The organism is Streptomyces malaysiensis subsp. samsunensis, from assembly GCF_024519315.1.
GTDB lineage: Bacteria > Actinomycetota > Actinomycetes > Streptomycetales > Streptomycetaceae > Streptomyces > Streptomyces malaysiensis.
Genome location: NZ_JANIIC010000057.1, coordinates 1 through 56,583, shown reverse-complemented (window position 1 = coordinate 56,583; position 56,583 = coordinate 1). Strand labels below are relative to the sequence as shown.

Below are 56,583 nucleotides of genomic sequence, written 5' to 3'. Positions count from 1 at the left end.
AGGCCCGGTGCGCCCGTGCTCTCCCGCGTCGGCGCCTTCGTCGAGGGTGCGGGCTTCCTGCCGCATCTGACCGGCAGCGCCAACCTCGAGCTGTACTGGCAGGCCACCGGCCGCCCCGCCACCGACGCCCATATCGAGGAGGCCCTGGAGATCGCGGGCCTGGGCAGTGCGCTGGAGCGCGCGGTGCGCACCTACTCCCAGGGCATGCGGCAGCGGCTCGCCATCGCCCAGGCCATGCTGGGCCTGCCCGATCTGCTGATCCTCGATGAACCGACCAACGGCCTGGACCCGCCGCAGATCCGCGAGATGCGCGAGGTGATGATCCGGTACGCCGCCGCGGGCCGTACGGTGATCGTTTCCAGCCATCTCCTGGCGGAGGTCGAGCAGTCCTGCACCCATCTGGTCGTCATGGACCGGGGGCGGCTGATCCAGGCGGGCCCGGTCGGTGAGATCACCGGCAGCGGCGGCAGTGTGCTGGTGAGCCATGACGGCGAGCTGAGCGAGGGTCTCATCGGCAAGGTGAGCGTGCTGCCCGGTGTCATCTCCGCCCGCCGTACCGCCGACGGACTGCTCGTCCAGCTCGACGGGACCGGCCCGGCACGGCTGCTCGCCGAGCTGGTGCGGCTGGAGATCCCGGTGACCAGCTTCGGGCCCAACCGGCGCCTGGAAGACGCCTTCTTGACGCTGATCGAAGGAGGATCCGCGTGAGCTCCGTGACCCAGGTCGCGCCCGGCTACCGGGCCCATCACACCCTGCCGCTGCGGGTCGAGGCGGTACGGCAGCTGCGCCGGCGCCGGACCCTGGTGATGGCGCTGGTGCTGGCGCTGCTGCCGTTCGTCCTCGTCGTCGCGTTCGCCATCGGCGGCACCCCCGAGGGGCGGGACGACCGGGTCACCCTGATGGCCACGGCCACCGCCTCCGGCGCCAACCTCGCCGCCACCGCGCTGTTCGTCTCGGCCGCCTTTCTGCTGGTGGTGCCAGTGGCGCTGTTCTGCGGCGACACCGTGGCCTCCGAGGCCAGCTGGTCCTCGCTGCGCTATCTGCTGGCCGCGCCCGTGCCCCGGGCCCGGCTGCTGGTGAGCAAGCTGACGGTGGCCCTGGTGTTCAGCGCGGCCGCCATGGTGCTGCTGCCACTGGTCGCGCTCGCGGTGGGCACCGTGGCGTACGGCTGGGGGCCGCTGCGGCTGCCCACGGGCGGTGAACTGCCCATCGGGGACGCCCTCGCCCGGCTCGCCCTCGTGGTGCTGTACATCTTCCTTTCCCAGCTGGTCACGGCCGCCCTGGCGTTCTGGCTCTCGACCGTCACCGACGCACCGCTGGGAGCGGTGGGCGGTGCGGTGGGGCTCACCATCGTGGGCAATGTGCTGGACGCGGTCACGGCGCTCGGCTCCTGGCGCGACTTTCTGCCCGCGCACTGGCAGTTCGCGTGGGCGGACGCACTCCAGCCCCACCTGGAGTGGGGCGGAATGGTGAAGGGCGTCTCGGTGTCCGTCGCCTACGCGCTGGTGCTCTTCGCGTTCGCCTTCCGTGGCTTCGGCCGCAAGGACGTGGTGTCCTGACCCGGGCGTGGTGTCCCGACTCGGGCGTGGTGTCCCGACCCGGGCGTGGTGTTCTGACCCGGCCCGGCCGTCCGGGCCGGGTCAGTAGTCCTTGAGGGTGTAGGAGTTGACCACCTCGTAGAAGCTGTCGCCGATATGGGTCGGGTTGGTGTCCGTCTCCTGCCCGGCCGAGGGCTCCTGGGCCTCCTGCCGGGCCTGGTTGTCCAGCGCGAGCTGCTGGTTGGCGGTCGCATAGCCACGCAGCTCGCGCTCGTAGGCGGCGAAGGCCGCGGTGTGGTCGCCGCCCGCGGCCTTGAGCTCGCCCGCCAGGACATACGCGCCGACCACGGCCATGCTGGTGCTCTGCCCCGACATCGGCGAGCCGCAGTACCCGGCGTCGCCGACCAGGGTCACCCGGCCCCTGGACCAGGAGTCCATATGGATCTGGGCGGTCGCGTCGAAGTGGAAGTCGGGCGCTCCCCACATGTACTCCAGCAGCCGTGGCATCTCCCAGCGCGCGTCCTTGTACCGCTCGGCCACCAGCCGCTTCTGGTCGGAGACGGACCGGGAGCCGAGGAAGGTGGCGGGCGGTTCGTCCGAGTGGACGCCGACGAAGACCCGGGCCTCGGTGTTGTCGCGGACACTCATCACCATGCCGCCCCAGACATCGCCGGGCATCTGGTAGATGACCTCCCAGCGGTCCAGACCCAGATAGTTCGGCACCGTCCACACACCCAGATAACCTCCGAGATGGCGAAGGAAGTTCTCCTCCGGGCCGAAGACCAGCGCCCGGGTGGAGGAGTGCACCCCGTCGGCCGCCACCACGATGTCGAAGGCGCGGGAATCGCCCCGGTGGAACGTGACCGCCACCTCATCCGTGCCCTGGGCGAGTGCGGCGATTGAATCGTTGTAGAGATACTCGATCCCGTCGCCGCCCGCGGTCAGGAGAACCGAGGACAGATCGTCCCGGAGAATTTCGATGTCGGTGCTGCTGAGACTTCCGCCACTCGCGGTGTGCTCGGTGGTGCTGAAGAGCTCCTTTCCGTTGTCGTCGACCATCGACATTCCGCGCAGCCCGGTACGGCGCGCCCGGATCTCCTCCAGCACACCCATGCGCTCGCACACCTCCAGCGCCGGACCTCGCACGTCGATCGCCTGTCCGCCCGGGCGCGGCCCCGGGGCGCGCTCCACGACCGTGACCCGGAAACCATAGAGATTCAGCCAGTAGGCGAGGGCGGGTCCGGCGATACTGGCCCCGGAAATCAGGACCCGTCGTGTATTCCGCATGGTGTTGTCCCTTCCGAATTCAATCACCGAATGTGGCGTCCCGGAAAAGCCTGGCCGGAGGCACCGACACCGCACCGACGCGACACCGACGCCGGATCCGGGCCCCGCCGACGCCCTGCCGACGCCACGCCGACAGAGCTCCGACACCCGGGTTCCGCAGGGGAGTTGGAGCCGGTTGAGCCCGGGGGCGGTCGGCCGGAGAGTGGCGGAACTCTCTCATTGGTTAATGAGAGTGTTACTTCCATGTGTTGTGTGGTTCTGTAGTGATCGATGAGACTGGGATTCTGACCGGTCAGCGCAAAAGATCGGTCGGCCCGCACTGGTTGACGTTCGGTCCGCCCCCCACGATCCGAACAGGATGGGACCTTATGCGCAATTCGCTGGAGCACCTTCGCGTGTGCCCCGCCGCCGTCGCCATCGTCTGCCCCAGACCGAGCCGGAGAGCTCACCTCTCCCCGCGCGGATCGGCCACGGTCGCGGCGTAGCCGCCTCTCTCCACTCACCGAACGGCGGATCGCCCCGGCCTTCCCGGCGACGCCGTCCTCCGGCCTGCCCGTAGGCGCATGCCCCCTGTGCGCATGCCCACGGGCCACGTGGTCTGCCTGGACCCGGGCCGGAACGTCGGCCTGCCCACGGCCCGTTCGGTGACGCACTTTTCCAGAAAGGAACCACGAAGGTGCTCACTTCGCACCACCCACGATCACGCGAATCCCAGCAACCCGTGCCAGCCGCTCGCGGCGGCCTGGCGGGACCGAGCGGGCATGTGCTGGCGGTCGGCACACCGGGCCCCGGACTGGACCGGCTGACCCGGACACTCGTCTCGACCGGGCATGAGGTGAGCCATGCGGCGCCCGGCGACGTCAGCCGTCAGATGCGGCACTCCCCACCGGACGCGATCGTCGCTCTGGACGACGCCCACGAGGGCCTGGAGGTGATACAAGAGGTCCGTGCCGTGCCCGCGGGACGTGCGGTCCCCCTGCTCATGGTCACCTCCGACCCCGGCCCCAGCGGCGTCGCCGACATGCTGCGCGGCGGCGCCGACGACTGTGTGCTGGAGAGCTCCGACCCCGTCGAGCTCTCCGCCCGGATCGAGGCCAAACTGCGCCGGGTCCCGGTCCCGGTCGAGAACCTGCTGCTCGACCCGCGCACCGGCCTGTACTCCCAGCCCCACTTCCTGGGCGAACTCGACCGGGAACTCAAGCGGGTCGACGACAGCCGCAGCGGTGGCGTCGTCGCCATGGTCGGCGTCGCCGAGATAGCGGCCCTCGAAGCCCGGCTGGGGCCGCGGGTGCGCCGTGAGGTCGCCGAACGTCTCGCGGGAGTGGCGGAGAAGCTGGGCGGCGTCTGTGACCGGCTCGGCTGGGACGACGACGGCCATCTGCTGATGCTGATGCCCGGAGTGGACGAGGACATCGCGCGCCGCGACCTGGAGAAGTTCGCCAACGCCGTGGCCGGGACCCGCTTCGTCGTCGCCGATGAGAACGTGCGGCTCACCCCGGCCATCGGCTGGACCCCGCTGGCCGACTGCGCGGACCGCGCCCAGGCCGTCGCCAACGCCCGGAACGCGGTCGACGAGTCGATCCGCCACCGGGATCTGCGGCCGGTGAAGTACGCGGCGTGGATGCGCGGCACCCACCGCCGGGGCCGTCGTACCCTCGCCGGTGCGCTCCGCGCCCTGCTGTCGGCGCTCTCGCCCGTCCTGGTGCTCCTCTTCGGGGTGGGCATCCCCTTCGTCTTCTATCAGCAGATGTACGAACTGGGCTGGGACGTCGGCTCGGCCGCGTACTGGGTCGTGGTGTCCGGCCTGGTGCTCTCCGCCGTGCTGATCGTGCTGGAGTGCCTCTTCTCGCTCGACGCCAAACCCCGGCCCGAGCGGCCCGCGCAGCCGTATCCACCGGCCAGCGCGGTCATCGCCGCCTATCTGCCCAATGAGGCCGCGACCATCGTCGACACCATCGAGTCCTTCCTGCGCCTGGACTACCCCAACGAGCTGGAGATCGTGCTCGCGTACAACACGCCGCACCCCATGCCCGTCGAGGAGACCCTGCGGGAGATGGCCCGCCGCGATCCGCGGCTGGTGCTGATGCCGGTGGCGGGCAGCACCTCCAAGGCACAGAACGTCAACGCCGCGGTCACCCGGGTGCGCGGTGAGTTCGTCGGCATCTTCGACGCCGACCACCACCCGGTGCCCGACGCCTTCCAGCACGCCTGGCACTGGCTCTCCAACGGCTATGACGTGGTTCAGGGCCACTGCGTGGTCCGCAACGGCGAGAGCTCATGGGTGTCCAAGCTGGTGGGCGTGGAGTTCGAGGCCATCTACGCCGTCAGCCACCCCGGCCGGACCCGGCTCTACACCTTCGGTGTCTTCGGCGGCTCCAACGGCTTCTGGCGCACCGATCTGCTCGCCCGGACCCGGATGCACGGCACCATGCTCACCGAGGACATCGACTCCTCGATGCGCGCCCTGCAAGAGGGCTCCCGGATCGCCACCGACCGCACGCTCATCTCGCGCGAACTGGCGCCCACCACCCTCAGGGCGCTGTGGAACCAGCGCTCGCGCTGGGCACAGGGCTGGCTCCAGGTGTCGCTGAAGTACCTGTGGCGCGGGCTGCGCTCCCCGGCCTTCACCACCCGCCAGAAGGCGGGGCTGCTGGTGCTGCTGGGCTGGCGGGAGATCCAGCCGTGGCTGACCCTCCAGATCCTGCCCGTGCTGCTGTACTCGGCGTGGCGCGCGGGCGGAGTGGACCAGCTCGACTGGGCGGTGCCGGTCTGCCTGCTGGCCACCCTGCTGACCCTGTCCGCCGGGCTGGTCCAGGCGATGTTCGCCTGGCGGCTCGCGGTCCCCGAACTGCGCCGCCGCAGGGCGTGGTTCTGGCGGTATCTGCTGGTGTCCACCTTCTTCTACAGCCACTTCAAGAACATCGTGGCCCGTCAGTCGCTCCTCAAGGAGGTGCTGCGGGACCGCCAGTGGCGGGTCACCCCCCGGCCCGGTGAGAAGGCGGTGAAGCGGACATGAGCACCCTGTCCACGACCATCACCTCCGCCTCCGCCTCCGCCTCCGCCACCGGACCTCGGCCGGCCAAGGCCACGCCCGCCAAGGGCGCGCCCGCACGGAACCGGATGAACGCGGAGATCCAGGGCTTCAGGGGAACGGCGGCGCTGCTCACGGTCGTCTTCCACGTCTGGCAGCAGTACTTCACCTACGACCGGGACGGCGCCCACTCACCGGTGCCCAACCGGTACGCGAACGCGCTGGTGTCGCTGGAGGTCATCGACTTCTTCTTCGTCCTGTCCGCGTATCTGCTGACGCTGTCCTACGCACGGGCGGCGATCGACGGGGGCTCGACCCGCCCCGGCCGGGTGTTCCTCTTCCGGCGGGCCATCCGGATCGTCCCGCTGTACTTCCTGGCGGTCACGTTCGTCTGGGCCACCCGCAACCCCACTCTGCCCGGCGAGTGGTCCGATCTGGTGCGCCACCTCACCTTCACCCAGGTCTTCGACCAGGAGCAGATCTTCTACACGATCGGCCCCACCTGGTCGCTGTCGCTGGAAATCATGTTCTATGTGGTGCTGGTGGCGCTCGGCCCCCTGGCCGCCCGCGCCTGCCGTCCGCTGCGCCGGAGGGCCTCGCGGGTGGCGGTGTGCGCCGTGGGATGTGCCCTGCTGTACATCGGGCCGTTCATCTGGATCGCGGTCGCCCGCTACGGGCTGGACATCCCGCACACCGAATGGCCGGTGTTCTTCGGTCCGCAGGCCCGCTTCGGCGGGTTCGCGGCGGGCATGGGCCTCGCGGTGCTGATGGTGGCCCTCGGCGACCGGGGACAGCTCCACGCGAAGGTGGCGATCCCGCTGCGGGTGGCCGCCGTCGTGGGGCTGTATCTGCTGTCCCTGTGCGGTACGGAGGCGGAGGACTTCCTCACCACCTTCTACCATCCGCTGTCCGCCCTGCTGTGGATGGTGCTGCTCTACAGCACCATCCATGTGCGGCGGCGGGGGCGGTGGCACCGGTGTCTCACGGTGCGCTGGCTCACCGGTGTGGGGCTGGCCAGCTACAGCCTCTTCGTCTGGCATGAGCCGATCATGCTGGCGCTGTACAACGCCGGGCTGCTGCCCCCCGACGGCCAGGAGGGCTTCCCGCTCGCCGTGGTCATCGTGATGGTGGTGGCCGTGGCCGGCGCCGCGGTGAGCTACTGGGTCATCGAGTACCCGGCGAGCCTGCTCGGCAAGCTCAAGGACGGTCGCGGCCGTCCCCGCGACTTCTATCCGGAGGCCGCGGGCCAGGGATGAACACACGTTCCCCGGTGTACGGGTGGCCGTACACCGGGGGACCGTGGTTATCATCTGGCTCGTTCTTTACTGTGTAACACGTGTGCGTCGGACGCCGGTTCCGCCGGGAACCGGACCTTCCGGAGCACTGCACCCAACCCATGCCATTACGGGGAGACCAGCGAAATGGGTCGACATAGCCGACCGACCGCCGCACAGCAGGCGCGTGCCACGACGCTCAAGGCGGCCACCGCCCTCGGAGTGGCCGGAACCATAGCCATCGGCCTCAACTCGACGGTCGGCGGTGACAAGTCCGTGGAGGCCCGCTCCGATGTGAACGCGCAGCAGGCCCAGGCGCCCGACATCGAGCCCACCGCCGATCACACGCCCGCGCGGAGCCATGTCTCGCCCAGCGAGTCCGCGAAGCCCAAGCTCATCTCCGACCACACGGACGCCGCCACCCCCGGTGGCGGGGGTACGGACCGGAGCGCCCAGCGGCCCACCACCCATGCCACCCCGGACGCGGCCCCCTCCAAGGCCGCGCCCACCGAGGCGGCCCCCACCCCGGCGCAGCGGGACGACCAGGTCCCCTCGGAGCGGCCCTCCGCACCGAGCGAGAGCGAGACGACCCCGAGCCCGGATCCGACCACTCCGTCGCAGCGGCCCGGCGAGCCGTCGCAGCCCCCCGGCCAGGGCGGTCACCACGGCAAGGGCCTGGTGGGCGGCCTGGTGGACGGTGTCGGGGACACCCTCGACGGTGTGCTCGGCGGAGTCGGCGGTGTGCTCGGCGGCTGAGCGCCGCCGCCTCACCCCGAGGCCAGCTCCCTGAGGCCCGCCAGGCTTCCGTTGAACCTGTTGTGGTCGCCCACCAGCGGCCCGCTGGAGGTGTACTGCCACAGGGTGTGGGTCTTCCACCCGGCCGGCAGGGGCCCGGGAGTGGCGGCGTACCGCGCCAGCCACAGCGGGTTCCGCTCGGCGAAGGCGGAGCTGTTGCCGGTGCACGTCTTCCACCAGCCGGTGGTCGTGTAGATCACCGGCTGACGTCCGGTGCGCTCCTTGACCCGCGCGGCGAAGTCGCCGATCCAGTTCACGATCTGCGAGGCGGTCAGGCCGTAGCAGGTTGCTCCGTACGGGTTGTACTCGAGGTCCAGGACGGGCGGCAGCGTCTTGCCGTCGTCCGACCAGTCGCCTCCGTTGGCGACGAAGAAGTCCGCCTGACGGGTGCCGCCGGAGCGATCCGGCAGGGCGAAGTGGTAGGCGCCGCGGAGCATGCCCTGCTCGAAGGAGCCGTTGTACTGCGAGGCGAACGAGGGGTTCTTGTACGTCGTGCTCTCGGTGGCCTTCACATAGGCGAATCGGACGTTGTCGTCCCAGAGGGCCGCCCAGTCGACCGAACCCTGATGGTCGCTGACGTCCACACCCTCCACCGAGGCGGCTCTGGTGGACCTGGGCAGGGCGTTGGGGTCGGTCCGCTCGTGGTGGGCGATGGTCGAGCCCATCCAGTCCCGCTCGGGGTGCGGAACGGACGATGCGGGGGCCGGGTCGGTGCCGGCGTCGTGGTCGGGGTCGGTCGTCGAGGCCGTGGCCGGTACGAGGGTGGCGAGGACGGCGGCGGTGACCACCACTCCCAGTCCGCCGATGGCGTAGGGCGAGCGCAGACGCGAAGGGGCCCGATGGGCGTTACCGGATTTCAGGGACATCTGTTCCTCCGATCCGTTCCGCATCGACGGTATGCGCGCCGAACGAAGAACGTGAAGCGGAAGAAGAAATTCTGTCCCTCCGTCAGCGGTCCCCGCACCCCTCTCCGACGGGTCCCGAAGACACGCCGTAGCCCGCCACCAGCGCCCGTGCGGCCCGGGTCGCACGGGTGGCGACCTCCTCGACCACATCATCCGGATCGCCGAACTTCCCTTCGAGCAATTGGGCGACATAGCCCCGGGCGAGCGCGTGCAGAGCGTCGAGCAGGGCCACGGCGGTCACCGCGGCGTCGCCCGGGGCGACCACCTCGAAGGCGCTCGGCAGCAGCAGATCGACGAACTCCCGGGTGCTGTCCCGTAGCTCCGGATGGGTGGCCCGCAGCCCCGGCGCGAAAAGGATGTCCAGCCCGCCGCGGTAGCGGGCGGCCGTCCGCACGAAGGTGCCCGCCACCGTCGCCAGCCGCTCCTGGGCCGACCCGACGTCGGCCGCGGTCTCGAGGTAGATGGCCCGCAGCCGCCGCGAGACCTCCAGCGCGGCGGCCGCGAGCAGCGCGTCACGGTCGGCGAAATGGCGGTACGGCGCACCGGGACTCACACAGGTGCGGCGCGCGGCCTCCGCCACGGAGAAGCCACGCACCCCGACCTCGTCGATGATTTCCAGGGTCGTCTGCACCAGCGCGGCGGCCAGGTCGCCGTGGTGGTAGGTGGCGCGTCCTTTCGGAGTGGGTGCCATTCGGGTGACCCTACCCGACCCGTGACTCCGGCTCACCCGCCCCTGGCCTGCGCTTTTCAGCGGACCGGGCCGCCTTCAGCGCCTCCCGCGAACGCTCGATGCGGATCGGCAGATCCCGTACCCGCTCGCCGGTCGCATGGTGGAAGGCGTTGCCGATGGCCGCCGCCGCGCCCACGAGGCCCAGTTCGCCGATACCCTTGGCGCCCACCGGGTTGGAGGTGTTGTCGCTCTCCTCCAGGCACACCACGTCCAGCCGCGGGACATCGGCGTGGGCGGCGATGTGATAGCCCGCGAAGTCATGGTTGGCGAAGTCGCCGAAGACCGGATCGACCTCGCCGATCTCCAGCAGCGCCATCGACAGACCCATCGTCATGGCCCCCAGGAACTGCGAGCGCGCGGTACGCGGATTGACGATCCGCCCGGCCGCGAACACCCCCAGCATCCGGTCCACCCGGATCTCACCGGTGTCGGAGTCCACCCGCACCTGGGCGAACTGCGCCCCGAAGGTGTGCCGCGACAGATCCGCCCGCCGCCCCACGTCCTCGGTGGTGTCGGCCACCACCTCAAGACCGCCTTCCGGGACCACACCCGCGTAGCCGTCCAGCTTCTTCAGCAGCGCACGGCACGCCTTGTCCACCGCCCAGCCCCAGGAGGCGGTGCCGAGCGAACCGCCCGCGAACGGCGCCATGCCCAGCGACGCACGGCCGATCTCCAGCCGCAGCCGCGACAGCGGAATGCCGAGCGCGTCCGCCGCCACCTGGGTGAGCGCGGTGCGGGCGCCCGTGCCGAGGTCGGCCGCGCCGATGCGCACCCGGTAGGTGCCGTCCTCCTCGGCGCGCGCCACCGCGGAGGAGGGGAAGGTGTAGTCCGGGTGGTGCGAGGCGGCCACACCGGTGCCGACCAGCCAGCGCCCCTCGCGCCGGATCCCCGGTGTCGGATCGCGGTGCTCCCAGCCGAAGCGCGCCGCGCCCTCGCGCAGACAGGCCACCAGGTTGCGGCTGCTGAACGGCTTGCCGCTCTCCGGGTCGAGCTCCGGCTCATTGCGGATCCGCAGCTCGATCGGGTCCATGCCCAGCGCCTCGGCCAGCTCGTCGACGGCCGATTCCAGCGCGAACATCCCCGGGGTGTGGCCGGGGGCCCGGAACCAGGCGGGTGTCATCACATCCAGCGGCGCCACCCTCACCGTCGTACGGGCGCTGGGCGCCGCGTACATCATCCGTGTCGAGGACACCGTCTGGTCGGCGAACGGCACCAGGGTCGAGCGCTGCTGCACCGACTCGTGCTGGATCACCGTCAGCCGGCCGTCGCGCTCGGCACCCAGCCGCACCCGCTGGATCGTGGGGGAGCGGTAGGGCACCAGCTGGAACATCTGCTGCCGGGTCAGGGCGATCTTCACCGGCCGTCCGACGTCCCGTGCGGCGAGCGCCGCGAGCACGGTCGGTGAGCGCGGAATGCCCTTGGACCCGAAGCCCCCGCCGATGTACTCGGCGACGACCTCCACCGCGCTCAGCTCGATCCCGAACAGCGCGGACAGCAGCTGCGCGCTCATATAGGGACCCTGGTCGGAGTTGAACAGCGTCAGCCGGTCCTCGTCCCACACCGCGATGGTGGCATGCGGCTCCATCGGGCTCGGATGCTCCACCGGAGTGGTGTACGTCCCGTCCACCCGCACCGGGGCGGCGGCCCAGGCCGCGTCGGCGTCACCGCGCTCGACCAACCCCGGGCTGCCGTCGGTCACCGTCTCGGCGATCTCCAGCCGCTCGTCGTCGGCGCGCAGCACCACATCGTGCGGCTCCCGCTCATAGCGCACCCGGACCGCCGCCGCGCCCTCGCGCGCCGCCTCCAGTGAGGTGGCCACCACGGCGGCCACGATCTGGCCGTGGTACGCCACCCGAGGGGACTGGAGCACGAACAGGTCCGCGCTCACCTCCGCCTCGGCGTTCAGCCGCGGGGCGTTGGTGTGGTCGAGCACCGTCAGCACACCGGGCAGGGCCAGCGCCGGGGCGGGATCGACCTCCGTCACCCGGCCACGGGCGACCGTTGCCTGCACCGGCCATACGTAGCCGACGTCCTGGGTGGGGAACTCATAGGCGTAGCGCGCCGCGCCGGTCACCTTGTCCAGGCCGTCGACCCGGGTCATCGGGGCGCCGATGCTCTGCTCGACGGTGGTCATGCGCGATCCTTCCTCGCGACGAGGTCGCGGACGCCCGCGACGATCAGATCAGTGGCCAGGTCGACCTTGAAGGCGTTGTCCGGCAGCGGCCGTGCCCCGGCCAGCTCGGCCCGCGCCGCTTCCCGCAGCGTCTTCTCATCGGGCCGGGCGCCGCGCAGCCGCTCCTCGGCGATCCGGGCGCGCCACGGCCGCGGCGCCACCCCGCCGAGCGCGATCCGTACATCATCGAGCGAGCCGTCCTCGGCCACCGACACCGCGGTGGCGACGCTCACCAGCGCGAAGGCGTACGACCAGCGGTCACGCACCTTGCGGTAGCGCATCCGGGCGGCCGGTGGCGGCGGGGGCAGCTCCACGGCGGTGATGAGGTCGCCGCGGTCCAGGACGGTCTCCCGGTGCGGGGTGTCGCCGGGCAGCACATACAGCTCGGCCACCGGGACGGTGCGGGTGCCGCCGTCCACCGACCGCAGATGCGCCACCGCGTCGAGCGCCACCAGCGCCACCGCCATATCGGAGGGATGGGAGGCCACGCAGTGGTCGGAGGTGCCCAGCACGGCCAGATCGCGGTGCGCCCCCTCGATCGCCGGACACCCGCTGCCCGGCTCGCGCTTGTTGCACGGCTTGGTGACGTCCTGGAAGTACCCGCAGCGGGTGCGCTGGAGCAGGTTGCCGCCCACCGTGGCGACCGTGCGCAACTGCCCGGAGGCCCCGGCCAGCAGCGCCTGGGACAGCAGCGGGAAGCGCTCGCGGATGCCCGGATCGCCCGCCAGAGCGCCGTTGCGCACGGTGGCGCCGATCAGCGCGGAGCCGTCGTCGCGGTGCTCGATCCGGTCGTACGGCAGCCGGGAGACGTCGATGAGCAGCCCGGGGCCGGTGACGCCGAGCTTCATCAGGTCCACCAGATTGGTGCCCCCGCCGATATAGGTGGCGTCGGGGCGCTCGGCCATCAGCGCGGCGGCCTCGGCGGCGTCGCCCGCGCGGGCGTAGGCGAACTCCTTCATCGGGCGCCTCCGGCACCGCTCGCGGCGGCCGTGGCCGGGTCCTGGGCGCCCGCGGCCTCCAGCACGGCCTCCACGATGCCGTTGTACGCGCCGCAGCGGCACAGATTGCCGCTCATGCGCTCACGCACCTCCCGCGCGTCCAGCGCCGAGGCATCGGCCACCCCCGCGGCGGTGTCCTCGGTGACATGGCTGGGCCAGCCGCGCCCGGCCTCGCCCAGCGCCCCGATGGCGGAGCAGATCTGGCCCGGGGTGCAGTAGCCGCACTGAAGCCCGTCGTGGTCGAGGAAGGCGCGCTGCACCGGGTGCGGTTCCCCGCCGTCCGACAGCGCCGATACGCCCTCGATGGAGACGATCTCGCGCCCCTCGGCGGTCACCGCGAACATCAGGCAGCTGTTCGCCCGCTCACCGTCGACCAGTACCGTGCAGGCCCCGCACTGACCGTGGTCACAGCCCTTCTTGGTGCCCGTGAGCCCGAGTCGTTCGCGCACCACATCGAGCAGGGTCGTCCGGTTGTCGATGGTCATGAAGTGGGACGTGCCGTTGATCCGCAAAGTGATGTCGCTGCTCGGTGAGTGATGTGAGAGGCTCATACATTGAATGTATCAACCTCTTACATGGACGCGCGAGGAGATTTGGATTCCATGCGAGACGTCGTAGCGCAGATGCACCGATGGTGGGGCGAGGGCGAGCCGTTCGCCCGTGCCACGGTGGTGGCGACCTGGCATTCCTCGCCGCTGCCGCCCGGGACGAGCATGCTGGTCGGGCCCGATGGCGCCGCGATCGGCAGCGTCTCCGGCGGCTGTGTCGAAGGCGCCGTCTACGAACTGGCCCAGGAGGTGACCGACAGCGGCAGTCCCGTGCTGGAGCGCTATGGCGTCAGCGATGACGACGCCTTCGCGGTCGGGCTGACCTGCGGCGGCATCATCGATGTCTTCGTGGAGCGGATCGACCCCGAGGGCTTCCCCGAACTGGGCGAGGTGGCCACGGCGGTCGCCGCCGGGGAACCGGTGGCCGAGGTGATCTGCGTGGCCGTCGACGGGTCCGACCCGGAGGGCCGGCTGGGCCGCCGGCTGGTCGTACGGCCCGAGGGCACCTCGGGGTCGCTCGGCTCCGGGCGGCTGGACGCGGCCGTCGCCCAGGACGCGCGCGCACTGCTGGCCGGCGGCCGCACCGAGACCCTGCGCTACGGCTACGACGGCACCCGCATGGACGAGGAACTCACCCTGTTCGTCTCGGTCCACGCCACCCCGCCGCGGATGCTGGTCTTCGGCGCCGTCGACTTCGCGGCGGCCATGGCCCGGATCGGCGGATACCTCGGCTACCACGTCACCGTGTGCGACGCCCGTCCGGTCTTCGCCACCGCGCGCCGCTTCCCCGAGGCCCACGAGGTGGTGACCGACTGGCCGCACCGCTATCTGCGTACCGAGGCGGAGGCGGGCCGGATCGACGAACGCACGGTGGTCTGTGTGCTCACCCACGACCCGAAGTTCGATGTGCCGCTGCTCGAGGTCGCCCTGCGCCTGCCGCTGGCCTACGTCGGCGCCATGGGCTCCCGCCGCACCCATGACGACCGGCTCCGGCGGCTGCGCGCCACCGGTCTCGGCGAGGAGTCGCTGGCCCGGCTCGCCTCGCCGATCGGCCTGGACCTCGGTGCCCGTACCCCCGAGGAGACCGCCGTCAGCATCGCGGCCGAGATCATCGCCGACCGCTGGGGCGCCAGCGGCACCCGGCTGACCTCCCTCAGCGGCAGCATCCACCGCCAGCAGTCGATGCGGCCCGCGGCCGGAGGCTGAGACGGGGCCACGGCCCGGGCCGGGGATCGTCACAATGGTTCCCGGCCCGAAGTGGATGTAGGAGGAATCGAACCAGCCGTGGAGACCGCTCGAAGCAGCGACGACGACATAGAACCCACCGCCCGCGGGAAGGACGCGGCCATCGGCGACGGGGACGGCGACCCCGCCCCGCCGCCCAGACCCGGCTGGCGCCGCTGGGTGATGGACACCCGGCCGCTGCGCCACCGTCCCTTCCGCCGGCTGTGGAGCTCCACCACCGTCACCGCCGTCGGCAGCCAGCTGACTGCCGTCGCCGTCCCCAAGCAGATCTACGACATCACCGGCTCATCGGCGTGGGTCGGCTACGCCAGCTTCGCGGGGCTCCTCCCGCTGGTGGTCTTCGCACTGTGGGGCGGGGTGATCGCCGACCGGATCGACCGGCGCACCACGATGCTCGTCACCAACGTGGGCATCGCCGTCACCTCGCTGCTGTTCTGGGCCCAGTCCTTCGCCGGGCTGGACTCGGTGGCGGTCCTCATGGTGCTGCTCGCCGCCCAGCAGGGCTTCTTCGGCATGAACTCCCCGGCCCGCAGCGCCTCCGTCGCCCGTCTCGTCCCGGCCGCCGAACTCCCCGCCGCGACCGCTCTCCAGTCCACCGTCGCCCAGACGGGCATGATCATCGGCCCGCTGCTCGCGGGCGCCCTGATCCCCGTCCTCGGCCTGCCCACGCTCTATCTCATCGACGCCGTGGCGCTGTGCGTCACCCTGTGGGCCGTCTGGAAACTGCCCGCGCTGCCGCCCCTCACCGAGGGCGCCGCGGGCGGTGGGCGGCGGGCCGGATGGCGCGATGTGGCCGACGGCTTCCGGTACATCGCCACCCACCGCATCCTGCTGATGTCCTTCCTCGCGGACATCATCGCCATGGTCTTCGGCATGCCCCGTGCGCTCTTCCCCCAGCTCGCCGCGCACACCTACGCGCCCTGGGGCGAGGGGTTCGCGCTCGGCCTGCTCTTCGCGGCGATCCCGCTCGGTGCGGTGGCCGGCGGTCTGCTGTCCGGCACCTTCTCGCGCGCCCGCCGCCACGGACTGATGGTCATCGCCGCGGTGGTGTCCTGGGGTGTGGCCATCACCGGCTTCGGCCTCAGCCCGAACCTGTGGTGGGCGGTGGCCTTCCTCGCCCTCGCGGGCGTCGCCGACATGGTCTCGATGGTCTTCCGAGGGACGATCCTCCAGTCGGCCGCCACCGACGATATGCGCGGCCGGATGCAGGGCGTGTTCACCGTGGTGGTGGCGGGCGGCCCACGCATCGCCGATCTGCTGCACGGCACCGCGGGCTCCCTCCTCGGGGCCCGCGCGGCGGTGGCCGCGGGCGGGGTGCTGGTGGCCGTCGGCACGCTGGGGCTGGCCGCCGCGGTGCCCGCCTTCCGCCGCTACACACCCTGACGGGCTCCACACCCTGACGGGCTACACGTGTCTGACGGCACGACGGCGCCCGTGGCCGCCGAACGGCACGACGGCCGCCGCCGTCAAGCGGTACACACGGCACGACGGCCGTGCCCCCCACCGGAACCCGAACCGGGGGCACGGCCGTCGCGGCCCACGGCTCAGGTCGTACGCTCGCTCCGGTCGGCGCCCCACAGCGTGTGGAACGAACCCTCGCGGTCCACCCGCCGGTAGGTGTGCGCGCCGAAGAAGTCCCGCTGCCCCTGGACCAGCGCGGCGGGCAGCCGCTCCGAGCGCAGCGCGTCGTAGTACGCCAGCGCCGCCGAGAAGCCAGGCGCCGGCACCCCCAGCTCGGCCGAGGTGGCCACCACCCGCCGCCATGCGTCCTGGGCCGCGCCGAGAGCCTCCGCGAAGTGGTCGTCGGTCAGCAGTGTGACGGGCTTGCGGTCCTTGGCGTACGCCTCGGTGATCCGGTTCAGGAACCGCGCCCGGATGATGCAGCCGCCGCGCCAGATCCTCGCGACCGCCCCCGGGTCGATGTCCCAGCCGTACTCCTGGCTGCCCGCCTCGATCTGGTGGATGCCCTGCGCGTACGCCACGATCTTCGAGGCGTAGAGCGCCTGCTCGACATCGTCGGCGAACCGCTCCGCGGCGGCGCCCGTGAGCCCCTTGCCGGACGGCCCCGGCAGCCCCTGCGAGGCGTCCCGCAGATCCGCGTGGCCGGACAGCGAACGGGCGAACACCGCCTCGGCGATCCCGCTCACCGGCACGCCCAGGTCCAGCGCGGTCTGCACGGTCCAGCGGCCGGTGCCCTTCTGCTCGGCCTGGTCCTGCACCACGTCCACGAACGGCTTGCCGGTGGCGGAGTCGGTGTGCCCGAGCACCTCGGCGGTGATCTCGATCAGATACGACTCCAGCCGGCCGCCGTTCCAGGTGCGGAACACCTCCGCGATCTCACCCGGCGTCATGCCAAGCGCCCGCCGCAGCAGGTCGTACGACTCGGCGATGAGCTGCATGTCCGCGTACTCGATGCCGTTGTGCACCATCTTCACGAAGTGGCCGGCGCCGTCCGGGCCGATGTGGGTGCAGCACGGCGTGCCGTCCACCTTGGCGGAGATGCTCTCCAGCAGCGGCCCGAGCGACTTGTAGGATTCAATCGATCCGCCGGGCATGATGCTGGGCCCGTTGAGGGCACCCTCCTCGCCGCCGGAGATGCCGGTGCCCACGAAGTGCAGCCCGCGCTCGCGCAGGGACTTCTCCCGGCGCCGGGTGTCCTCGAAGTGGGCGTTGCCCCCGTCGATGATCACGTCGCCCTCTTCGAGGAGGGGTGCGAACTCCTCGATGACGGCGTCGGTGGGCGCACCCGCCTTGACCATGATGATCAGCCGCCGGGGCCGCTGGAGCGCGGCGACGAACTCCTCGGCACTCTCGGCCGGCACGAAGCTCCCCTCGTGGCCGTGCTCCTCCATCAGCGCCTTGGTCTTGGCGAACGTGCGGTTGTGGAGAGCGACGGTGTGCCCGTGCCGGGCGAAGTTGCGGGCGAGGTTGCTACCCATGACGGCCAGCCCGGTGACGCCGATCTGGGCGGTGGGCTGGGCGGTGGAAGGGCTGGGCATACGGTGTTCCACTCCTGTCACGCGCGTCGAATCCTTATGCGAGGCAGCAACGCCGAGGGGAGCGAGGATCTTCCCCGTCGATCAGCCGGATATCGCCCGGCCATAGTTGCACGATGTGCGCGACGGCGGATGAGTGTCCGGAGAAAGCGGCGGGGGTGTGTCATTTTTCTCGCACCTGGGCGATGCGCGGGATTGTGGGATGTCCACAAGCGGAGTGGTGCCCCGCGTGACTGCGGGGCGCATGCCGAGCGCGGGTGTAGGGGGGGCGATGCGCGGGTGCGTCGCCAGGGGGCTCTGCGTGACCGCGGGGTGTGTGGGCGCCAGCGGCCCGCATCACTCCGCGATGGCGGTCCGGGCCGTCCAGCGGAAGACCGGGAGTTCTTCGCCGTCGACGGTCGCATAGTCGCCTTGGTGGACGAAGTGCTCGTAGCCGGAGCCGATGTGCTGGAAATCGGCCGGGCGATTCGCGTGGTGGCCGCCCCGCCGGCCAAACGCGTGCAGCGGCTCTACGAGCTGCTGTACCACCAGAGCAATCTGATGGGCGATGAGACCTCCTACGTGAACATGGGCTACTGGCCGCGCGAATCCATGACGATCGACGAGGCCAGTCAGGCGCTGGCCGACCTGGTGGCCGACGCGGGCGAGTTCGGCCCCGGCGACCGCATACTTGACGTCGGATTCGGTTACGGTGATCAGGACTTCCGGTGGCTGGAGACGTGCAAGCCGGAGAAGATCGTCGGAGTGAACGTCACCCCGGGGCAGGTGCGCGCGGCGCGGGAACGCGCCCGCGCGGAGTCCACGACGCGGCATCTCGAATTCCGGGAAGGGGTGGCGACCGCGCTCCCGTTCCCGGACGAGACTTTCGACAAGGTCGTCGCTCTGGAGTCGGCGTTCCACTTCTCCACTCGTGACCAGTTCTTCGCCCAGGCGTTCCGGGTGCTGCGTCCGGGCGGGTTGCTCGTGACTGCCGACGTCATTCCCTTCGAGGTCGAGGAGAAAGACTCCGCGGATCCGGAGAAGACCTCGGGAATCGTCCCCAAAGCCAATTGGTACACGCGCGACGTGTATGCGAGCGGACGTCGACCTCGTGGAACCTGGTCGTATTCCGCACCGTTCTCCGCCGCGGGCTGCGGGACGGTGACAAGCTGAAGAGCGAGCTGGCGAAAATCGACTATGTCGTCGCTGTGGCACGAAAGAAGGCGTGACAGAAAGGTGTGACCCGGTGAGATCGGGCAGGGCGCCCGAGGGCTGGGGGCAGTGGCGAGGGCGGACACTGGAATCCGGTGTCCGCCCTCGCCGCTGCCCCCAGCCCGCTGCGCGGACCGCTACGCGCCGTTCCCCGGCTGGGTTATCAGCTCCATGGCGACTTTGAGCGTGACCTCGGCGCGCTGCTCGGGTGCGATGCGCACCTCTTCCGGCATCGCTTCCTCACTCAGCAGGGACAGTGCGTCGTTGTTGCTCAGCAGGATCGCGAGCACGGCCAGCTGGGCCCTGAGCTGGTCCGCGAAGTCGGCTTGCGGATCGATGACGAGGGCGAACATCGACTGCACCCCCTGCTGGAGACGCTGGCCGGCCGGGTGTTCCCGCAGGGCCGCCTGATTCTCCTGTGAGAACAGCATCAGGTTGCGCATCTTGCCGCTGCTGACGAGCTGCGACAGCCGCTCGAGCAGCCCCTTGCGCATGTCGAGCGTCGTCGGCTGGGCCTGTCCCCACTCGGCGACCTCCTCCACCGACGACGCCAAGTCGTCCACCACGCTGGAGAGAATGTCGGCCTTGGTCTTGAAGTGGTAGTAGAGCGCGGCCGTGCTGACGTTCAGTCGGTCGGCGATCTCGCGCAGCGATGTCTTCTCGTAACCGTGTTGGGTGAACAGCTCCAAGGCGACCTGTTGGATCCGTTCGCGTGTGTCACCTCGAGCTTCAGCCATGGCCGTCACCATACCCGAAAGGAAGCAACTTGACGGACGACAAGTAAGTGGTAACTTACTGGACGTCCGACAAGTAGGCCCTGTGATGTGGTTCGGAGGAGGTATCGGATGACGGCGGTCCCTACCGTCCGTGGTCATGACCTGGAGACATCCGCCGGTCGTGGCCGCTGGTTCGGCTTAGCGGTGATCGTGCTGGCGCAGCTGCTGGTCGTGCTGGACTCGACCGTGCTTGCCGTCGCCCTCCCCTCGGCGCAGCAGGACCTCGGGTTCTCCGACGCCAGCAGACAGTGGGTGCTGACCGCTTACACCCTCGCCTTCGGGGGGCTGCTGCTGCTCGGCGGCAGGATCGCGGACCGGATCGGCCTCAAGAGGTGCTTGGCGCTGGGCGTGACCGGGTTCGGGGTCGTGTCGGCCATCGGTGGGGCCGCGAACAGCGGTGGGATGCTGATCGCCTGCCGTGCCGCCCAGGGGGTGTTCGCCGCACTGCTGGCGCCGTGCACGCTGGCCCTCATCAACGTGATCTTTCCGGACAAGAGGGAACGCGGCAAGGCGTTCGGCATCTACAGCGGAGTGCTCGTGGCCGGCGGCGCACTCGGACTGCTGATCGGCGGGAGCCTCACCGAGTACCTCTCGTGGCGCTGGTGCATGTACGTCAATGTGCCGGTGACCGCCGTGGCCCTGCTGGGCGCGCTGACGGTGCTGCCGCTCTTACCGGGTCACCACATCAAGCTGGACCTCTTCGGCGGGCTGGTCGGCTGCTCCGGACTGGTGGCCATGGTCTACGGCTTCGGCCACGTGGCCGAGCAGGGGTGGGACTCCGCACTGGTGATCGGGCTGCTGATCGCCTCGGTGCTGCTGCTGGGGCTGTTCACCGTCATCCAGTCCAAGCGGAGCAGTCCACTGTTGCCGTTGCGCATCGTGACGGACCGCAATCGTGCCGGGGCCTTCGCCACCATGGTCTTCTCCAGCATCGGCCTGTTCGGCATGTTGCTCTTCCTGACGTATCAGCTTCAGGAGGTCATGGGCTACTCGCCGTTGCGCACCGGCTTCGCCTTCCTGCCGCTGCTGGCCGCGAACGTGAGCGTCTCGGCGATGAGCGCCACGTTGCTACTGCCTCGGGTACGGCCGCGCTATCTGCTGGCGACGGGACTGACGATCGCCGCGTTCGGTCTGTTCCTGCTGACCCGGATGACGCCGGAGAGCTCGTACTGGGACGGCATTCTGCCCGGCGAGGTGGTTCTGGGGCTCGGGCTGGGCACTGTGATGGCGCCCTGTGCCGCCACCGCCACCAACGAAGTCGCCAAGAGCGACACGGGTGTCGCCTCGGCCTTCTTCAACACCTCCACTCAGATCGGCGCGTCGATCGGCACGGCGCTGCTCAACACCATCGCCGCCAACGCCACCAAGGTGTACCAGGGCGCTCATCCCGGGATCCGTGCCGTGCGGGCCACTGTGCACGGCTACGTGGTCGCCGGGAGATGGGCCGCGGGTCTGCTGCTGATGGCGGCCCTGATGGCGGCCCTGATGGCGGTGGTGCTCATCACCGCGGCGCCGTTCCGGCCTTCGGAGGACGACGAGTGGAGCGACACCGGAGCCGCGGGAGTGCCGGGATGACGTAGGGCGCGTGAGCAGAGGGCATCGGGAACCGCACCCGCACCAGGTCCGCGCCGCCGCAGGGTCTGCCGCACACAGCGATAGGGTGGCAGCGCTCCTCGATGCGAAGTGGGCACATCCGAATCGTTCGGCGCACGCGCACTTGCGGTGGCTGGCGAAGTCCAACGGGCTGCCCGCCCGCCGTGCGGACGAGGTGCTGGAGACGGTCGGGCTGACCGAGGTGGCGCGCCGCCGCGCGGGCGGCTTCTCCCTCGGGATGTTCCAGAGGCTGGGCATCGCGGCGGCCTTGTTGGGCGACCCGCAGCTGCTGCTGTTCGACGAGCCGGTCAACGGACTCGATCCGGAAGGGATCCTGTGGATCCGGCGGTTCATGCAGAGGCTGGCGGCCGAGGGGCGCACCGTGTTCGTCTCCAGCCATCTGCTGTCCGAGATGGCACTGACGGCCGAGAAACTGGTGGTCATCGGGCGCGGCAAGCTCATCGCCCAGTGCAGCACCGCGCACTTCGTCAGCCAGGCGAGCCGCAGCGCGGTCGTGGTGCGCAGCCCCGAGGCCGGGGTCCTGATGCCGGTCATCGAGGCGGCCGGGTACCGCGTCGAGTGCGGTGAGGACCCGACCCGGCTGGTGGTGTCAGGGGCGTCCACCGAGGAGATCGGCGAGATCGCCGCCGCGCATCGGATCACGCTGCACGAGCTGATGGAGCAGAACGGGTCGCTCGAAGAGGCGTTCATGGAGATCACCGGTGACGCGGTCGAGTATCACGCGGACATTCGGGGGTCCGTCGAGGAGCGGTCCCTCCTGGCTTCGATCGGAGGTGAAAGTTGACACTGCTGGCAGTCGAGCGGATCAAGCTCTTCAGCACCCGCTCGCCGACGTTCTCCATCCCGTTGGCCCTGGGCTTCGCGGTAGGGCTCGGGGCCATGTTCACATCGCAGTCGGATGACGAGAACCCCGCGACGGTGGGCGTCACGCAGATGGGATACAGCTCCGGTCTGATCGTCATGATGGCGATGGCGACGCTGTCGGTGACCACCGAGTACCGCTACAACACCATCAGGCTCACCTTCCAGGCCGTCCCCCGCCGCGCCGCGGTTCTGCTGGCCAAGACCGGTGTGGTGGTGCTCGTCTCCGCGGTGACGGGCCTCATCGGTGCCTTCGCGGCCTGGGGCCTCGGGCAGTTGGTGAAGTCGGACGCGGACCTCGCCCTCGACAGTGGCGGGGACTGGCGCGACGTGGCCGGTGTGGGCCTGGTGTACGCCGTGGCCGCCGTTCTGGCGGTGGCCGTCGGACTGCTGGTCCGGCACAGCGCCGCCGCCATCGCGGTCGTTCTGGTCTACACGCTTCTGCTGGAAACGGTCGTCACATCGATCCCGGCGCTGGGCGAGCATGTGCAACCCTGGCTGCCGTTCAAGGCGGCGAACTACTTCCTGACCGATGGCCAGCCCGACCGGGTCACGGAGGGGGTGTCCGGGAATACCGTCGATTATCCCTATGGCCCGTGGACCGGTCTCCTCTTTTTTGCGGGAATCACCGCGGCGATTTATGTCATCTCCTTGATCACAACGCAGAAGCGTGACGCGTGAGGCGATGTTTCGGCATTGTCGGCAGGCCCTTGCGGAAGTGACGAGCGGCCCCGCTCGGCAGGTCGCGATGGCAGGCGGTCAGTCGAATGGTGACCGGCTCCGGGCGCGGCGATCGCCGCCGGGGAGGCGGAGGTTGCCGAGTCACTCGAGGGCTGTGCCGGGGTGGGTGTCGCGGCGGTCAACAGCCCGTCCTCGGTGGTGGTGTCGGGGCGCACGGCGACGTCGGGGCGTCGGGAGTGGCGTTTGCGTGGGCCGGCTCGTCCAGGAGGGCGCCGAGTCCGGCGGTCCAGGCCGTTACGCCCGACGTGTTCGACGAAGCCATCGTTCGTGTGGAGGACGTGGCCGAGGAGAAGCCGGTCATGTAGCGGATTCGGCGAGAGACGCGTACAACCCCGGCGAATGGCTCGTTCGTACGTGTCCATGAAGGGCGCCGCGCATACGAGGCGCCGCGCATACGAGGCGCCGCATGGGCGAGGGTGCCGCGGATACGAGGGTGCCGTCCCATCCGGACGGCGCCCTCGTATCCGCGGCCCTTCCGGCCGTTTCCCCATGCCGGGGTGGTGTTATCTCGGCGTATCCGTCGCCGTGCCGTTCACCGTTCCAGTGGCCCTCGTGGGGCGCTCCAGGATGCCCCGGGTGTCGGGCGGGGTCGGTTCCGGCGTGCCGGTGGTGTGCTGGGAGCCCGTGGACTCGGTGGAGCCGCCGTTCGCGGTGCCGTTCTGCGGTTGCGACGATCCGTTGATCTTCTCGATCGCCTGCCGGGCCTGCTCACCGGGAGAGCGGGCCGCCAACGGGGGTGGGGTATGGGGCGCGGTGGCCGCGGGCTGGTGCCGTTCCCGCTCGGGCTTGGCGTGGACGCCGATGGGGTGGGTCCCGTGGCGCAGCCGGTGGCTGACCGCCTCGTCGAGGCTCACCGGCCGCTGCGCCTGGGCCGCCAGCCGGCCGGCCTCCTGGCCCAGGGCGGCGACCACTTCCCAGGGCAGCTGGAGCACCAGGCGGACTTCGGCGTCGCCATCCGGCAATGCCTGGATGGGCGGGTTGAACCGGTCATTCATGGACGGGGCCTCCGGTCTCGGTAGCGGCCTGTGCGGGCGCCGCGCGTCCCGGGACAGGACGCGCACAGAGTCATACGGAGAACACGCCCCTCATGTTCAGCTGACCGCCGGACGGCCGTCAGGTCATGCCCACGGCCAGTCAGTTTTGCCCACGGCTGTTAGGGCTTGCCCGACAGCCGTCACGTCATGCCCACGGCTGTTAGGGCTTGCCCGACGGCCGTCACGTCATGCCCACGCCTGTTAGGGCTTGCCCGACAGCCGTCAGGTGTTGCTGAGCAGGATCATGATCGTCGCCAGGATCGCCCCCAGCACCAGGAGGGCGACGCCGTAGACCAGCCGCTGCGACCGCAGCACGGGGAGGAACGCGTCGAGGGAGATCCGGCCGGCTCCGGACAGCGCGAGCCCGGCGGCGCCGAGGCCGATGAGCACCGGGAACTCCACGCCGCCGAAGTAGCCGAGCGGCGTGGAGGAGGCGATGGCGTTGGCCATGGTGGCCGCGACGGCCGCACCCGCGAGCGGGGTGAGCAGCCCCACGACGAGGGCGAGACCGCCGAAGGTCTCGACGAGCCCGGCGATCACGGCCATGGCCTTGGGCGCCGGATAGCCGAATTGCGCGAACAGCACCGCCGTCTTGTCGATGCCCAGACCGCCCCACCAGCCGAAGAGGTGCTGTGCGCCGCGTCCGGCGACGGCCAGCCCGACGCCGATGCGGATGACCAGCAGACCGACGTCATGGGCGAGGAGCACATGTGCCGCGGATCTGGGCGAGGCCGGGGCCGGGGCCGGTGCGGAGGCGTTCTCGTGGTGGGAGTAAGACATGGCGCCCTCGTCTGGCCGGGCTCGGCGCGGATCGCCGAGCCGATATCCGAAATGCACCTTAAGTAATTTTTATTCCACCGGGATGGGAGGTTCAACCCGGACACCCATCAGTGCGGGAGTGGCCTCCGCAGGAGCCGCCGGGTCGTCTCCGGGTCAGAACCAGGAGCGCGGCCCCGGCCAGACAGCAGCCTCCGGCCGCCATCAGGGCCGCGGCGACCGCAGCGGTACTCCGTGCCTCGGCGGCGGGCCCGGACAGGGCCACCCCCAGCCCCGCCGCGGTGGTGATGACCGTCTTGGTCACCCCCGACGCCTCCCCGGCGCGCTCGGGCCGCACCACCGCCTGGGTCGCGATGAGCGTCAGGGCGCCCGCGATCCCGAGCGCGGCCCCGCACCCCGTGACCGCGACGAGGAAGACCGGCAGGCTCGTCGCCATGGCGGCGGCGCCGAGCGCGGCCGCCCCCAGCACCAGGGCCGCGGCCATCACCCGCACCGCGTCCGCCGTGCGGATCCGCCCCGCCACCGGCCCGGCCAGCGCCATCGCCGCCGCCGGGGCCAGGAAGGCCGCCCCCGCGCCCGTCGCCGACAGCCGCCACGGCCCCTGGAGCGCCAGGGGTACCACGAACAGGAGCACCACGGTCGCGGCATTGGCCGCCGCCCCGGCAGCCGTGAGCGCCACAAAGGGCCGGTTGCCGAACAGGGCCAGGTCCACCAGCGGATTCGCCACCGCCCGCTCATGCCGTACGAAGACGCACCCGAGCGTGACGGCCAGCGCCAGGGCCGTCGCCGAACGGCCGGAGGCCCAGCCCCACGGCTGCCCCCGGTCGACCAGGACCGCGAGCGCCGCGAGCGCGCCGGTGGCCGTGACCAGCCCCGCCATGTCCACGGACGGCGGCACGGTGGTGTCGCGCGACTCCCCGGACCGTGCCGCACACCCCACGGCGACCAGCGCGACCGGCACATTCAGCCAGAACACCGCCCGCCAGGACACGGCCTCGGTGAGCACCCCACCGGCGTACGGCCCGCATACGGTGGCCACGCCCCCGATGCCCAGCGCCCGCCCCATGACCCGCGCACGCGCCCTGGGCGGGCAGGCGTTCGTCAGCAGGGCCAGGCCGACCGGCATGGCCACCGCCCCGCCCGCGCCCTGCACTACCCGCGCGCCCACCAGCACCGGAAGCGACGGGGCCAGCGCGCACACCAGCGACGCACCCCCGAACACCGCCAGTCCCGCCGTCAGCAACCGGCGGCGGCCGTACAGATCGCCCAGCCGCCCCGCGCCCGCCATCAGCGTGCCGGCCGCGAGCAGATACCCGCTCACCACCCACTGGAGGCCGCCTCCCGCCGCGCCCAGATCCCGCCCGATCCCGGGCAGGGCCAGATTCAGCGCGAAGGCGTCCAACTGGACACAGAACACGGTCGCCGACACCGCCGCCAGCGCCCATCGCCACGCCGGTCCACCACTTTCCACCGTCATCACCCACTCCTCGGCACCCGATAAGGACAGGTCGGAAACCGGGGCTGAAAAGAGAGACGAGCGATACGGAAGGAAACGGGCGCGGCCATCACACCCGGGGGAACGGCGATCGGTCAGCGGCGGGGCGGCAGCCGGTGCAGCTCCACGGCGGTCAGCCGCCCGGCCTCGATCGTGGCCGTCATGAATGTACAGTACGGCTGCCGGCGCCGATCGGTGGGGGAGCCGGGGTTGAGCAGTCGCAGCCGCCCCTCGGCCATGGAGTCCCACGGGATATGGCTGTGGCCGAACACCAGCACATCGAGGCCGGGGAACCGCTCGGCGCAACGCCCCTCCCGGCCCCGCGCCGGTCCGGTCTCGTGCACCACGCCCAGCCGCACCCCCGCCAGCTCGGTCTGGGCCACCTCCGGCAGCCGCGCCCGCAGCTCGGGCCCGTCGTTGTTGCCGTACACCCCGATCAGCCGCCGTGAGCGCTCCTGGAGCAGATCGAGGGTGGCGAGGTCGACCCAGTCGCCCGCGTGGACCACGACGTCGGCGTCCGGCAGCCGCTCCAGCAGCTCATCGGGGAGCCGCTTGGCGCGCCGGGGGAGATGGGTGTCGGACATCAGCAGAAGACGCACATGGCCGACCGTACCGCCGCCGATCCCTTGACGAGGGCATCGACGGAAGAAATAGTGTGCCAAGCGGCACTGTTGACCGGGAGGCTCCCAGGGGGTGGACATGGCAGCGCGGCCACAGGCGCGGACGGCGGAGGAAGCGGCGCGGGACCGCTATCCGCGGCCGGTGGTGTCGACGGCGGAGGCCGAGTGGATCTGGCGGCAGCTGTCGGTGCAGGCCATGGAGGACGGCGCGAGGCCGGAGACCGTACGGCTCGCCGTGGTGGTGGGCCTGGCGCGGGCCAGCGGGGCCCGGTACGGCGGTCTGCTGCGCTGCACCCTGTCGGCGCTTGACCTGGACTCGGGGTGGGTGACCATCGAGCACGGCAAGCACCGCGCCCCGCGTCGGCACGGCCTGGACCGCGGCACCGTGCTGGTGCTGCGCCGCTGGCTGCGGGTGCGCCAGGAGCTCTGCGCCGAGCTGGAGGGATCGGTGCCGGACGCACTGCTGCTGACGGTGCACCACACCCATGACAACGGCGTGACCGTGGCCGCCGGGCTGCCCATCACCCGGCAGGGTCTTGTGCTCTCCTGGCGCCGGTTCGTCCACCGTACGAACGCCCGGCACGCCGCTCGCCGCCCCCCGCTGCCCACCCGTTTCGAACAGGTCCGCCGCGTCTGGGACGCGTGAGCCGGGCGGGGCCGGGCGACCTGAGCCGGGCGAGGGCGAGTGAGCTGAGCCGGGTGGGGGGCGGGCGACCAGAGCCCGGTGGGGGCGGGGCGGCTCGTGCGCCCCGCCCCCACCGGCCCGGTTAGGCCGCGGGCGCCGCGGCCGCAGCCGTGACGGCGAACCGCGCCTGTGCGGTGGCGCCGTTCACGCTCACCGCGAGGGTGGCCGTACCCGGGCGCAGCGCGGTCAGCCTGCCGGTCGCCGGGTCGTACGCCGCCACATCGCGGCGCCCGGCGTCGTCCGGATCGCCGATGTGGACGTTGGGCGAGCCGCTCCAGTCCGCGCTCAGCGGGAAGCCGACCGGCACCCGGCGGGCGTCGGTCCCCTCGCCCTGGAGGACGGTCGCCGTGACGTCGGCGGTCTGCCCGGTGCGCAGTTCGGCCGGGGCGGTGGCGGTCAGCCCGTCCACATGGGCGCGGGTCTGTACGGACACCCAGTCCGGGCCGCCCTTCCACGGGGCGTGGCGCGCGGCCGCCTGTTCCCCGGCCGAGACGCGGTCCACGCCGACCATCGACCAGCCGGTGAAGCCGCCCTGGCCGGGCGGGGTGGCGGGGTTCTTGCCCGAGTTGCCGTTGATCAGATACGGGACGCCGTCCACCCGTGAGGCGTGGAAGGTGCCGACGTGGCTGCCGATGAACCCCGCGCCCTTGCCGGTCGTACGGCGGAAGTCGGCCAGCCAGTTCTCCAGCAGCGCCGCCTCCTTGCGGTCGCTCAGCTGGCTGCCCTGCTGCGGGGTGGGGTCGCGCGGCGGCACATGCTCGATCACCATGACGGAGCCGACGTCCGGGTCCTTCGCGGCCGCGTCCAGCTGGGCGCGCAACTCCTTGATCTGGTCGAAGCCGCCGGCGCGCAGCCCCAGACGTGAGGTGTCCAGGGTGAGGAAGCGGGTGCCGCGGTGGTCGAAGGTGCGGTGGGCGGGGCCGAATTCGGTGGTGAAGTTGTCGATGGAGCCGCCCATCACCTCATGGTTGCCGGGCACGTAGTACCAGGGCAGCGCATCGCCCAGCTCCTCCTTCAGCACGGTGCGGGCGAAGGCCAGATCGGCGGGGGAGCCCTCGTCCACCAAGTCCCCGTTGATCACGAGGAAGTCGGGCTTGGCCGCCTTGATCTCCCGCAGGGTGCGGCGGGCCTGGGCGACGATCGGGCTGCCCGGGTCGCGGGCGACGAACTGCGCGTCGGACATCACCGCGAACCGCCAGTCGCGTCCCTGTGTCCGGGCGGCGGTGGAGATCAGCGGATCGGGGCGCACGCTCTCCGTGGGCAGTTCGACGGAGGGCGGTACCCGCGCCGTGAGGTCGTCGATGACCACACTGCCGGTGTACTGGCGGGTGGCGGAGGTCTCGGCGAGGTAGAAGCGGTTGACCTTCAGTGGATAGGCGACCCCGGCCGGGACGGCGAAGTCGACATGTCGCCATCCGCTCCAGGTCACATAGGGCCCGCGGAGCAACTGGTCGGAGCCCGCCGCGTCCTTGAGGTGCAGGGTGGGCCAGGCCCCGTTGCCATCGCCCTTGATCCACAGGCCGAAGGACTGCGGCTGCCCGTCCACCTCGATCTGCTGGGGCGGGGTGACATAGGCGGCGCGGGTGGCCGTGGACTGGGTGAAGTCGTAGTCCAGCTTCAGCCCGGTGCCGGTGTGGCCTTCGGGTGTGGCCGCCGCGGAACCGGAGGCGCGGGCCTGGCTGAAGGTCCAGCGATCGGCGTCGTCGAAGGACGCCTCCTGCCGCTCGGTCAGGCCGACGGTGACGGCGAGCACCGTGGTGGCGCCGCCGACGCCGACCCTGACCTGCCCCGCGGCCTGGTCGTGCCGTGCCTTGACGGTGAAGGTGCCGGTCCGGGGATCCGGGGCGATGTCGAACAGCGCGTGGTCGTAGGAGAGGCGCATATCGGACGGTTCGACGGGGGCGCTGGTGCCGTGCGCGTCCAGGCCGACGATGCCGAACCGGCCCGTGGCCCCGGCGTCGGCCAGGCCGACCAGCCGGGTGGTGGGCTGGATCCGGTCCAGCCGGTCCAGGACGGTGAGGCCGGTCTCGCCGTGTGCGGTGCCGCGTCGGGCGGTGACGGTGGTGTCGCCGCCGTGCCGGGCGGTGAAGGTGCCGTCGGCGCCGACCCGGCCGATGTGCTCATCGTCCGTCCGCCACTGCGGCTCGCCCTCGGCGGGGCCGTACGTCTCGTCGTAACCGGCGGCGGTGAGGCGGCGGGTGAGTCCGGGGAAGACCCGCTCGGGGTGGCCGCCCCGGACCTGATCGGCGGTGGGCGCGGACGCGCGGTCCATCGCGGTGTCCACCCAGAAGCCCTTGAGCCGGCCGCTGCCGTCGGGGGCGGTGAGGGCCAGACCGTTGGGGACGGTGCGCTCGGCGCCGTCGGACGGGCTGTTCTCGACCCGGGGGGTGTCGCTGCCGGGCTCACGGGCGACGAGCGTGGAGGAGCCGCCGCCGTCGAGGTTGAGGGCGCTGAAGGCGCCCGCGTCCTTCATCATCAGGCCCAGCTCGGTGAGGGTGACCCCGCCGCTGTCGGCCTGCCGTCCGTCCACGGTGAGGATCTGCATGGTGTGGCCGTCGCGGGAGAAGCCGACCGCGGTGCGCGGCGCGGTGGCGTTGTTGCCCTCGCCCTCGTGGCCGACCGCCTTGCCGTCCACGACCAGCAGCTCCCGGCCGCCGACGGCCGTGCGCGGTACATCGCCGCCGTCGGTGCGCGGCCGGTACTCCATCGACACCGGGTCGCCGGCGGCCAGTTCGGACAGCGCGTCGGCCCCGGCGTCCCGGCCGACCAGCACGGTCGCACCGGCCGGGATCGGGCCCTTGCCGGGCTCGGCGGCGGTCTTGGTGACCTTGCCGTCCACGACCGTGACCTCGGCCGTGCGCCGTGCGCCGTCCACGGTCTGGGCGCGGTCCGCCTCGCCCCACTGGGCGGTGTACGCCCCGATCCCGGCGGCCGGGACGTTGGCGGCGTTGAGCGCCGCGAGCGGATGGGGGCCGTCGGGGAGGGTCAGGGTGCCGTCGAAGTAGAGCTGGAGTACGCGGCCCGCGTCGGCCGGGCCGATGCCGACGGCGCGGGCGGGCCCGGCCGCGGAGGCGGAGTTGACGAGGCGGCTGTCGCCGATGCCGTTGCCCTCGGGGGCGCCGGTCTGGTTGATGTCGAAGAAGTCACCGTTGATCGCCGCGACCGTGCGGCGCCCAGGCCCGGGGTCGTGCTCGGCGGCCAGTTGGGAGACGGTCCGGCGCTCGGTGACCTTGTCGGGGTGGAGATAGTCGATCCTGGTGCCGCCGGCCAGGTCCACCGACAGTGCGTCGGCCCGCAGCCATTTGTCGGACTCGAGCCGGTCGTACGAGGTCAGCCGCACGCCCGGGGCGACCGGTCGGGTGGAGCGGGCGGTCTGGAGCCCGTCGCCGTCGGCCACGGAGCGGGTGCCCGTCGCGCCGCTGGCGGGCGGGGGCGCGACGGGCCGCAGCATTTCCGAGGACGACCTGGGCGCGGGCTCGGGTGCAGGGGCTGGGGTGTTGTCGGCGGTGGCCTGGCCGGCGGCGCCCAGCACGAGGGCGGACACCGCGGCCAGGGCCGCCAGGGGTCTGGCGAACGCGACAGGAGGCACGGCAACTCCATGGGGCCAGGGGACTCGCGTGGTTCACACGCACAGCGCCCCAGCATCGTCCCGGAGTTGACCGGGCACCAGAAGGCGTCGGCGACGACACGGGAAACAAATGACCAAGTCGGCGTGGGCCGTGGCCGGGTCGGCCGCCGTGGGCCGGGTTCAGTCGGCGGTCACGCCGTCGAGATAGACCCAGTCGCCCTCGTGGCGTACGAAGCGGCTGTTCTCGTGGAGCGAGCCCGCGCGCCCGCCCTGGGTGTAGTGGGCGCGGAACTCGACGGTGCCGGTGGTGTGGAACGCGCTGCCCTCGGTGGTGCCCAGGATCTCCAGGCGCACCCAGCGCGGCGCCGGGTCGAGTCCGGCACCTGACGGCCGGGTGGTGGGGTGCCAGGTGCGCAGCAGATACGCCTCGTCCCCGACGGCGAAGGCGCTGTAGCGCGAGCGCATCAGCTGCTCGGCGGTGGTCGCTCGGGCTTGGCCGCGGTGCAGCCGTCCGCAGCAGTCGGCATAGGCCGCGGGCAGCCCGCAGGGGCAGGAGGCCGGGGTGGGGTTGGTCGGCCGCGGGCGTCGGGTACGTCGGGACATGATCCCCATTGTGGCGGGTGGGACGGATGGGGTGCCGACAGGCCGCGGCCGCCGTACCGCCCGAGCCGCGCTCTGCCGCCAGGGCCGCGACCGCTCAGGGCTCGATGACGACCTTGAGCTGTGCGGGGTCGCAGAGCGCCGTCCGGAAGGCGTCCGCGGAACGTTCCAGGGGGAAGCGGGAGGTGATCAGCGACTCCAGGTCGACCCGCCCGGCGGCGGCCAGGGACACCGCCGCGGGGAACTCCCCGGCGTAGCGGAAGGCGGTGACCAGGCTGAGCTCCTGGCGTTGCATCCAGGCCAGCGGCAGGGTGGTCCGGGGCTGGGGCGGGTTGCCGACGGCGACCAGGGTGCCGCCGGGGCGTACCGCGTGGGCGGCGGCGGTCAGGGCGGCCTCGATGCCTGAGCAGTCGAGCGCGATGTCGAACAGCGGCTCCTGGGGGAGGGGTTCGCGGGAGGTGTCCAGGGTCCGGTCGGCGCCCAGGCGGTGGGCGTGGGCCAGCCGGCCGGGGTTGATGTCGGTCACCACGGTCTCGCCCGCGCCCACCGCGCGGGCGGCCTGGAGGACCAGCAGGCCGATCGGGCCTGCGCCGGTGACCAGCACCCGGTCCCCGGCGGCGACATTGCCGCGGCGTACGGCGTGCAGGGCGACCGCGAGGGGTTCGATGAGCGCTCCGGAGCCGAGGGGGAGGTCGCCGGGGAGCGGATGGGCGAACTCCGCGGGCACGGTGAGGTGTCCGGTCAGGGCGCCGTCGGTGGGCGGGGAGCCGAAGCAGCGGCCGTGGGGGCATTGGTTGTAGCGGCCCGCGCGGCAGGCGTGGCAGCGTCCGCACGGGATGGCGGGCTCGATCGCGACCCGGGTGCCCGCGGGCAGCGGGCCGCCGTCCCCCAGGACCGTTCCGGCCGCCTCGTGGCCGAGTGCGGTGGGGGAGCGGAGCACATTGGGGCCGTTCTCGCCGTGGGCGTAGTAGTGCAGATCGGAGCCGCACAGCCCGACCGCGCCGATCTCCACGAGGACCTCGCCGGGGGCGGGTTGGGGAATCGGGTGCCGCTCGATGCGCACATCCTTCGGGCCGTGCAGGATCGCGGCGGTGGCGTCGTTCATCGGGTGGTTCTCCTGGTGCGCGAAGATGTGAAGGGGGCTCAGTCGGTGGTCAGCCGCAGCGGTTCGACGCGCTTGATGACCAGGCCGTAGGTGAGGGCGCCGACCACGCACAGCGCGCCGGAGAGCATCAGGGGTGCGACGAAGGAGTGGTTGAAGAAGCCCAGCAGCAGGCCGGTGGTGGTCGAGCCGAGCACTCCGGCCAGGTTGGAGGCGAAGTTCTGGATGCCGCCGAGCGAGGCGACATGGCGCGGGGTGGGCGCCACGTCGGCGGGCAGGCTGGCCACCGAGGCGGCGGAGAAGGCCAGGCTCGCGTAGCTGACGGACAGCAGGGCCAGGGCCCACATGGCGCTGGGGACGAGTACGGCGAAGGCGATGACCGAGGAGAAGAGCATCCCGCACACCAGACAGGTCTTGCGGGCCCGGCTCACCGACCAGCCGCGGCGCAGCAGGGTGTCGCTGGTCCAGCCGCCGAGCAGGCTGCCGCCGATGGCGACGATGCCGGGCAGGGCGCCGTAGAAGCCCAGTTTGAGCAGGTCGAAGCCGCGGGCGTCGACGAGGTAGGTGGGGAACCAGGTGATGAAGAAGTAGATGACGTAGTTGAGGCAGAAGAAGCCGATCATCATGCCCCAGACGGTGCGGTGGCGGAACAGGTCGCGCCAGCGGACGGCGGGCTCCTCCGGCGCCGTGTCTCCGGCGGGGCTCTGCTCGGCGGGGTGCGCCTCGAGCCGGGCGCCGCCCGCCACGATGTAGGCGCGCTCCTCGGCGCTGAGCCCGCCGCGGGCGGAGGGTTCGCGGTACGCCTTGAGCCACAGCGCGACCCACAGCAGGGCCACGGCGCCGGTGACCCAGAACGCCATCCGCCAGCCCTGCCAGGCGATCAGCGCGGTCACGACGGGGGCGGCGACGGCGGTGCCGGCGCGGGCGCCGTTGTCCCAGACGCTGTTGGCCAGCGCCCGTTCGCGGACCGGGAACCAGCGGGAGACGGACTTGGCGCACGAGGGGTATGCCGGGGCCTCGCCCGCGCCGAGGGCGAGGCGGGCGAAGAGCAGGCTGCCGATGCCCCGGACGAATCCGGTGCCCACGGTGACCACGGACCAGATCAGCCCGCCGATGGCGAACATGCGCTTCTCGCCGTAGCGGTCGATCAGCGCTCCGGCGGGCAGTTGGCCCAGTGCGTAGGTCACGAAGAACATGCTGAGGATGACGCCCTGCCATTCGGGGCCGATGTGCAGGTCATCGGTCATATAGGGCAGGGAGATGGAGATGGTGGCGCGGTCGACGTAGTTGACGGTCATGCCCAGGAAGCAGAGGAAGACCATCAGCCAGCGGGTGTTGTGCCGCAGGCCGCGCGGGCGCGGTGGCCCGGTCGTGGCGTCGTCCTGGGGCGGTGTGCCGGTGGCGGGGACGGCTCTGGGGGTCTGCAAGGCGGCTCTCCTTTTGCGGGGACGGTGCGTGAGGTCAGCGCGGGGGCCGGGCGCCGGAGTCCAGCTCCGCCCGTACGGATGCGACGAGGGCGGTGTCGTCCGCGAGGTCCTCGGCGCCCAGCAGCCGCAGCAGCCGGCGCGGGGCCTCGGTGTGCGGGCCGTCCCAGGCGCGGCGCAACTCCTCGGCCCGTGGATCGTCCAGTGGGTGGTCGCGGGTGAGGCGGGCCCAGGCGGCGAGGGCGGTGGCCAGGAGGGGGGTGTCCCGTCCGGCGGCGCGCAGTTCGCGCAGCGGGGCCAGCCACCGTTCGGGGATCTTCTGGGATCCGTCCATGGCGATCTGCTGGACGCGGTGTTCCATCGCGGGGTTGGCGAAGCGGTCCACCAGGCTGTCGATGTAGGCGGGCAGGTCCAGCCCTTCGGTGGGCGGCAGGCTCTGTGCGGCCTCGGCGCAGTAGGCGCGTACGGTCTCCTCGCCCCATCCGGTGGCCAGGACGTCGGCGACGGTCCGGCGGCCGTTCGCGAGCCCGAGGCAGGCGATGAGCGAGTGGGAGCCGTTGAGCAGCCGGAGTTTGGCGAGCTGGTAGGGGGCGACATCGGCGACGAAGCGCACTCCGGCCTCCTCCCAGTGCGGGCGGTCGGCGGCGAAGATGTCCTGGAGCACCCACTGGGTGAACGGTTCGCCGGTCACCGCGCCCTCGTCGGCCACGGTCAGCGCGCGGGCGGCGGTCCGCCGGTCGGCGTCGGTGGTGGCGGGGACGATGCGGTCGACGACGGTGGCGGGGAAGGCGACCGAGCCGGTGATCCAGTCCAGTAGGCGGTCACGGTCGTCCCATGCGGTGGCGGCGATGAACTCCCGTACCAGGCGGCGCAGTACGGTCCCGTTGTCGGCCATGTTGTCGCAGGAGACCAGCGATACGGGGGCGCCGCCGGCCCGCAGCCGGGCGCGCAGCCCCGCCGCGAGCTGCCCGGCCACGCTCGCGGGGGCGGGCCGTCCGGCCAGGTCGCCGCGGACGAGGGGGTCGTCCAGGGCGAGTCCGCCGGTGGTGGCGTCGCGCCGGTAGCCCTTCTCGGTGACGGTGAGGGTGACGACGGTGACCTCGGGGGAGGCGAGGAGCGTGCCGAGGCGGGTGCCGTCGTCGGTGGCGTGCAGTACCTCGGTCACGCTGCCGACCACACGGGTGGCGGGGCCGTCGGGGCGCCGCTCGGTGAACGAGTACAGCCCGTCCTGCGGGCGCAGCGCGTCCACGACGGACCGGCTGCGCTGGGTGACACCGGCGATGCCCCAGCCGCCGCCGTGCGCGGCCTCGGCGGTTTCTGTGCAGAGGGCCTGGTGGGCGCGGTGGAAGGCGCCGATGCCCAGATGCACGATCCGGGGGCGCAGGGCCCGCGGATCGATCGGCGGGCGGCTCTCGGCGGGGACGCGGGGCAGGGTGGCCAGGGACAGGCGCGGCGGGGAGGCGGCGCTCACCAGTCGTGCACCGTGCCGTCGGTGCGGCGGCTCACCGGAAGGTACTTCGGGTCGTACGGGAAGCGGGCGGCCGCCTCCTCGTCGAGTTCGATGCCGAGGCCGGGCTCCGCCGAGGGGTGCAGGGCGCCGTCGCGCAGTTGGTAGGTCGGCCGGAACACCTCGTGGGTGAGCGGATCGTGTGCCATGTACTCCTGGACGCCGAAGTTGGGCACGGTGACATCGAGGTGGACGGCGGCTGACATGCTCACCGGCGACAGGTCGGTGGCGCCGTGCGAGCCGGTGCGCACCTGGTACAGCTCGGCGAGGTGGAAGATCCGCCGCAGATGGGTGATGCCACCGGCGTGTACGACCGAGGCGCGGATGTAGTCGATGAGCCGTTCGGTGATGAGCTGCTGGCAGTCCCAGATGGAGTTGAAGACCTCGCCGACCGCGATCGGGGTGTCGGTGGCACGGCGGATCTGGCGGAAGGACTCCTGGAGTTCGGCGGGGGTGGGGTCCTCCATCCAGAACAGCCGCACCTCCTCCAGGACGCGGCCGAGCCGTCCGGCCTCGGTGGGGGTGAGCCGGTGGTGGACGTCGTGCAGCAGATGGAAGCCGAAGCCGAACCGCTCGCGGATCGCCTCCAGATAGCGGGGTGCGAAGTCCAGGTACGCCTCGGTCGACCAGGGCTGCTCCTCGGGCAGGGCGCCGGTGGCGGGCTCGTAGACGGTGGCGACCGTGCCGTGGCGGATGCCGTAGGTGCCGGGTGAGCCGGGGACGGCGGCCTGGGCGCGGATCGCGCGGTAGCCCATCTCCTGGAAGCGGGCCACGTCGTCCAGGAGTTCGGGGATGTCGCCGCCGCTGGCGTGGCCGTAGACCATGGCGCCCTCGCGGGCCTTGCCGCCCAGCAGGTCGTACACCGGAAGGCCCGCGACCTTGCCCTTGATGTCCCACAGCGCGGTGTCCACGGCGGAGATGGCGGTCATGGTCACCGGGCCGCGGCGCCAGTAGGCCCCCTTGTAGAGGTAGTGCCAGGTGTCCTCGATACGGGCGGGGTCGCGGCCGATCAGCAGCGGTACGAGGTGCTCCTCCAGATAGGAGGCGACCGCGAGCTCGCGGCCGTTGAGGGTCGCGTCACCGAGACCGGTCACGCCGTCGGAGGTGGTCACCTTCAGGGTCACGAAATTGCGACCCGGCGAGGTGACGATGACCTTGGCCTCCGTGATCGTGGCCATGTGCGTGGGCTCCTCACTGAGCGGGCTCCCGGGGTGGAGTCCGGGCTGTCGGTCGGCTACCATACAAGTACGTCAGCAAGTCGAGTCAAGGGTTCGGAAGGGGTCGGATGGCATCGGCGGAGGGACTGCACGCGGCACGCTCCCGGGGGCGCAACACCCGGCAACTGGTCCATGAAGTGCTGCGTTCGCGCATCGTCGGCCTGGAGCTGGAGCCCGGCTCCGCCGTCTCGGAGAACGATCTGGCGGCCGAGCTCGGGGTGAGCCGCACCCCCGTCCGCGAGTCGCTGATCCTGCTCGCCGACGAGGGCCTGGTCGACATCTACCCCCAGATGGGCACGTTCGTCTCGCGCATCCGGGAGCGCGATGTGGCCTCCGCCCAGTTCATCCGGGAGGCGCTGGAGTGCGCCGCGCTGCGGGAGGCCGTCGGCAAGGCCACCGCGCGCGATGTGGCGGAGCTGCGGGTGCTGCTCACCGCGCAGGAGGAGGCCGACCGCCAGTCCGATATGGAGGGCTTTTTCCAGCTGGACGAGGAGTTCCACGCCCGGCTGATGGCCGCCAGTGGACACGCCTCGGCCTGGCCGGTCGTCAGCCAGGCCAAGGCCCAGCTGGACCGGGCCCGCAGGCTGTCACTGCCGCTCACCCAGCAGATGTCCCTGCTCATCGGCCAGCACCGCGAGGTGGTCGACCTGCTGGAACAGGGCGATCTGGACCGGGCCGACGCGTCGCTCCGCTCCCATCTGCGGCTGGTCTTCAGCGATGTGGAGAAGATCCGCGCCAAGCACCCGGAGCTCTTCAGCGACGAGGACACCCCCCTCAAGCCCCGCCGCGACAGCGCCCGCCGCACCGCCTCGCGGGGCGACGGCTGACCCGGCCGTCTCGCGCGCGGCCGTGCCCTCGACCGGAGTCGCCCCGCTGGGCCGCGCGCTCGAACGTCGCGGCCTTGCCGCGCGCCCTCGACCGGCCGTCGGTGACGCGCACCGCGTCACTGACGGCCGAAGAACTCCACCTCGGCGATGGCCGTCCGCCGGTCCGACCGGGCGCCGTACGCCGCGTCGACCGTCAGCCGGATCCGCACCACGTCCGAGCCGCGCACATCGAAGCTCTGCTGACCTGGCTGGTCCTGGAGGTTGACGCCCTTCGTGGTGCGCTCGCCCTCCGAGTCGACGAGTGTGAGGGTGAGTTCGGAGGGGCGTGCCTGGGTCAGGAACTCATCCGCCTTCGCCGAGCGCCCCGAGGTGATCAGCAGCTTCCGCAGCCGTACCGGCCGGTCGAAGTCGGCCTCCAGATACTGGTCCGTGCCGGGGCCCGCGGCGGCCGGCGCCCAGTACCGGTTGTTGTAGCCGTCGAAGGCGGCCTGGGCCCGGTGGCCGGGCGCCTGGCTGGAGCCGCGCACCGCCGTGGGATGCAGCGCCTTCGGATCGCCGGTCCGGTCCTGGGTGAAGGTGAAGACCTCCGACAGCTGGGACCGGGCGAACCACGCGGCCGCTGCCAGCACCAGCACCAGGATCGGAAGGGTCAGCCGGGGCCGCGGCCAGGTCCGGCGCCTGGGCCTGCTGCCCGCGGCCAGCGGGCGCTGGGCGTCGCGCCGGAAGATCCGGCGCCACCAGGGCAGCGGACGCGGCGGACCGGGCAGCGGCGGCCCGGAGTCGAGCAGGGTGCCGCAGCGCACACAGAGCCTGCGGCCCGCGGGATTGTCGGCGCGGCACCGGGGACATGGGCGGCCGGGGCGGTGCGGTGGGGCGTCCGGCCTCGGGGGCGCGGCCGGGGGCGCGTCCGGCGCGTCCGGCCGGTGGTCGGGACCGGTGCCGGTGTCGTCCAGCGGGTCTCCGGGCCGCCGGGGCGCCGCCGCGGGCTCCTCCGGCCGCGCGGCGGGCGGGGGCACGGGGGCCGGAGTGGCGGGCGGGGTGGCGGCCGGGGTGGACGGTGCGGGGCGCGGGCCCTCGCCCGTACCGGAGACCGGCGGAGTGGCGGGTGGCGGAGCGGCGGGCTGTGGAGGGGCGGGCTGTGGAGGGGCGGTGGGCTGTGGAGTGGCGGGCGGCGCCGAGGGGCCCGGCCGCCGGTCCGGCTCCTCGTCCCAGGCCAGGAACGCCTCGCAGGAAGCGCAGAAGTGCGCCCCCGCCGCATTGCGGTGTCCGCATTCGGGGCAGATCATGGCGTCCCCGTCCCCTCTGCCGTGACCTCCACCCGGTAGACGACATGCGCCGGCACCTCCTCGGCGAGCAGCCTCTCCAGCCGCAGCCGGGTCGGCGCCACCGCATCGGCGTCCGGCACCGTGAGCCGCACCATCACCCATGGCCGTGGCGAGCCGGGCAGTGGTGAGCCCGGCTGGGTGGACCAGTCCGTGGCTCCGCTCTCGGTGATCTCCGGTTCGAGCCCGGTCTCCACGCGCACGGCCGCCGCCAGCCCCTGCCGGGTGCCCCGCTGCCGGTGGCGGATGACGGCGCTCGCCACCACCGCGCGCCGCTGGGTGACCGGGCGCTCCGCGTCCACCTCGACCGCCACCCATCCGGCCAGCCATGCGAGCAGATCCTCGGGCGCGGTGCGCGGATGCAGATGCGCGGGCAGATTGTCCAGGGTGAGCAGCACCGGTGCCAGCAGCTCGTCCAGCGCGCTCAGAAACCGCTCCAGGAACGGATGGTCGAGGTAGACGGCGGGAAGCTGATGGAGCAGGGGATGGGCCGTGGGCAGCCCGGGAAGTGTTCCGCGCACGTCATGCCTCCCGTACCCGCAGCTGGTGCTCATAGCTGAACACCAGCGCATGGCGGTCCAGTTCGATCTTCGTGGTGGCCTCCGCCCGCTGCCCCGTCATCGGGTCCGCCGGAAACAGCCGTACGTCCTCGACGAGATCCACCCCCGGCACCCGCTGGAGCACCGCGAACACCTCACCGGAGTGCACCGGCCGCCCGAACGGCCAGCCCTGCCCCTCCGGCCCGCCGGTCAGCGGGTTGAAGTAGCCGTACAGCGCGGTCAGCGCGGCCTCCCGCAGCCGCTCGACGGCCACCCCGCGCCCCGCCTGCACCGAGGCGACCACGGTGACGCCCTGGTAGTACGGCGGCTCCACCGACAGCCGGGTGCCGATCGGGCGCCGCTCGTCCAGATAGGCCGAGATCATGGCGAGGGTGTCCGGTGGCGGGATCAGCTCCTCGAACCGGATCCGGCCCCGTTCGTCGTCACGTCCGGCCGGGACGACCAGCAGCCGCACCCCGCCCGCCGGATCCTCCGCCTCGCCACCACCGGCAGTGCCACCGCCGTCGGCCTCGCCCGCCGGGACGCACGCCACCCGGGCCGCGTCGGGCGCCACCTCGCGGGCCAGCTGCTCGAAGTCGTGCGGCACCACCGCCCGGTGCAGGGTGCGCAGCGTCAGCGGGCCCCGCACCCGGGCGTTCTCCACCGTCTCGCCGTCCACCCCGCCCAGCGCCGGGCGCCGGTTCTCCACCCGCGCCACATACGGCAGCGAGCTGCGCAGCACCCGCAGCGCACCCCGCGCCACATTGCCCCGGTGCCCGCCGCCCGTACGGTAGGAGCGCACCCGCGCAGGGGAGCCCTTCGGGGGCACCGCCCCGAACAGCCGCAGGGTGCCGTCGGGTTCCCGCACCGCCGGGCCGAAGTCCACCTGTCCGGAGTTGGGATCCAGTGTGATGTGCCGGTCGTACGGTGTGGAGTGCGCGAAGTTGTCCACCCGCGTCCACTCCACCCAGCCGTGGCCCTCGGCCACCTCCACCACGAACGGCTCCTCGCCCGCCACCACCGGCGGCCGCGCCACCCGGAAACCCTGCCCCGGCACCCCCTCCGACAGGCCCAGGACCTCCTCGACCACGTTCTCGGCGTGTGCGGCCTCCACCGTGCCGCCGATGGTGAACGCACTGGCCTGACGCACCGTCGGGGAGGCCACATAGGTGGGCTGGTCCGCCGCCGCCTCCAGCAGCCGGCAGCGCAGCCACCCCCCGGACTCGCGCACCAGCACCGAGGCGGTGTGGGTGGCCGGCACATGCAGGATGACCTCGCCGGCCTTGTTGAACCCGCCCGTGTCGTCCTTCTCCACCTCGCAGGAGACCCAGGCGTCGCCGTCCCACGCCTCCCACAGCAGCGGCGGGCGGCGCGGATCCACGCCCACGCCGTCCACCCGGCAGTCCAGCCGCAGCACCACCGCACAGCCCGGAACCGGCTGGGAGAGGCCCAGGTAGAGACAGTCCCCGGGGGTGGGCGTACGGCCGAAACACGGCACATCGCGGCCCAGCCCCAGCTCCTCCGAGCGGTTGGCGGCATCGCCGGTGGCGGGCCAGGTGGCCAGGTGGTTCAGCTCGCACGGCACCACCGACAGATCCCGGCCGGTGGTGAAGACCACCGCCTCCTCGGTCTCGGTGCGCACCGTGGCCACTTCCGTGCCCGCCTGGATCCGCACCGGCTCCGGCTGCGGTGCCGACAGCCAGAACGTGGCCTCGGTGCGCGCCGCCGTCGGTGGGTACAGCCGCACCCCGATCAGGTCGAGGAAGGCCAGATAGTTCTTGTCCGGCACCCGGTTGAGGCGGTAGACGAGTTGGTCGACCATGGTGGCGAACGCCTCGATGAGCGTGACGCCCGGATCGGAGACATTGTGGTCGGTCCACTCCGGACAGCGCTGCTGCACCAGCCGCTTGGCCTCGTCCACCAAACCCTGGAACCTCCGGTCGTCCAGGTTCGGGCTGGGGAGCGTCATCCGCCCTCCTCGCTGTGCGGGATCACATAGAACGGGAACACGAGGTTGCGCGGGTCGTTGGAGCCGCGCACCGCGTAGCTGATGTCGATGTAGAGCACCCCGTTGTCCGCCTCGTCGAAGCGGACGGCGACGTCCGCCACCTCGATCCGCGGCTCCCACCGCTCCAGGGCCAGCCGCACCTCGTAGGCCAGCTGCCCGGCCGTACCGGCGTCCGCGGGCGCGAACACATAGTCGCCGAGCGCGCAGCCGAACTCGGGGCGCATCGGACGCTCACCGGGCGAGGTGGCCAGGATCAGCCGGATCGACTCCTCGATCTCCCGCTCCTCCCGGACCAGGGCGATCGATCCGGTGGCGTCCGTACGCGGCGGAAAGGCCCAGCCCGCGCCGATGAACTGCCGTCCCATCCCTACCCTCCGATCCACACGCTCGGGCACCCTGACGTGATCGGCGAGCCGCACCCCGCGGTGTCGCCGACCCGCGCCGCCGGCCGGCCGCCGATGAGCACCGTGGAGCTGCCCGGCGGGCCGATGGCCGACGGGCCGTGCGCGGCAGGTGAACCGCACTGGTGGGCGGTGCCCACGGTGGCCGCGGGCCGCCCGCCGATCAGCACGGTGGGCTCCCCGGGCGGGCCGATCACCCCGGGGTGGCCGGTGGGATCGCCGACGCGTGCGGCTGCTGGCATGTGCTGTGCCCCCTGCCCGGTCGCTTCTCTCTTCGCTGATCACTTCGGCTGTCTCTTCGCTGTCGTATCTGCTGTCGTGTGCGGTGTCGTGTGAGGTGCCTCGTGCCGTGTCAGTTGATGCGCACCATGGGCGCGTTGACGGAGAGCGAGTCCCCGCCCTTGAGCTCGGTGCGGGTGGTGCTGCCGACCGCCACCTGGTTGCCGCGCACCTCCACGGAGCCGCCGGTGGACAGCTTCACCTGGCCGTTGCCGCCGTCCACCTCCACACCGCCGCGGGCGGTCAGCTTCACCGTGGCGCCGCCCAGCTCCAGCGTGCCGTCGCCCGCGTCCAGGGACACCCCGCTGCCCGCCTTGATGGACACCTGCTCCTTGGCCTCGATCTCCACCGTGCCGTCGCTGTGCACCACGATGGCCGTGCCCTTGCGGTCGAGGTTGATCCTGAGCTTTCCGTCGCCGGTCACCAGCCGTACGCCCTGTGGGCCGTTGGCCGCGTCGAGCAGCTCCAGCTTGTTGCCGCCACGGGAGCCGAAGGCGCGCTTGTTGACCGCACCGCTGGTGGGGTCGACCGCCTGCGCCTCCTGGCCGTCGCCCTGGCCCTGCTGGGGACCGAGACCCTGCCCCTGCCCCGAAGCGGCCTGCCCCTGCCCCGGTTTGTCCTTGCCGTTGTAGAGACCGGCGAGCACATACGGGCGGTCCAGATGTCCCTGCTCGAAACCGATCAGCACCTCGTCGCCCACCTCGGGGATGAACGCCTCCCCGCCACCGGTCCCGCCCGCCTGGGCGGTGCGCGCCCAGTCGCTCGCGTACTCGTCGGACAGCCAGGGGAACCGCACCTTGACCCGGCCGAGCCCGTCGGGGTCCTTGGTGTCGGTGACCGTGCCGTTGGCCAGCCCCGAACACCGGGAGGGGGTCTCCGCGCCGCCACCGGATCCGCCGCCGGTCAGCCCGAACAGCGAACGCTCCTGCTGCCCGGACACCGTCACCCACGTCTCATAGCCACGCACCGGGTCGAACACATGCCGCGAGGAGGTGACGGTGTAGCGTCCCTCGAAGGGTTTGCCGACCCCGGCCAGGGTGACCGCGCCCCCCGCCCGCACCTCCGGATTGCCCCGGATCACCGCCTCCAGCTCGGCGAACGACCCCGCGATCCGCGCCGCGAGGGCCTTCGCGGCCTGGTCCACCTGCGCCTGCTGCCCGTACGGCGCGTCGGACACCACAAAGCTGGCCTCGCCGAACGTCCGCGACACCTCCGCCGCCGTCACCCCCAGGTCCAGCGTCGCGGCCTTGCCGGCATCCGCGCGGCCCACCAGCGGCTGCTTGGTCTTGACGTCCCAGCCCCGCACCTCGACCGTGGACACCTGCTCGGCCGCCGACACCCCGGCCCGGCAGCGCAGCAGATTGTCCCCCATCTCCAGCACCAGGGGATCGCGGGCGGCACGCGCCGAGGTGTCCGGGGCGCCACCCGCCTCGGTGGGCCTGGCGACATGCAGCTTTCCATCCGTCACATACACCTGGGCGCCCGCCTCCTCGGCGAGCCCGCGGAGGAACTCCCAGTCGCTGATGTTCGGCTGCGCCACATGCTCCAGCACCGGGCCCGCCACATCGACCTTGCCCGGCTTCAGCCCCGCCCGCCGCGCCACCCGGACACAGATGTCGGCGAGGGTCATGTTCTGGTAGCTGGCCACCTGGCGGCCCCGGAAGAGCCGGTGCGACTCGTCCAGACCGCGCACCACCGTGAAGGTGCCGGTGTCGTCGATCTCCACCTCCAGCGCGGTGACGCTCCCGGTCAGCAGCGGACGCGGTGAGGGCCCGCCGCCCGCACCGGCCAGCAGCCGCACCTCGGTACCGATCTCCACCCCCGCTTTCTCCAGCAGCACCCGGCTGGGGTCGCGAAAGCGCAGCACAAACAGATCGGGCAGCGTACGGCTGTCGTCCACATACCCCTCGACCAGCGTGTTCGCCAGTGTGGGGGACAGCGGACGGCCGCCGAACTCCACCACCAGCGCCTTGGCGACGCTCTGCCCGGCCATCGCTCACCGCCCCCCGCCGTGGCCGTCGCCGTGGGCCGCGGCCCCCTCGTCGCGGTCCAGCTCGTCCGGTGCCGGAAGCAGCAACTCCAGGCCGCCCGGCAGCCGCATCGGATCGTCGATCCCGTTGGCCTCCGCGATGACCCGCCACGCGGCCGGATCGCCGTACTCGCGCCAGGCCAGCAGCGGCAGTGTGTCGCCGGTGCGCACCCGGTGCACCCGGCGTGCGTGCAGTGTGCCCGACGTCGGATTCTGCCCCGGGGTCTCCCCGGTGATCTCCTCCATCGTCACCTGGCACACCGCCCGGATCGGCACACCGGAGGTGGTGAACAGGGTGTACTTCGCCTGCACTTGGCTGACATAGCCGGGGAACCCGGTGAGCCCGCCCCAGTGGAACACCACCCATGGCGGCGAGGCCCGCTGCTGCTGCCGGGTCTCGCTGGTCGGCACACAGCAGGTGAACAGCCGCTCCACCGAGGTCACCACGCTGGTGTCGTGGGTGTCGCTGGCGTCGAAGAACATCTCGACGGTCAGCTTGCTGGGCTGCGGCCCCTGGTACTCGGGCGGCCCCGCGCTCTTCGCCCCCTTGGCCGGGGTGCGCTTCCAGGCCGCCGCCTTGGTCAGGCTCAGCTCCTTGGGGTTGAACTGGAAGTCGATCCGCCCGCACGGCCCGCCCGGCGTCAGACCGCCCCCCGGCGGAGGGGTGCGCAGCTCCAGATAGGCGTGCTCCAGCTTGGGCCGGGCCCCGCCGCCTCCCCTGCCCGCGGCGGCCCCGCCGCCCGCCGCGCTGAACGCCACGGGTGAGCTCATGGGTCAGCCCTCCATCACATAGCCGTGGTGGGCGATCTCGATGGTCTCCATGGCCACCTTGGGCGACTCCGGATTGAACGACGGCCCGGTCCAGCGCACCGGCACCACCTCCAGCAGACCCCACTGGGCCACCTTGTGGCCGTCGCCCGTCCGCGCCTCGATATGCGCGGTGCGGCGGGCGATCCCGGTGGTCATGCTCGCGAACCACTTGGCCACCTTCTCGGTGTCACGGGTCAGTGGCCGGGACAGCTTGATGTTGGGGTACTTCAGCCGGGTGGGCAGCTGCCACAGATGGCCGTTGTTGCCGCCCTCCTCCCGCTGTTCGAGCACCACTTCGCAGCCGAGGCCCTCACAGGTGTTGAACGAGCCGAGTTCGATGCCGTCGACCGTGACGACGAAACAGACGCTGACCGCCGGGTCATCGGTAACGGGCATGCCGTGTCCCTTCTCTCCGCACTTGTCAGTGCCTGGTGTTGATCAGATGTCCGGCCCGTTCGCGCTCCAGCCGCAGCTCCGCCTTCAGCAGCCGGCTCAAGGGGCCGTACAGCGCACGGACCAGCTCGTCGTCCACCTTGGGCGCCCCGCCCTTGCCCCCCTCCCCGTGTCCCCCCGGCCCTCCGGGGCCGCCGTCATGGGGCGCGCCCCCGGGGGACGGGCCGGGAGCGGGCCCGGAGGACGGGCCGGACGGCGGCGGCTCGGGCGGCTCGGGTGGATCGGGCGGCTGAGGGGGCTCGGGCGGATCAGGGATGTCGGGGATCTCCGGGGTCTCGGCATCGCGCTGTACGGGTGGGAGAAACCGCGCCCGCTGTATCCCCCGCGGGGAAGGGGCGGGCGGAACGCCTGGTGGCTGGAACACCACGGAGCCGTCTGCCATGCGCTGGGCCACCCCCGAGGCCACCGCCACCGAACCCGCGTCGACCAGCGGACGGGCCGGGCGCGGTGGCGCGGTGGCCGGTGCCAGGGGCCTGGCGGCCGGGGATGGGGGAGTGGTGGCCCCCGGCGCCACTGAGCGCTGGGCGGTGGGCGCCGCCGAGCGATGTGTGGTCGGCGGCCTGCCGGTGGCGGTCACCCCCGGCCTCGCGGGGGACGGGCCATCGGCGGCCGACCACCGCAGCGGTACGACCGGCGGCTCGGGTGCGGAGCCGCTGGGTGTGGGGGGTACCGCGTGCGTACCCGAGAACAGCGGCACCGACCGCTGTGCCACCAGCGGCACCACGGGCCCCGCCGCCGGGGCGGGTTCGGCCCCGATCGGTGTCCCGGTGGCGGTGGCCCGTTGCAGCGGGACGGGCATGGCCGCGGATGCGGGCGCGGCCGTCGGTTCGGGTGCCGCAGCGGTGTCCGCCGTACGTACCACCAGCGGGTCGTCGGGGAGCAGCGGCCTGGACGGGGCGTCGCCGCGCGGCGGTTCCGGCGGCGCGGCTCCCGGTTCCTCGGGCGTCAGGGCTCCGGTGCTCGCCGCGGGCCTGCGCTGGGCGGTCGGCGGCAACTCGCTCAGTGGCTCGCCCAGTCCGAAGGCGGCGGACCGCTGGACCGGTGGCGAGGGCGGGGAGGGAGACGTTGTGGGCGGTGTGTCGCTCGCCTCCGTACGGGCCCGTGGCGCCGTGAGGGGAAGCGCGGTCAGTTGACGGATCCGTCTCTCCGGAGGGCGGGCGGAGATCAGTGGCTCGACCACCTCCGGCGTGTCCGGGGTGATGGCACCCTCCACCTCCCGTGCGTCCGGGGTGACGGCACCTTCCGCCGCCCGCTGTACGGGCGCGCTCCGGGGCGTGGCGAACTCCCGCGCCGCGACGGGACCGACCGCACGGCTCACCGTCGGCGGTGTGCCGCGGGTCGGGACCGGCGTATCGGCAGGCGGCGGTGCGGGCGGCGTGGCCAGACCGTGTCCCACGCCTGACGGAGCCTCCGGGCTCACCAGATGGCCGAGCGTCCCGAGGAACGACGCGTTCTGCCATGTCCCCAGCCCCGCGCGGAAACCGGCGGGATCGGTCACCAGTTCGGGCGCCGCCACCGTCCGCTGCAACGGCGGCACCTCCCGCCACCCCGGTGTGGTGGGAGGCGCCTGGGGGCTCGCGATCGTCTCCGTTCCGGTGTGTGCCGTGTTCCCCGTACCGCTCTGCCGTCGTCCGGCCAGCCAGGACAGCAATCCCATCTCACATCACCGCTCGTTCAGCCGGGCGATGTGATCCACGTACCGCAACCGGTCGGTGTGCTCGAGGTCGAGGATCTCGTCGAGGGACCAGTGGAAGTGGTAGGCGAGGTACGCGACCTCCTGATGGATCCGGTCGGCCGCGTACGTCACGATTCCCCCAGGCGACCACCACCGGACAGATCCACCGCGAAGCTCTCCTGGCACGAGGGGCAGGTGACTGCGGCCCGGGTGTGCCCCTCGGCGTTGATCCTGCGGTAGAAGTCCTGGAGAAAGGCGAGGTCGGAGGCGAACAGGTCCTCGACGACGCCCGGATGGATGTCCTCGACCGAGCCGAGCCGGGTGATCACCCGGGAGATCAGCACCACCGACAGATAGGCGGAGTTCTCCCGCACCCGGTCGTCCCGCAGCGGGACCAGCTCATCCCGGGCGGTGGCCAGCCGCATGACGCCGTCGCGGTGCACCGTTCCGGATTCGTCCACGTACCCGCGCGGCAGCTCGAAGGGGAATTCGGTCCGCAGGGTCTCGGTCTGCCGGTCCGGGTCCGCCCGCTCGGGGGATGCCGCGATGGTGCGCCGCATCAGTCGACTTCCACGCTCTCGTAGGTGATGGCCAGCTTCTCGGTGAGCACGGAGGTGTCACCGGCCTTGAGCGTGCTGATCTCCAGGGATTTGGGCCAGGCGTTGATGAGCTTGTACCGCTTGATCGGAATGCCCTCGTAGTCGTAGACGATGATGGAGCCGTTGCGCCGGGCGTTGGTCATCTTCCCGAACCGGGAATCCTTGATCCACTGCTCGAAGCTGTTGTCCTCGGTCAGACCGCGGGAGACGGTGACCTCACCGGCCTTGGGACGGCCCGGCAGCTTCTTGATCGCATACTTTCCATCGGCGGTGTTCTGCTTCAGCTCGATCACGTCCTGCTCCATCTTCAGACCACTGACCTCGGTGATCTGCCTGATGAGCACACTGTCGAATTCCAGCCCGAAGGAATGCCCTACGGAACTGTCGAGTTCGGGGAGCGGCATACCAGCCTCCTAGGATCGGTCGGTCGTGCTGGTCATCACTCGTCAACCGCTCCCGTGCCCGCGGAGAGCTGGGCGAGCCGGAACACCACGAACTCCGCGGGCTTCACCGGAGCCACCCCGACCTCACAGATGACCTGCCCGGCGTCGATGGACTCCGGCGGATTGGTCTCGCGGTCGCATTTCACATAGAAGGCTTCGTCGGGGGTCAGCCCGAAGAGTGCGCCCTTGCGCCATTCATTGACCAGGAACGCCGAGATGGTGCGCCGGACACGGGCCCACAGGGCGTCGTCGTTGGGCTCGAAGACCACCCACTGGGTGCCCGCCAGGATCGACTCCTCCAGGTAGTTGAAGAGCCGCCGCACATTGAGATAACGCCAGGACGTGTCATCGGCGAGGGTACGTGCGCCCCATACCCGGATGCCGCGGCCGGGGAAGGCACGGATGCAGTTGAGCCCGATGGGGTTGAGGAGGTCGTGCTCACCCTTGGTGATCTGCGTCTGAAGCGCGACGGCGCCCCGTACCACCTCGTTCGCGGGGGCCTTGTGCACCCCGCGCGTCTCGTCGTTCCGCGCCCACACCCCCGCGATATGCCCGCTCGGCGGCATGAAGGCGTCCCGGCCCACGGCCGGGTCGAACACCTTGATCCACGGGTAGTAGAGGGTGGCGTACTTGGAGTCGAATCCGGTCGTCTCCTCCCGCCAGGTCTTGACCTGGCGCGGGCTCAGGGCGGGCGGCGGATCGAGGATGGCGATCCGGTCGCCCATCGCCTCGCAGTGGGTGATCAGACCGCGTTGCACCGTGATCACCGTCTCGAGGTCCACCGCACCCCGCTGGTAGGCGCTCATCAGGTCCGGTGCGGCCACCATGGTGACCTCCTCGACCGCCTCCAGACCGCCGAATCCGGTCCGCCGGTCGGGATCCCCCACGTAGGAATCGGCCGACAGCGTGTCCGGCACCACCGCCGCCCCGGCCCCCGGGCCGGCCCCGGGTGAGGCGGCGAGCGTCACCACCTGCGCCTCGGGCCGCGCGGGCGCCGCGCCCTTACCCGGCTCCTCCAGCCTGATCAGCTGGGAGCGGGCCCTGACCTGCGTGGCCACGTTCTCCTTGCTGCGCTTGGTGGTCACGGCCGGGTAGGTCTCCGCGACCACTCCGTCCCGCTTGACCACCAGCGCGAAGACGTCCTGCGGCGGGTCGTCGCCCTCGGGGTCGGCCACCTCGACGGTGATCTCCCCGGTGACACCCGGCAGGGTGCGTACGACATACGGCCCGAGCTGGGCCGAAGGCCCCGCGGCGACCTCCTTCGCCGTGCCCGCGCGCCCCTCGCCCGGCTCCGCCTCCTCCGCGTCGCCGATGCGCACGACATAGCAGATGCCACCACCGTTGGCGAAGAAGCCGTAGACGGAGGAGGCGAGGTAGGTGCCCTCGACGAAGTCCCCGAAAACGGTGGTGAACTGCGTCCAGTTGGTGATGAGCGTCGGCTCGTGGAACGGTCCCTTCTGCGCGAACCCGATGAAGGCGGCGACCGAGGTCCCGACCCCCTCGATCGGCCGCGACCCGGATTCCACCTCTTCGACGTAGACACCCGGGGACAAGTACGACGGCATGCCACTCTCCTCGACCGGGGAAACGAGATCGATTATTCCCGGGAAAAGGATCAACGGGAACGGGCTTTCGGCCGCCCCCGCGTACAGAGCGCCCTGCCCGAGAGGCAGCCGATTTCCTTTCCCTATCGGGCAGACATTCTTGCCCCCATCACTACCCGGCCTTCCCCGGGCTCGGAGCGTGCCGACCCAGCACCCTGACAGACATGTCGCGGACGTATCGCCGGACGGCCGGTGACCGGATGTTGCGATGAAGTCTGCCTCGGAGAGGTCAGGGAAGCCGGCCGCGGCCGCGAGGGCCGGGCCGAAGGAGCGCCCGGTGCCGCCCCCGGTCGCGCCCCCGGTCGCGGATCCGGCCTCGGCTTCGGTCTCGGCCTTGGAGCAGACGGCTGCTCTCACCCCCACCCCCACCCCCACCCCCACCCCTGCCCCGGTCCCTCCGTCCCCCGCTCCCGGTCTGGCCCCCCGTCACCTCCAGCGCCTACAGACCGCGGCCGGGAACTCGGCGGTCTCGCGTCTGGTCGCCCAGCGCTACGCGGCGCCGGTGAAGCCCCCACCGTCCCAGGCCCCCGGCTTCCGCAAGGTCCAGTCGGATGTGGCGGCGAAGAAGCGGAAGCTGGCCCAGCACAACCCCGCGGCCGCGGAGTCCCGGTCCGCCCAGGACGCGGCGGTGGCCCCGCCGGACGACAAAGAGGCACAGGGCAAGGCGGCCAACGCGGAGAAGATGAACGCCGCCAAACCGGGGGAGTTCGACAAGGCGGGCTTTATCGCGGCGGTGAACGAGGCGATCGCCGCGCAGGCGCCCAAGAACCTCGACGAGGCCGACAAGTTCGCCGACTCCGGCAAGGCCGACAAGATCAAGGGCGAGGTCGACGGCAAGGTCACCGACGGCAAGAACGCGTCGTCGAAGGACATCGAGACCACCACCAAAGCCGCCCCGGACACCTCGCAGGCCAAGGAAAAAGAAGTCACCCCGATGAAGCCGGACCAGCCTCCGGCCAACCCGGGCGCACCGAACGCGGCGGACGCGACCCCGCAGCAACAGCCGCCCGAGGTCACGGACTTCTCCGAGGGCCCGAAGAAGACCGACCAGCAGATGGCGGACGCGGACGTCACCGAGGAGCAACTGGCCAAGAGCAACGAACCGGAGTTCACCGCCGCCCTCGGCGAGAAGAAGAAGGCCGAACAGCACTCAGCGACGGCCCCCGGGCAGGCCCGCGCGGGCGAGAAACAGCAGCTCGCCACCGCGAAATCACACGCCGCCGGGGCTGGCACCCAGGCCATGTCCGCCCTGACCGCCGCCCGCGCGGGCGCGGGCAAGCAGGTCGACGGCGGCAAGGGCGAGACCAAGTCGAAGGACGAGCAGAAGCGGGAGGAGGTCACCGCAAAGCTCCAAAAGGTCTTCGACGCCGCGAAGAAGGACGTCGAGGGCATCCTCGAGGGCCTTGACGGCAAGGTCGACAAACAGTTCGAGGAGGGCGAGAAGAAGGCCCGGGACGCCTTCAACAAAGACCAGAAGCGCCGGATGAAGGAGTACAAGGACAAGCGCTACGGCGGCTTCTGGGGCCCGGCCAAATGGGCCAAGGACAAGATCGCCGGTATGCCGGAGGAGGCCAATCAGCTCTTCCAGGAGTCCCGCAAGCTCTACGTCAACCAGATGCAGGGCGTCATCTCCTCCATCGCCGACACGATCGGCACCGAACTGGGCAAGGCGAAAACCCGTATCGCCAAGGGCCGCGCCGAACTGAAGGCGGAGGTCGACAAGCTCCCCGCTGATCTGAAGAAGTACGGCCAGGACGCGGCGAAGGACTTCGCCGGAAAGTTCGACGACCTCGAATCGGAGGTCAACGACAAATCGAAGGAACTGGTCCAGACCCTGGCCCAGAAGTACACCCAGGCCCTCAACGCGGTCGACGAGGAGATCAAGAAACTCCAGGAGGCGAACAAGGGGCTGGTCCAGAAGGCCGTGGACGCGGTCGTCGGTGTCATCAAGACGATCAACGATCTCAAGAACCTCCTGATGGGCATCCTGGCCAAGGCCGCCAGCGCCATCATGAAGATCATCAAGGACCCGATCGGCTTCCTGGGCAACCTGGTCCGCTCCGTCGGCGCCGGCCTCCAGCAGTTCATGTCCAACATCGGCACCCACCTCCAATCGGGCCTGGTGTCCTGGCTGTTGGGCACGAGCGTCAAAGCCGGAATAGAGATTCCCGCAAAGTTCGACCTAAAAGGCATAATCCAGCTGATCGCCTCCCTGCTGGGCCTGACCTGGGCGAACATCCGCTCCCGCATCACCCGCAAGGGCGTCCCCGACCAGGCCATGAGCAAGGCCGAACAATCGGTCCCGGTCGCGAAGGCGCTGGCGACGGAGGGCCCGGCAGGCGCGGCAAAGGAAATCACCGCCGAAACCGGCGACCTGAAGTCCACCATCCTCGAAGAGCTCAAGTCCTACCTGATCCCCACGGTCATCATCGCGGGCATCACCTGGATCCTCTCCCTCCTCAACCCCGCCTCCGCCTTCGTTCGAGCGGCCAAGGCCATCATCGACATCGTCTCCTTCGTCGTGAACCAGGGCGCCCAGGTCGTCGACTTCGTCAACGCGGTCCTGGACGCGGTCATAGCCATAGCCAACGGCGGCGCAGCCGGCGTCCCCAAAACAATCGAAACCGCCCTGGCGGCCAGCATCCCCCTCCTCATCGGCCTCCTCGCGTCCTTGCTCGGCATCGGCGGCTTGGCCAACAAAATCAAACAGGTCTTCCAAAAAGTCTCCCGCCCGGTCAACCGAGCCATAGACAAAATCGTCACCAAAATCGCCCAGGCAGGCAAAAAGCTCTGGAGGAAGATTAGAAAGAATTCTCGTGACGTTCGCAAGAAAATCAGGAAACGAAAGAATGCGGGTGGACTTGTTAATAATTCGGATTCTCCGCAAGGGGTAGGCGGGGGTGGGAGTCATGCGAAACCAACCCGAGATGGGCGAGTCGATGTCAAGCGTGAGGCGCGTAACATGCTCCGCGCTCCAACGTCGAAGCCCTTGCCGGATCGAGAGCGCCTGGACTCACTTATCCGAGAAGTGTTGGGTAGATTGCGGCCGCATGGGCTAAAGTCCTTGCGAGCGGAATTTTCGGAGAAATCCGATAGGTTTGAGATTGTTGCAAAAGCCAGCCCAGAGGAGCTTGTGGCTGGCGGGAGTATCGAACTCAGTAGCGCCAATTACAAGGAGATTCTGCGCATTGCCGTCCCGAGCGCGAAAGGTGAAAAGGGTATTGTCGCCTTCCTTAAGAAGATCGCAGGCGGCGGGCATGAGTCGGTGGAATGGGGTGGTAGGCACTACAAAGTAGATATGGAATTCTTTGGTAAGGCGTGGAATAAGCCTCCGCTCGGAGAGGCTCGAGAATTCGTCAAGGATAGGTTCCGTGGTGCGGTGGATGGCCATCATGAGTGGATTCCTAGTGATCGGATTTTGGAAATAATAAAGCGTGAGCAAGATGCGGTGGATGGCGCTCGGTGGATTGATCTTCAGCACGAGTTGCGTAGTTATACGGCATATCTGGTATTTCATAATCTTTCGGACGCGCCTCCTCGTGCGGAAGAGTACGAGGTTGATGGGCAGCGAAAGAAATACACTGTCCCGAGCGGCCATGTTGGGGCCGTGTACGTGGCTGGGAAGCCGAAGACGAAGGGGACGAAGAAATTTCATGATGGGCTGAGGAATGTGCTGTCCGCAGCTCAGACAATCAGGGATGCTGCGGCAAACGCGGAGATTCACATGCGGACGTGGATTTGGGATGGAGTGCGTGATTTTCCGCTCGAAATTCACCCGCTGGCCGTGGATAAAGACCAGAACGAAGTGGCCAAGGTGAATCAGCAGGACAATTTTAAGCAGGTGGAAAAGAACTTCTCTGATTGGACCTAAGTGTGGATGGAACCTCGCATGGCGACCGAGTTGATTCGACGGGCCGTTATTCTGACGCATTGAGCTGGGTATCTAATTCATCGCTTGATAGTGGCGATGTGGAAGCACTGAGGAGGTTCGTTCACAGATTTCCGTCCCTGGTATTTGTCAAGGGCCATAGCGGTCTGATTGATGGCCTCGAATCCAGGGATGGGATTCATCTTCCAGTATGGCTTCGTCAAACCCTAATGACACTCTCTTTTGTGCACCCACCTGCGCTGGCGAGATTTGACGGCTACGACTATGAGTGCACACTTGCTGACTCGGACGTGGTGAAGTGGTTCGAGATCGCCCTCGGGAATGTGGATGAGGAGGAGATGGAATTTTTAGTCGGGGAAGCTGGCGTGTATCCGATCGGGTCGTGGTATGGTGCGGATCACTATATTGCGATCAACCTGGCACACTCCTCCGACAGGCGGATTTATGAATTTTCACTAGAGGATCTGTGGGACGACTCTTACAACGGGGATCCGCTTGAAGGGTCCATCGAACCGGCTTTTCTGTCCTACGCGCACATGTTGTCTCATGTGGCGGAACTCAAATTCCCCGATGGTTCAACATTGATGGAAGAGTAAAACCCCACACTTTGCCCGGCTCACGATTCAGGCGCGCTGCTTGGGTCGCGGTGGAGTCAGTCCATCGGCAGTGGCAGCTCGAACCACACGAACTTGCCGATGATGCTCTGAGGGCTTACACCCCACTTCGTTGCAAGGGCGTCCACGAGCAGTAGGCCACGGCCGCGCTCGTCGTTGTTATCCACTGCGCGTTGCTCCGGCTGTTCGTCCGAGGCGTCGGCGACTTCGACGCGCAGGTGACTGTTGGACAGCTCGTAGCTCACTTCGATCTCTCGGCCCGGCAGGACGTGCGCGTGCTGTACCGCGTTGGTGACCAGCTCTGACAGAAGCAGTTCCGCTGTCGCCAGCATGTCGGTTGAGATCCGCCTTGCCGTCAGTTCCTGCCGAAGTCGCTGACGTGCGCGTCCAACGCTGCGTGGATGGCGTGGGAGGCGCCAATGCTCGGATGGGCTGCCGATTGGTAGAGGGCGTGACGTCATGGCTACTCCTCATGTCGAGCGGTGGCATGCAGGTCGGAGCTGTCAAAGAGCAATCTGCGACGTTCATGAGAAGCTTGCCATTGGAGTTCAATGAATGGTCTTCGTCTCTGTGTAGTTCATTCATGTGAGTGACTGCTTGCGATGCAGCCTCGAACGAATGCGTCTGAGCCGTACGCTCGGCGCGTTGATGAGTAGTTCGTCAGGCACAGTTGCCTGGCTGGTGGAGGGAGTTGAGGCATGACCGCAACGCTGACGGGGCCTGCTGGGCGTATGCAGATCGCCCGTGGGCTGATCGCTTTGCGGGAGCGTTGCGGCCTGACGCAGGCCCAGGTGGCAGAGCGCGCCGGAGTCAGCAAGGCGACGGTCAGCCGTTATGAGATGTGGCAGGACCGGGCACGTATCCGCTGGGCCACGGTCAAGGCGCTGGCCGATGCCTGTGACGCGTCCGCTGGAGAGCGGGACGCGCTCGTCAAGGTGGCCAAGTCGCAAACCGATGGCTGGTGGGTGGGCAACAGCGCTGTGCCGGAGTGGATGGACCCGCTGGTGTCCTTCGAACATGAGGCGGCGTACGAACACGTCTACGCCAACACGGTCGTCCCCGGCCTGCTCCAGACGCGCCTGTACGCTCTGGCGATCCACCAGGCACGGGAGATGCGTAGTTCCAACGGAGAGATCGAGCGCATGGTGGACGCGCGGATCCAGCGGCAAGAAATCCTGCGCCGGGACCCGACCTTGCATCTGTGGGTGGTTCTCGATGAGGCCGTGCTGCGGCGCGACGTCGGCGGGCGGGCTGTCATGGCTGAGCAGATGGCCCATCTGCATGAGATGGCCCAGACTCCGAACGTCGACATTCAGGTTTTGCCGTTCACGGCTGGCGCCCATGCGGCGGGTACGGGTCACTTCGTGGTCTTGGGGCGAGACGACGAGCGGAACCCGCTCAACTCCATGGCCGTGGTCTATATCGAGATGCGCCGTCGTGGCCTGTATCTGGACGAGGCAGAGGACGTGCGGTCCTATAAATTGACCTTCGACTACCTTCGATCGCAGGCAGCCGACCCCTCAGCGTCTCTGCGGCTGCTGGCCAAAGTCCGACAGGAGCTGTCCCCGTGACGGAGCGCGCCCCTTCCGCTGGTCCGATAGCAGCGGTTTGGTTCAAGAGCAGCTACAGCGGTGGAGAGGGCAATGAGTGCCTTGAGGTCGCGGATCTGAGGGTGAAGGTTGAGGTGCGCGACTCCAAGTCGCCTGATAGGCCCGCTCTGTCTCTTTCCGTTGATGCATGGGTCGGCTTTGTGAGCAGCGTCAAGGCTGGCGGGTTTGGCGGCTGAGCAGGCACTGCGGGAGTTCAACGGCGAGGCCGACCACGTCCACCCTGCGTGCGCTCATCGGCGTTACGGGGAGGGCGGATGCGCGGTGGCGTCGTCTCGTCATGGCGGCGACACTGGTCCAGTGGGCGGGTGGTACGTACCGGGTCAGCTGCGGTGGCTCAGTACATTGATTACGCGGCCGTTGGGGTCGCGGACGAAGAAGCGGCGGACGCCCCATTCCTCGTCCCGCAGGGAGTGCACGATCTCGGCACCGCTGGCGCACATCGCCGTGTAGGCCGCGTCCACGTCGTCCACCTCGACGCTCACATCGGGGACCACCGGGGCGGTCTCGTCGTGGGTCATCACACTGATCTGGGCGGTGGGGTTGGTGGTGGAGGCGAGTGTCATGATCCAGCCTTGGTTCATCGCCTCCTCGAAGCCGAGGAGACCGTAGAACTCCCGGTTCTCCCGCATCGCTTCGGACCGGACGTTGGGTACGACACGGCGGACGGTCATCGCGGGCTCCCCGGGGCGTGAGTCAGCTGGTGGCGGTGGCGGTGGCGGTGGCGGTGGCGGTGGCGGTGGCGTTGTGTT

50 protein-coding genes and 1 pseudogene (1 of these 51 only partly in view) are annotated in these 56,583 nt (G+C 70.6%); 17 read left to right on the top strand and 34 right to left on the bottom strand.

The window, feature by feature from the left end; genetic code table 11:
- A protein-coding gene (locus NQU54_RS36840) for an alpha/beta fold hydrolase (RefSeq protein WP_257634805.1) crosses the window boundary here: on the top strand, window positions 1-708 show its 3' end. 2,106 nt of this gene lie to the left of the window's left edge; only the last 708 of its 2,814 coding nucleotides appear in the window; the start codon falls outside the window, past its left edge; it ends in the stop codon at window positions 706-708.
- A complete protein-coding gene (locus NQU54_RS36835) occupies window positions 705-1,559 on the top strand; it encodes an ABC transporter permease (protein ID WP_257634804.1) in 855 nt (284 codons plus the stop codon). The genes NQU54_RS36840 and NQU54_RS36835 overlap by 4 nt, the downstream gene beginning before the upstream one ends.
- A gap of 81 nt (window positions 1,560-1,640) precedes the next feature.
- Here the strand turns inward: NQU54_RS36835 and NQU54_RS36830 are convergent, their stop codons facing one another.
- Window positions 1,641-2,825 (bottom strand): FAD-dependent monooxygenase, encoded by a 1,185-nt coding sequence (locus NQU54_RS36830; RefSeq protein ID WP_257634803.1) that lies wholly within the window; start codon window positions 2,823-2,825, stop codon window positions 1,641-1,643.
- Between the two features lie 721 nt (window positions 2,826-3,546).
- Between NQU54_RS36830 and NQU54_RS36825 the strand changes: the two genes are divergently transcribed.
- The 3 genes from NQU54_RS36825 (at window position 3,547) to NQU54_RS36815 (ending at window position 7,886) form a co-directional block, all read left to right on the top strand.
- Window positions 3,547-5,841: a glycosyltransferase gene (locus NQU54_RS36825; RefSeq protein WP_257634802.1), complete on the top strand. Its 2,295-nt coding sequence runs from the start codon at window positions 3,547-3,549 to the stop codon at window positions 5,839-5,841.
- The gene (locus tag NQU54_RS36820) at window positions 5,838-7,112 is read left to right on the top strand and encodes an acyltransferase family protein (protein WP_257634801.1); all 1,275 of its coding nucleotides are present in this window, start codon (window positions 5,838-5,840) and stop codon (window positions 7,110-7,112) included. Before NQU54_RS36825 ends, NQU54_RS36820 begins: the two co-directional genes overlap by 4 nt.
- A 165-nt stretch (window positions 7,113-7,277) precedes the next feature.
- A complete protein-coding gene (locus NQU54_RS36815) occupies window positions 7,278-7,886 on the top strand; it encodes an extensin (protein WP_257634800.1) in 609 nt (202 codons plus the stop codon).
- Window positions 7,887-7,897: 11 nt separating this feature from the next.
- Here NQU54_RS36815 and NQU54_RS36810 read toward each other — a convergent pair whose 3' ends face one another.
- The 5 genes from NQU54_RS36810 to NQU54_RS36790 all read right to left on the bottom strand — a co-directional run bounded on the left by NQU54_RS36810 (window position 7,898) and on the right by NQU54_RS36790 (window position 13,282).
- Window positions 7,898-8,791 (bottom strand): lysozyme, encoded by an 894-nt coding sequence (locus NQU54_RS36810; RefSeq protein ID WP_257634799.1) that lies wholly within the window; start codon window positions 8,789-8,791, stop codon window positions 7,898-7,900.
- An 82-nt stretch (window positions 8,792-8,873) separates the two neighbouring features.
- Complete coding sequence (locus tag NQU54_RS36805) at window positions 8,874-9,521, bottom strand: TetR/AcrR family transcriptional regulator (RefSeq protein ID WP_257634798.1); 648 nt, start codon at window positions 9,519-9,521, stop codon at window positions 8,874-8,876.
- Between the two features lie 10 nt (window positions 9,522-9,531).
- The gene (locus NQU54_RS36800) at window positions 9,532-11,694 is read right to left on the bottom strand and encodes a xanthine dehydrogenase family protein molybdopterin-binding subunit (protein WP_257634797.1); all 2,163 of its coding nucleotides are present in this window, start codon (window positions 11,692-11,694) and stop codon (window positions 9,532-9,534) included.
- Window positions 11,691-12,692: an FAD binding domain-containing protein gene (locus NQU54_RS36795; protein ID WP_257634796.1), complete on the bottom strand. Its 1,002-nt coding sequence runs from the start codon at window positions 12,690-12,692 to the stop codon at window positions 11,691-11,693. The genes NQU54_RS36800 and NQU54_RS36795 overlap by 4 nt, the downstream gene beginning before the upstream one ends.
- Window positions 12,689-13,282, bottom strand: a complete 594-nt coding sequence (locus tag NQU54_RS36790) for a (2Fe-2S)-binding protein (RefSeq protein ID WP_069860599.1) — start codon at window positions 13,280-13,282, stop codon at window positions 12,689-12,691. Before NQU54_RS36790 ends, NQU54_RS36795 begins: the two co-directional genes overlap by 4 nt.
- Window positions 13,283-13,333: 51 nt before the next feature.
- On the opposite strand from NQU54_RS36790, the gene NQU54_RS36785 reads away from it, so the two are divergent.
- Both NQU54_RS36785 and NQU54_RS36780 read left to right on the top strand, forming a co-directional pair.
- Window positions 13,334-14,485 carry an XdhC family protein gene (locus NQU54_RS36785; RefSeq protein WP_257634795.1) on the top strand — a complete coding sequence of 384 codons (1,152 nt, stop codon included), beginning with the start codon at window positions 13,334-13,336 and terminating at the stop codon, window positions 14,483-14,485.
- A gap of 78 nt (window positions 14,486-14,563) precedes the next feature.
- Entirely contained in the window at window positions 14,564-15,907 is a 1,344-nt protein-coding gene (locus tag NQU54_RS36780; protein WP_372506182.1) for an MFS transporter, read from the top strand.
- A 161-nt stretch (window positions 15,908-16,068) separates the two neighbouring features.
- On the opposite strand, the gene gnd is transcribed toward NQU54_RS36780, so the two are convergent.
- Complete coding sequence (gene gnd, locus NQU54_RS36775) at window positions 16,069-17,523, bottom strand: NADP-dependent phosphogluconate dehydrogenase (protein ID WP_257634794.1); 1,455 nt, start codon at window positions 17,521-17,523, stop codon at window positions 16,069-16,071.
- A gap of 333 nt (window positions 17,524-17,856) precedes the next feature.
- On the bottom strand, window positions 17,857-17,964 hold the full coding sequence (locus NQU54_RS49845) for a DUF5988 family protein (RefSeq protein WP_257634817.1): 108 nt from the start codon (window positions 17,962-17,964) through the stop codon (window positions 17,857-17,859).
- On the opposite strand from NQU54_RS49845, the gene NQU54_RS36765 reads away from it, so the two are divergent.
- Window positions 17,935-18,672: an SAM-dependent methyltransferase gene (locus NQU54_RS36765; protein ID WP_257634793.1), complete on the top strand. Its 738-nt coding sequence runs from the start codon at window positions 17,935-17,937 to the stop codon at window positions 18,670-18,672. The genes NQU54_RS49845 and NQU54_RS36765 overlap by 30 nt on opposite strands.
- A 176-nt stretch (window positions 18,673-18,848) precedes the next feature.
- On the opposite strand, the gene NQU54_RS36760 is transcribed toward NQU54_RS36765, so the two are convergent.
- Window positions 18,849-19,448 carry a TetR/AcrR family transcriptional regulator gene (locus NQU54_RS36760; protein WP_159398863.1) on the bottom strand — a complete coding sequence of 200 codons (600 nt, stop codon included), beginning with the start codon at window positions 19,446-19,448 and terminating at the stop codon, window positions 18,849-18,851.
- A 108-nt stretch (window positions 19,449-19,556) separates the two neighbouring features.
- Between NQU54_RS36760 and NQU54_RS36755 the strand changes: the two genes are divergently transcribed.
- The 3 genes and pseudogenes from NQU54_RS36755 to NQU54_RS36745 all read left to right on the top strand — a co-directional run bounded on the left by NQU54_RS36755 (window position 19,557) and on the right by NQU54_RS36745 (window position 22,643).
- The gene (locus NQU54_RS36755) at window positions 19,557-21,062 is read left to right on the top strand and encodes an MFS transporter (RefSeq protein WP_257634792.1); all 1,506 of its coding nucleotides are present in this window, start codon (window positions 19,557-19,559) and stop codon (window positions 21,060-21,062) included.
- Between the two features lie 82 nt (window positions 21,063-21,144).
- A pseudogene (locus tag NQU54_RS36750) lies at window positions 21,145-21,885 on the top strand (DUF8746 domain-containing protein); the annotation flags it as partial.
- Complete coding sequence (locus NQU54_RS36745) at window positions 21,882-22,643, top strand: ABC transporter permease (protein WP_257634791.1); 762 nt, start codon at window positions 21,882-21,884, stop codon at window positions 22,641-22,643. The pseudogene NQU54_RS36750 and the gene NQU54_RS36745, both read left to right, overlap by 4 nt.
- A 563-nt stretch (window positions 22,644-23,206) precedes the next feature.
- Here the strand turns inward: NQU54_RS36745 and NQU54_RS36740 are convergent.
- The 4 genes from NQU54_RS36740 to NQU54_RS36725 form a co-directional block, all read right to left on the bottom strand.
- A complete protein-coding gene (locus NQU54_RS36740) occupies window positions 23,207-23,698 on the bottom strand; it encodes a hypothetical protein (protein WP_257634790.1) in 492 nt (163 codons plus the stop codon).
- 261 nt (window positions 23,699-23,959) lie between these two features.
- Window positions 23,960-24,517, bottom strand: a complete 558-nt coding sequence (locus NQU54_RS36735) for a DoxX family protein (protein ID WP_099015956.1) — start codon at window positions 24,515-24,517, stop codon at window positions 23,960-23,962.
- A gap of 91 nt (window positions 24,518-24,608) precedes the next feature.
- Window positions 24,609-25,991 carry an MFS transporter gene (locus NQU54_RS36730; protein WP_257634789.1) on the bottom strand — a complete coding sequence of 461 codons (1,383 nt, stop codon included), beginning with the start codon at window positions 25,989-25,991 and terminating at the stop codon, window positions 24,609-24,611.
- A gap of 113 nt (window positions 25,992-26,104) precedes the next feature.
- The gene (locus tag NQU54_RS36725) at window positions 26,105-26,608 is read right to left on the bottom strand and encodes a metallophosphoesterase family protein (protein ID WP_257634788.1); all 504 of its coding nucleotides are present in this window, start codon (window positions 26,606-26,608) and stop codon (window positions 26,105-26,107) included.
- A 100-nt stretch (window positions 26,609-26,708) separates the two neighbouring features.
- On the opposite strand from NQU54_RS36725, the gene NQU54_RS36720 reads away from it, so the two are divergent.
- Window positions 26,709-27,275, top strand: coding sequence for a tyrosine-type recombinase/integrase (locus tag NQU54_RS36720; RefSeq protein ID WP_257634787.1), 567 nt, complete (start codon window positions 26,709-26,711; stop codon window positions 27,273-27,275).
- Window positions 27,276-27,396: 121 nt separating this feature from the next.
- On the opposite strand, the gene NQU54_RS36715 is transcribed toward NQU54_RS36720, so the two are convergent.
- The 6 genes from NQU54_RS36715 to manD all read right to left on the bottom strand — a co-directional run bounded on the left by NQU54_RS36715 (window position 27,397) and on the right by manD (window position 36,693).
- Window positions 27,397-30,903 (bottom strand): phosphodiester glycosidase family protein, encoded by a 3,507-nt coding sequence (locus NQU54_RS36715; RefSeq protein WP_257634786.1) that lies wholly within the window; start codon window positions 30,901-30,903, stop codon window positions 27,397-27,399.
- A 159-nt stretch (window positions 30,904-31,062) separates the two neighbouring features.
- Window positions 31,063-31,485 (bottom strand): YchJ family protein, encoded by a 423-nt coding sequence (locus NQU54_RS36710; RefSeq protein WP_257634785.1) that lies wholly within the window; start codon window positions 31,483-31,485, stop codon window positions 31,063-31,065.
- Window positions 31,486-31,579: 94 nt separating this feature from the next.
- Window positions 31,580-32,587: an NAD(P)-dependent alcohol dehydrogenase gene (locus NQU54_RS36705; RefSeq protein ID WP_257634784.1), complete on the bottom strand. Its 1,008-nt coding sequence runs from the start codon at window positions 32,585-32,587 to the stop codon at window positions 31,580-31,582.
- A gap of 38 nt (window positions 32,588-32,625) precedes the next feature.
- On the bottom strand, window positions 32,626-34,011 hold the full coding sequence (locus NQU54_RS36700; RefSeq protein ID WP_257634783.1) for an MFS transporter: 1,386 nt from the start codon (window positions 34,009-34,011) through the stop codon (window positions 32,626-32,628).
- A 34-nt stretch (window positions 34,012-34,045) separates the two neighbouring features.
- Entirely contained in the window at window positions 34,046-35,479 is a 1,434-nt protein-coding gene (locus NQU54_RS36695; protein ID WP_257634782.1) for a mannitol dehydrogenase family protein, read from the bottom strand.
- Complete coding sequence (gene manD / locus NQU54_RS36690) at window positions 35,476-36,693, bottom strand: D-mannonate dehydratase ManD (protein ID WP_257634781.1); 1,218 nt, start codon at window positions 36,691-36,693, stop codon at window positions 35,476-35,478. The genes NQU54_RS36695 and manD overlap by 4 nt, the downstream gene beginning before the upstream one ends.
- Window positions 36,694-36,800: 107 nt before the next feature.
- Here manD and NQU54_RS36685 point away from each other — a divergent pair, with 107 nt between their 5' ends.
- Window positions 36,801-37,559 (top strand): GntR family transcriptional regulator, encoded by a 759-nt coding sequence (locus tag NQU54_RS36685; RefSeq protein ID WP_100805263.1) that lies wholly within the window; start codon window positions 36,801-36,803, stop codon window positions 37,557-37,559.
- Between the two features lie 116 nt (window positions 37,560-37,675).
- Here the strand turns inward: NQU54_RS36685 and NQU54_RS36680 are convergent, their stop codons facing one another.
- The 13 genes from NQU54_RS36680 to NQU54_RS36620 all read right to left on the bottom strand — a co-directional run bounded on the left by NQU54_RS36680 (window position 37,676) and on the right by NQU54_RS36620 (window position 49,682).
- On the bottom strand, window positions 37,676-38,845 hold the full coding sequence (locus NQU54_RS36680; protein WP_257634780.1) for an NADase-type glycan-binding domain-containing protein: 1,170 nt from the start codon (window positions 38,843-38,845) through the stop codon (window positions 37,676-37,678).
- Complete coding sequence (locus NQU54_RS36675; protein WP_257634779.1) at window positions 38,842-39,402, bottom strand: phage tail protein I; 561 nt, start codon at window positions 39,400-39,402, stop codon at window positions 38,842-38,844. Before NQU54_RS36675 ends, NQU54_RS36680 begins: the two co-directional genes overlap by 4 nt.
- Window position 39,403: 1 nt before the next feature.
- Complete coding sequence (locus NQU54_RS36670) at window positions 39,404-41,389, bottom strand: putative baseplate assembly protein (protein WP_257634778.1); 1,986 nt, start codon at window positions 41,387-41,389, stop codon at window positions 39,404-39,406.
- Window positions 41,386-41,793, bottom strand: coding sequence for a GPW/gp25 family protein (locus NQU54_RS36665; protein WP_020866084.1), 408 nt, complete (start codon window positions 41,791-41,793; stop codon window positions 41,386-41,388). The genes NQU54_RS36670 and NQU54_RS36665 overlap by 4 nt, the downstream gene beginning before the upstream one ends.
- 2 nt (window positions 41,794-41,795) lie before the next feature.
- Entirely contained in the window at window positions 41,796-42,071 is a 276-nt protein-coding gene (locus NQU54_RS36660; protein WP_257634777.1) for a PAAR domain-containing protein, read from the bottom strand.
- Between the two features lie 110 nt (window positions 42,072-42,181).
- Window positions 42,182-44,101 (bottom strand): VgrG-related protein, encoded by a 1,920-nt coding sequence (locus tag NQU54_RS36655; protein ID WP_257634776.1) that lies wholly within the window; start codon window positions 44,099-44,101, stop codon window positions 42,182-42,184.
- 3 nt (window positions 44,102-44,104) lie between these two features.
- On the bottom strand, window positions 44,105-44,908 hold the full coding sequence (locus NQU54_RS36650; protein WP_069860621.1) for a CIS tube protein: 804 nt from the start codon (window positions 44,906-44,908) through the stop codon (window positions 44,105-44,107).
- 3 nt (window positions 44,909-44,911) lie between these two features.
- Window positions 44,912-45,343 carry a phage tail protein gene (locus tag NQU54_RS36645; RefSeq protein WP_069860622.1) on the bottom strand — a complete coding sequence of 144 codons (432 nt, stop codon included), beginning with the start codon at window positions 45,341-45,343 and terminating at the stop codon, window positions 44,912-44,914.
- 25 nt (window positions 45,344-45,368) lie between these two features.
- Complete coding sequence (locus NQU54_RS36640) at window positions 45,369-47,057, bottom strand: hypothetical protein (protein ID WP_257634775.1); 1,689 nt, start codon at window positions 47,055-47,057, stop codon at window positions 45,369-45,371.
- A 6-nt stretch (window positions 47,058-47,063) separates the two neighbouring features.
- Window positions 47,064-47,207, bottom strand: coding sequence for a DUF6760 family protein (locus NQU54_RS36635; RefSeq protein ID WP_087684351.1), 144 nt, complete (start codon window positions 47,205-47,207; stop codon window positions 47,064-47,066).
- The gene (locus tag NQU54_RS36630) at window positions 47,204-47,635 is read right to left on the bottom strand and encodes a hypothetical protein (RefSeq protein ID WP_257634774.1); all 432 of its coding nucleotides are present in this window, start codon (window positions 47,633-47,635) and stop codon (window positions 47,204-47,206) included. Before NQU54_RS36630 ends, NQU54_RS36635 begins: the two co-directional genes overlap by 4 nt.
- The gene (locus NQU54_RS36625; RefSeq protein WP_069860626.1) at window positions 47,635-48,078 is read right to left on the bottom strand and encodes a phage tail protein; all 444 of its coding nucleotides are present in this window, start codon (window positions 48,076-48,078) and stop codon (window positions 47,635-47,637) included. Before NQU54_RS36625 ends, NQU54_RS36630 begins: the two co-directional genes overlap by 1 nt.
- Window positions 48,079-48,113: 35 nt before the next feature.
- Window positions 48,114-49,682, bottom strand: a complete 1,569-nt coding sequence (locus NQU54_RS36620) for a phage tail sheath family protein (protein WP_257634773.1) — start codon at window positions 49,680-49,682, stop codon at window positions 48,114-48,116.
- A 316-nt stretch (window positions 49,683-49,998) separates the two neighbouring features.
- Here NQU54_RS36620 and NQU54_RS36615 point away from each other — a divergent pair, with 316 nt between their 5' ends.
- Together NQU54_RS36615 and NQU54_RS36610 are read left to right on the top strand one after the other, a co-directional pair.
- Window positions 49,999-53,592, top strand: a complete 3,594-nt coding sequence (locus NQU54_RS36615) for a phage tail protein (RefSeq protein ID WP_308408526.1) — start codon at window positions 49,999-50,001, stop codon at window positions 53,590-53,592.
- Window positions 53,593-53,690: 98 nt separating this feature from the next.
- On the top strand, window positions 53,691-54,206 hold the full coding sequence (locus tag NQU54_RS36610; protein ID WP_257634772.1) for a hypothetical protein: 516 nt from the start codon (window positions 53,691-53,693) through the stop codon (window positions 54,204-54,206).
- 56 nt (window positions 54,207-54,262) lie between these two features.
- Here the strand turns inward: NQU54_RS36610 and NQU54_RS36605 are convergent, their stop codons facing one another.
- The gene (locus tag NQU54_RS36605) at window positions 54,263-54,685 is read right to left on the bottom strand and encodes an ATP-binding protein (RefSeq protein ID WP_257634771.1); all 423 of its coding nucleotides are present in this window, start codon (window positions 54,683-54,685) and stop codon (window positions 54,263-54,265) included.
- 237 nt (window positions 54,686-54,922) lie between these two features.
- Here NQU54_RS36605 and NQU54_RS36600 point away from each other — a divergent pair, with 237 nt between their 5' ends.
- Together NQU54_RS36600 and NQU54_RS36595 are read left to right on the top strand one after the other, a co-directional pair.
- Window positions 54,923-55,795, top strand: a complete 873-nt coding sequence (locus NQU54_RS36600) for a helix-turn-helix domain-containing protein (protein WP_257634770.1) — start codon at window positions 54,923-54,925, stop codon at window positions 55,793-55,795.
- A complete protein-coding gene (locus tag NQU54_RS36595) occupies window positions 55,792-56,010 on the top strand; it encodes a DUF397 domain-containing protein (protein WP_257634769.1) in 219 nt (72 codons plus the stop codon). Before NQU54_RS36600 ends, NQU54_RS36595 begins: the two co-directional genes overlap by 4 nt.
- 144 nt (window positions 56,011-56,154) lie before the next feature.
- Here the strand turns inward: NQU54_RS36595 and NQU54_RS36590 are convergent, their stop codons facing one another.
- Window positions 56,155-56,505 (bottom strand): VOC family protein, encoded by a 351-nt coding sequence (locus tag NQU54_RS36590; protein WP_257634768.1) that lies wholly within the window; start codon window positions 56,503-56,505, stop codon window positions 56,155-56,157.
- Window positions 56,506-56,583 lie beyond the last annotated feature (78 nt).

What these genes read in the sequence shown, in the direction of transcription:
- NQU54_RS36720 (WP_257634787.1), top strand. Translation starts at nt 26,709, where the DNA reads ATGGCAGCGCGGCCACAGGCGCGGACGGCGGAGGAAGCGGCGCGGGAC.
- NQU54_RS36630 (WP_257634774.1), bottom strand. Translation starts at nt 47,635, where the DNA reads ATGCGGCGCACCATCGCGGCATCCCCCGAGCGGGCGGACCCGGACCGG.
- NQU54_RS36685 (WP_100805263.1), top strand. Translation starts at nt 36,801, where the DNA reads ATGGCATCGGCGGAGGGACTGCACGCGGCACGCTCCCGGGGGCGCAAC.
- manD (WP_257634781.1), bottom strand. Translation starts at nt 36,693, where the DNA reads ATGGCCACGATCACGGAGGCCAAGGTCATCGTCACCTCGCCGGGTCGC.
- NQU54_RS36705 (WP_257634784.1), bottom strand. Translation starts at nt 32,587, where the DNA reads ATGAACGACGCCACCGCCGCGATCCTGCACGGCCCGAAGGATGTGCGC.
- NQU54_RS36730 (WP_257634789.1), bottom strand. Translation starts at nt 25,991, where the DNA reads ATGACGGTGGAAAGTGGTGGACCGGCGTGGCGATGGGCGCTGGCGGCG.
- NQU54_RS36790 (WP_069860599.1), bottom strand. Translation starts at nt 13,282, where the DNA reads ATGAGCCTCTCACATCACTCACCGAGCAGCGACATCACTTTGCGGATC.
- NQU54_RS36670 (WP_257634778.1), bottom strand. Translation starts at nt 41,389, where the DNA reads ATGACGCTCCCCAGCCCGAACCTGGACGACCGGAGGTTCCAGGGTTTG.
- NQU54_RS36800 (WP_257634797.1), bottom strand. Translation starts at nt 11,694, where the DNA reads ATGACCACCGTCGAGCAGAGCATCGGCGCCCCGATGACCCGGGTCGAC.
- NQU54_RS36795 (WP_257634796.1), bottom strand. Translation starts at nt 12,692, where the DNA reads ATGAAGGAGTTCGCCTACGCCCGCGCGGGCGACGCCGCCGAGGCCGCC.
- NQU54_RS36605 (WP_257634771.1), bottom strand. Translation starts at nt 54,685, where the DNA reads ATGACGTCACGCCCTCTACCAATCGGCAGCCCATCCGAGCATTGGCGC.
- NQU54_RS36805 (WP_257634798.1), bottom strand. Translation starts at nt 9,521, where the DNA reads ATGGCACCCACTCCGAAAGGACGCGCCACCTACCACCACGGCGACCTG.
- NQU54_RS36830 (WP_257634803.1), bottom strand. Translation starts at nt 2,825, where the DNA reads ATGCGGAATACACGACGGGTCCTGATTTCCGGGGCCAGTATCGCCGGA.
- NQU54_RS36620 (WP_257634773.1), bottom strand. Translation starts at nt 49,682, where the DNA reads ATGCCGTCGTACTTGTCCCCGGGTGTCTACGTCGAAGAGGTGGAATCC.
- NQU54_RS36660 (WP_257634777.1), bottom strand. Translation starts at nt 42,071, where the DNA reads ATGCCAGCAGCCGCACGCGTCGGCGATCCCACCGGCCACCCCGGGGTG.
- NQU54_RS36600 (WP_257634770.1), top strand. Translation starts at nt 54,923, where the DNA reads ATGACCGCAACGCTGACGGGGCCTGCTGGGCGTATGCAGATCGCCCGT.
- NQU54_RS36820 (WP_257634801.1), top strand. Translation starts at nt 5,838, where the DNA reads ATGAGCACCCTGTCCACGACCATCACCTCCGCCTCCGCCTCCGCCTCC.
- NQU54_RS36815 (WP_257634800.1), top strand. Translation starts at nt 7,278, where the DNA reads ATGGGTCGACATAGCCGACCGACCGCCGCACAGCAGGCGCGTGCCACG.
- NQU54_RS36625 (WP_069860626.1), bottom strand. Translation starts at nt 48,078, where the DNA reads ATGCCGCTCCCCGAACTCGACAGTTCCGTAGGGCATTCCTTCGGGCTG.
- NQU54_RS36640 (WP_257634775.1), bottom strand. Translation starts at nt 47,057, where the DNA reads ATGGGATTGCTGTCCTGGCTGGCCGGACGACGGCAGAGCGGTACGGGG.
- NQU54_RS36740 (WP_257634790.1), bottom strand. Translation starts at nt 23,698, where the DNA reads ATGAATGACCGGTTCAACCCGCCCATCCAGGCATTGCCGGATGGCGAC.
- NQU54_RS36755 (WP_257634792.1), top strand. Translation starts at nt 19,557, where the DNA reads ATGACGGCGGTCCCTACCGTCCGTGGTCATGACCTGGAGACATCCGCC.
- NQU54_RS36710 (WP_257634785.1), bottom strand. Translation starts at nt 31,485, where the DNA reads ATGTCCCGACGTACCCGACGCCCGCGGCCGACCAACCCCACCCCGGCC.
- NQU54_RS36680 (WP_257634780.1), bottom strand. Translation starts at nt 38,845, where the DNA reads ATGATCTGCCCCGAATGCGGACACCGCAATGCGGCGGGGGCGCACTTC.
- NQU54_RS36655 (WP_257634776.1), bottom strand. Translation starts at nt 44,101, where the DNA reads ATGGCCGGGCAGAGCGTCGCCAAGGCGCTGGTGGTGGAGTTCGGCGGC.
- NQU54_RS36650 (WP_069860621.1), bottom strand. Translation starts at nt 44,908, where the DNA reads ATGAGCTCACCCGTGGCGTTCAGCGCGGCGGGCGGCGGGGCCGCCGCG.
- NQU54_RS36760 (WP_159398863.1), bottom strand. Translation starts at nt 19,448, where the DNA reads ATGGCTGAAGCTCGAGGTGACACACGCGAACGGATCCAACAGGTCGCC.
- gnd (WP_257634794.1), bottom strand. Translation starts at nt 17,523, where the DNA reads ATGCCCAGCCCTTCCACCGCCCAGCCCACCGCCCAGATCGGCGTCACC.
- NQU54_RS36665 (WP_020866084.1), bottom strand. Translation starts at nt 41,793, where the DNA reads ATGGGACGGCAGTTCATCGGCGCGGGCTGGGCCTTTCCGCCGCGTACG.
- NQU54_RS36735 (WP_099015956.1), bottom strand. Translation starts at nt 24,517, where the DNA reads ATGTCTTACTCCCACCACGAGAACGCCTCCGCACCGGCCCCGGCCCCG.
- NQU54_RS36810 (WP_257634799.1), bottom strand. Translation starts at nt 8,791, where the DNA reads ATGTCCCTGAAATCCGGTAACGCCCATCGGGCCCCTTCGCGTCTGCGC.
- NQU54_RS36645 (WP_069860622.1), bottom strand. Translation starts at nt 45,343, where the DNA reads ATGCCCGTTACCGATGACCCGGCGGTCAGCGTCTGTTTCGTCGTCACG.
- NQU54_RS36590 (WP_257634768.1), bottom strand. Translation starts at nt 56,505, where the DNA reads ATGACCGTCCGCCGTGTCGTACCCAACGTCCGGTCCGAAGCGATGCGG.
- NQU54_RS36785 (WP_257634795.1), top strand. Translation starts at nt 13,334, where the DNA reads ATGCGAGACGTCGTAGCGCAGATGCACCGATGGTGGGGCGAGGGCGAG.